56 protein-coding genes and 2 tRNA genes (2 of these 58 only partly in view) are annotated in these 56,422 nt (G+C 51.6%); 22 read left to right on the top strand and 36 right to left on the bottom strand.

Annotation, left to right across the window (positions count from 1 at the left end; genetic code table 11):
* The 3 genes from CHB59_RS08960 to CHB59_RS08970 form a co-directional block, all read left to right on the top strand.
* On the top strand, window positions 1–677 hold the 3' portion of the coding sequence (locus CHB59_RS08960) for an ankyrin repeat domain-containing protein (RefSeq protein ID WP_089375901.1). It extends 34 nt beyond the left edge of the window; only the last 677 of its 711 coding nucleotides appear in the window; the start codon falls outside the window, past its left edge; the stop codon is at window positions 675–677.
* A 151-nt stretch (window positions 678–828) separates the two neighbouring features.
* Entirely contained in the window at window positions 829–1,098 is a 270-nt protein-coding gene (locus tag CHB59_RS08965) for a hypothetical protein (protein WP_089375902.1), read from the top strand.
* 150 nt (window positions 1,099–1,248) lie between these two features.
* Window positions 1,249–1,482: a hypothetical protein gene (locus tag CHB59_RS08970; RefSeq protein WP_089375903.1), complete on the top strand. Its 234-nt coding sequence runs from the start codon at window positions 1,249–1,251 to the stop codon at window positions 1,480–1,482.
* 553 nt (window positions 1,483–2,035) lie between these two features.
* On the opposite strand, the gene CHB59_RS08975 is transcribed toward CHB59_RS08970, so the two are convergent.
* The 9 genes from CHB59_RS08975 to CHB59_RS09015 form a co-directional block, all read right to left on the bottom strand.
* A tRNA-Met gene (locus CHB59_RS08975) sits at window positions 2,036–2,112 on the bottom strand.
* A 141-nt stretch (window positions 2,113–2,253) separates the two neighbouring features.
* Window positions 2,254–3,339 carry a redox-regulated ATPase YchF gene (gene ychF, locus CHB59_RS08980; protein WP_089375904.1) on the bottom strand — a complete coding sequence of 362 codons (1,086 nt, stop codon included), beginning with the start codon at window positions 3,337–3,339 and terminating at the stop codon, window positions 2,254–2,256.
* Between the two features lie 27 nt (window positions 3,340–3,366).
* The gene (gene pth / locus CHB59_RS08985) at window positions 3,367–3,945 is read right to left on the bottom strand and encodes an aminoacyl-tRNA hydrolase (RefSeq protein ID WP_089375905.1); all 579 of its coding nucleotides are present in this window, start codon (window positions 3,943–3,945) and stop codon (window positions 3,367–3,369) included.
* Between the two features lie 72 nt (window positions 3,946–4,017).
* A complete protein-coding gene (locus CHB59_RS08990; protein WP_089375906.1) occupies window positions 4,018–4,650 on the bottom strand; it encodes a 50S ribosomal protein L25/general stress protein Ctc in 633 nt (210 codons plus the stop codon).
* A 106-nt stretch (window positions 4,651–4,756) separates the two neighbouring features.
* Entirely contained in the window at window positions 4,757–5,692 is a 936-nt protein-coding gene (locus CHB59_RS08995) for a ribose-phosphate pyrophosphokinase (RefSeq protein ID WP_089376025.1), read from the bottom strand.
* A 94-nt stretch (window positions 5,693–5,786) separates the two neighbouring features.
* Window positions 5,787–5,863: transfer RNA gene (locus tag CHB59_RS09000), tRNA-Gln, on the bottom strand.
* A gap of 18 nt (window positions 5,864–5,881) precedes the next feature.
* Window positions 5,882–6,751, bottom strand: coding sequence for a 4-(cytidine 5'-diphospho)-2-C-methyl-D-erythritol kinase (gene ispE / locus CHB59_RS09005; protein WP_089376026.1), 870 nt, complete (start codon window positions 6,749–6,751; stop codon window positions 5,882–5,884).
* An 8-nt stretch (window positions 6,752–6,759) separates the two neighbouring features.
* Window positions 6,760–7,368 (bottom strand): lipoprotein insertase outer membrane protein LolB, encoded by a 609-nt coding sequence (gene lolB / locus CHB59_RS09010; protein ID WP_089375907.1) that lies wholly within the window; start codon window positions 7,366–7,368, stop codon window positions 6,760–6,762.
* On the bottom strand, window positions 7,368–9,062 hold the full coding sequence (locus tag CHB59_RS09015) for a tetratricopeptide repeat protein (protein WP_089375908.1): 1,695 nt from the start codon (window positions 9,060–9,062) through the stop codon (window positions 7,368–7,370). Before CHB59_RS09015 ends, lolB begins: the two co-directional genes overlap by 1 nt.
* 375 nt (window positions 9,063–9,437) lie before the next feature.
* Between CHB59_RS09015 and CHB59_RS09020 the strand changes: the two genes are divergently transcribed.
* The 11 genes from CHB59_RS09020 to CHB59_RS09070 all read left to right on the top strand — a co-directional run bounded on the left by CHB59_RS09020 (window position 9,438) and on the right by CHB59_RS09070 (window position 19,808).
* Window positions 9,438–10,373 (top strand): ABC transporter ATP-binding protein, encoded by a 936-nt coding sequence (locus CHB59_RS09020; RefSeq protein WP_089375909.1) that lies wholly within the window; start codon window positions 9,438–9,440, stop codon window positions 10,371–10,373.
* Between the two features lie 32 nt (window positions 10,374–10,405).
* Window positions 10,406–11,152, top strand: coding sequence for an ABC transporter permease (locus CHB59_RS09025; RefSeq protein WP_089375910.1), 747 nt, complete (start codon window positions 10,406–10,408; stop codon window positions 11,150–11,152).
* A gap of 12 nt (window positions 11,153–11,164) precedes the next feature.
* Window positions 11,165–12,538 (top strand): GldG family protein, encoded by a 1,374-nt coding sequence (locus CHB59_RS09030; protein ID WP_089375911.1) that lies wholly within the window; start codon window positions 11,165–11,167, stop codon window positions 12,536–12,538.
* Window positions 12,535–13,416 (top strand): DUF4340 domain-containing protein, encoded by an 882-nt coding sequence (locus tag CHB59_RS09035; protein WP_089375912.1) that lies wholly within the window; start codon window positions 12,535–12,537, stop codon window positions 13,414–13,416. The genes CHB59_RS09030 and CHB59_RS09035 overlap by 4 nt, the downstream gene beginning before the upstream one ends.
* Window positions 13,417–13,440: 24 nt before the next feature.
* A complete protein-coding gene (mutM, locus tag CHB59_RS09040; protein ID WP_089375913.1) occupies window positions 13,441–14,259 on the top strand; it encodes a bifunctional DNA-formamidopyrimidine glycosylase/DNA-(apurinic or apyrimidinic site) lyase in 819 nt (272 codons plus the stop codon).
* 288 nt (window positions 14,260–14,547) lie between these two features.
* A complete protein-coding gene (locus CHB59_RS09045) occupies window positions 14,548–15,579 on the top strand; it encodes an AAA family ATPase (protein ID WP_179212125.1) in 1,032 nt (343 codons plus the stop codon).
* A gap of 3 nt (window positions 15,580–15,582) precedes the next feature.
* Window positions 15,583–16,446: a DUF58 domain-containing protein gene (locus CHB59_RS09050; protein WP_089375915.1), complete on the top strand. Its 864-nt coding sequence runs from the start codon at window positions 15,583–15,585 to the stop codon at window positions 16,444–16,446.
* Entirely contained in the window at window positions 16,443–17,333 is an 891-nt protein-coding gene (locus tag CHB59_RS09055; protein ID WP_089375916.1) for a hypothetical protein, read from the top strand. Before CHB59_RS09050 ends, CHB59_RS09055 begins: the two co-directional genes overlap by 4 nt.
* Window positions 17,330–18,310 (top strand): vWA domain-containing protein, encoded by a 981-nt coding sequence (locus tag CHB59_RS09060; protein ID WP_089375917.1) that lies wholly within the window; start codon window positions 17,330–17,332, stop codon window positions 18,308–18,310. Before CHB59_RS09055 ends, CHB59_RS09060 begins: the two co-directional genes overlap by 4 nt.
* Window positions 18,295–18,831: a hypothetical protein gene (locus CHB59_RS09065; RefSeq protein WP_089375918.1), complete on the top strand. Its 537-nt coding sequence runs from the start codon at window positions 18,295–18,297 to the stop codon at window positions 18,829–18,831. The genes CHB59_RS09060 and CHB59_RS09065 overlap by 16 nt, the downstream gene beginning before the upstream one ends.
* Window positions 18,832–18,845: 14 nt before the next feature.
* Window positions 18,846–19,808, top strand: a complete 963-nt coding sequence (locus CHB59_RS09070; protein ID WP_089376027.1) for a vWA domain-containing protein — start codon at window positions 18,846–18,848, stop codon at window positions 19,806–19,808.
* Window positions 19,809–19,817: 9 nt separating this feature from the next.
* Here CHB59_RS09070 and CHB59_RS09075 read toward each other — a convergent pair whose 3' ends face one another.
* The 5 genes from CHB59_RS09075 to CHB59_RS09095 all read right to left on the bottom strand — a co-directional run bounded on the left by CHB59_RS09075 (window position 19,818) and on the right by CHB59_RS09095 (window position 24,716).
* Window positions 19,818–21,266, bottom strand: coding sequence for a high affinity choline transporter 1 (locus tag CHB59_RS09075; RefSeq protein ID WP_089375919.1), 1,449 nt, complete (start codon window positions 21,264–21,266; stop codon window positions 19,818–19,820).
* Window positions 21,267–21,402: 136 nt separating this feature from the next.
* Window positions 21,403–22,947 (bottom strand): ubiquinone biosynthesis regulatory protein kinase UbiB, encoded by a 1,545-nt coding sequence (gene ubiB / locus CHB59_RS09080; RefSeq protein ID WP_089375920.1) that lies wholly within the window; start codon window positions 22,945–22,947, stop codon window positions 21,403–21,405.
* Window positions 22,948–22,962: 15 nt separating this feature from the next.
* Window positions 22,963–23,550, bottom strand: coding sequence for a ubiquinone biosynthesis accessory factor UbiJ (locus tag CHB59_RS09085; protein ID WP_089375921.1), 588 nt, complete (start codon window positions 23,548–23,550; stop codon window positions 22,963–22,965).
* A gap of 36 nt (window positions 23,551–23,586) precedes the next feature.
* Window positions 23,587–24,327, bottom strand: coding sequence for a bifunctional demethylmenaquinone methyltransferase/2-methoxy-6-polyprenyl-1,4-benzoquinol methylase UbiE (gene ubiE, locus CHB59_RS09090; RefSeq protein ID WP_089375922.1), 741 nt, complete (start codon window positions 24,325–24,327; stop codon window positions 23,587–23,589).
* Window positions 24,328–24,341: 14 nt separating this feature from the next.
* A complete protein-coding gene (locus CHB59_RS09095; protein WP_089375923.1) occupies window positions 24,342–24,716 on the bottom strand; it encodes a gamma-butyrobetaine hydroxylase family protein in 375 nt (124 codons plus the stop codon).
* 173 nt (window positions 24,717–24,889) lie between these two features.
* On the opposite strand from CHB59_RS09095, the gene ccoS reads away from it, so the two are divergent.
* Together ccoS and CHB59_RS11880 are read left to right on the top strand one after the other, a co-directional pair.
* A complete protein-coding gene (gene ccoS / locus CHB59_RS09100; RefSeq protein ID WP_089376028.1) occupies window positions 24,890–25,096 on the top strand; it encodes a cbb3-type cytochrome oxidase assembly protein CcoS in 207 nt (68 codons plus the stop codon).
* Window positions 25,097–25,114: 18 nt separating this feature from the next.
* Window positions 25,115–25,246, top strand: a complete 132-nt coding sequence (locus CHB59_RS11880; RefSeq protein WP_281252027.1) for a hypothetical protein — start codon at window positions 25,115–25,117, stop codon at window positions 25,244–25,246.
* Window positions 25,247–25,422: 176 nt separating this feature from the next.
* Here the strand turns inward: CHB59_RS11880 and rpoH are convergent, their stop codons facing one another.
* From rpoH to CHB59_RS09115, 3 genes are all read right to left on the bottom strand, one after another.
* Window positions 25,423–26,280 (bottom strand): RNA polymerase sigma factor RpoH, encoded by an 858-nt coding sequence (gene rpoH, locus CHB59_RS09105; protein WP_089375924.1) that lies wholly within the window; start codon window positions 26,278–26,280, stop codon window positions 25,423–25,425.
* 145 nt (window positions 26,281–26,425) lie between these two features.
* The gene (gene cptA, locus CHB59_RS09110; RefSeq protein ID WP_089375925.1) at window positions 26,426–28,129 is read right to left on the bottom strand and encodes a phosphoethanolamine transferase CptA; all 1,704 of its coding nucleotides are present in this window, start codon (window positions 28,127–28,129) and stop codon (window positions 26,426–26,428) included.
* 38 nt (window positions 28,130–28,167) lie between these two features.
* On the bottom strand, window positions 28,168–29,817 hold the full coding sequence (locus tag CHB59_RS09115; protein WP_089375926.1) for a phosphoethanolamine transferase: 1,650 nt from the start codon (window positions 29,815–29,817) through the stop codon (window positions 28,168–28,170).
* Window positions 29,818–30,138: 321 nt separating this feature from the next.
* Here CHB59_RS09115 and CHB59_RS09120 point away from each other — a divergent pair, with 321 nt between their 5' ends.
* Together CHB59_RS09120 and CHB59_RS09125 are read left to right on the top strand one after the other, a co-directional pair.
* On the top strand, window positions 30,139–30,810 hold the full coding sequence (locus CHB59_RS09120; RefSeq protein WP_089375927.1) for a response regulator: 672 nt from the start codon (window positions 30,139–30,141) through the stop codon (window positions 30,808–30,810).
* Entirely contained in the window at window positions 30,807–32,165 is a 1,359-nt protein-coding gene (locus CHB59_RS09125; protein WP_089375928.1) for an ATP-binding protein, read from the top strand. Before CHB59_RS09120 ends, CHB59_RS09125 begins: the two co-directional genes overlap by 4 nt.
* 12 nt (window positions 32,166–32,177) lie before the next feature.
* On the opposite strand, the gene CHB59_RS09130 is transcribed toward CHB59_RS09125, so the two are convergent.
* Window positions 32,178–33,095, bottom strand: coding sequence for a LysR family transcriptional regulator (locus CHB59_RS09130; RefSeq protein ID WP_089375929.1), 918 nt, complete (start codon window positions 33,093–33,095; stop codon window positions 32,178–32,180).
* Window positions 33,096–33,198: 103 nt separating this feature from the next.
* Here CHB59_RS09130 and metE point away from each other — a divergent pair, with 103 nt between their 5' ends.
* On the top strand, window positions 33,199–35,490 hold the full coding sequence (metE, locus tag CHB59_RS09135; RefSeq protein ID WP_089375930.1) for a 5-methyltetrahydropteroyltriglutamate--homocysteine S-methyltransferase: 2,292 nt from the start codon (window positions 33,199–33,201) through the stop codon (window positions 35,488–35,490).
* 545 nt (window positions 35,491–36,035) lie between these two features.
* On the opposite strand, the gene CHB59_RS09140 is transcribed toward metE, so the two are convergent.
* Together CHB59_RS09140 and CHB59_RS09145 are read right to left on the bottom strand one after the other, a co-directional pair.
* Window positions 36,036–36,254 (bottom strand): DUF3820 family protein, encoded by a 219-nt coding sequence (locus CHB59_RS09140; protein WP_089375931.1) that lies wholly within the window; start codon window positions 36,252–36,254, stop codon window positions 36,036–36,038.
* Window positions 36,236–36,577, bottom strand: coding sequence for a DUF4144 family protein (locus CHB59_RS09145; protein ID WP_089375932.1), 342 nt, complete (start codon window positions 36,575–36,577; stop codon window positions 36,236–36,238). The genes CHB59_RS09140 and CHB59_RS09145 overlap by 19 nt, the downstream gene beginning before the upstream one ends.
* A 149-nt stretch (window positions 36,578–36,726) precedes the next feature.
* On the opposite strand from CHB59_RS09145, the gene CHB59_RS09150 reads away from it, so the two are divergent.
* Window positions 36,727–37,056, top strand: a complete 330-nt coding sequence (locus tag CHB59_RS09150) for a cupin domain-containing protein (protein WP_089375933.1) — start codon at window positions 36,727–36,729, stop codon at window positions 37,054–37,056.
* Between the two features lie 22 nt (window positions 37,057–37,078).
* On the opposite strand, the gene CHB59_RS09155 is transcribed toward CHB59_RS09150, so the two are convergent.
* The 4 genes from CHB59_RS09155 to CHB59_RS09170 all read right to left on the bottom strand — a co-directional run bounded on the left by CHB59_RS09155 (window position 37,079) and on the right by CHB59_RS09170 (window position 40,908).
* Window positions 37,079–38,242, bottom strand: coding sequence for an MFS transporter (locus CHB59_RS09155; RefSeq protein WP_089375934.1), 1,164 nt, complete (start codon window positions 38,240–38,242; stop codon window positions 37,079–37,081).
* The gene (locus CHB59_RS09160) at window positions 38,239–38,745 is read right to left on the bottom strand and encodes a MarR family winged helix-turn-helix transcriptional regulator (protein WP_089375935.1); all 507 of its coding nucleotides are present in this window, start codon (window positions 38,743–38,745) and stop codon (window positions 38,239–38,241) included. The genes CHB59_RS09155 and CHB59_RS09160 overlap by 4 nt, the downstream gene beginning before the upstream one ends.
* Window positions 38,746–38,838: 93 nt before the next feature.
* Entirely contained in the window at window positions 38,839–40,185 is a 1,347-nt protein-coding gene (locus CHB59_RS09165; protein ID WP_089375936.1) for a HAMP domain-containing sensor histidine kinase, read from the bottom strand.
* A 24-nt stretch (window positions 40,186–40,209) separates the two neighbouring features.
* Window positions 40,210–40,908, bottom strand: a complete 699-nt coding sequence (locus CHB59_RS09170) for a response regulator transcription factor (RefSeq protein WP_089376029.1) — start codon at window positions 40,906–40,908, stop codon at window positions 40,210–40,212.
* Between the two features lie 210 nt (window positions 40,909–41,118).
* Here CHB59_RS09170 and CHB59_RS09175 point away from each other — a divergent pair, with 210 nt between their 5' ends.
* On the top strand, window positions 41,119–41,631 hold the full coding sequence (locus tag CHB59_RS09175) for a Spy/CpxP family protein refolding chaperone (protein WP_089375937.1): 513 nt from the start codon (window positions 41,119–41,121) through the stop codon (window positions 41,629–41,631).
* A 25-nt stretch (window positions 41,632–41,656) separates the two neighbouring features.
* Here the strand turns inward: CHB59_RS09175 and CHB59_RS09180 are convergent, their stop codons facing one another.
* The 6 genes from CHB59_RS09180 to CHB59_RS09205 form a co-directional block, all read right to left on the bottom strand.
* Window positions 41,657–41,872: a formate dehydrogenase subunit delta gene (locus tag CHB59_RS09180; RefSeq protein ID WP_089375938.1), complete on the bottom strand. Its 216-nt coding sequence runs from the start codon at window positions 41,870–41,872 to the stop codon at window positions 41,657–41,659.
* Window positions 41,869–42,705 (bottom strand): formate dehydrogenase accessory sulfurtransferase FdhD, encoded by an 837-nt coding sequence (gene fdhD, locus CHB59_RS09185; protein ID WP_089375939.1) that lies wholly within the window; start codon window positions 42,703–42,705, stop codon window positions 41,869–41,871. The genes CHB59_RS09180 and fdhD overlap by 4 nt, the downstream gene beginning before the upstream one ends.
* A gap of 2 nt (window positions 42,706–42,707) precedes the next feature.
* Window positions 42,708–45,557 carry a formate dehydrogenase subunit alpha gene (gene fdhF, locus CHB59_RS09190; RefSeq protein WP_089375940.1) on the bottom strand — a complete coding sequence of 950 codons (2,850 nt, stop codon included), beginning with the start codon at window positions 45,555–45,557 and terminating at the stop codon, window positions 42,708–42,710.
* Window positions 45,558–45,642: 85 nt separating this feature from the next.
* Window positions 45,643–47,193, bottom strand: coding sequence for a formate dehydrogenase beta subunit (locus CHB59_RS09195; protein ID WP_089375941.1), 1,551 nt, complete (start codon window positions 47,191–47,193; stop codon window positions 45,643–45,645).
* Window positions 47,190–47,660: a formate dehydrogenase subunit gamma gene (locus CHB59_RS09200; RefSeq protein WP_089375942.1), complete on the bottom strand. Its 471-nt coding sequence runs from the start codon at window positions 47,658–47,660 to the stop codon at window positions 47,190–47,192. The genes CHB59_RS09195 and CHB59_RS09200 overlap by 4 nt, the downstream gene beginning before the upstream one ends.
* A gap of 431 nt (window positions 47,661–48,091) precedes the next feature.
* Window positions 48,092–49,501 carry an FAD-binding oxidoreductase gene (locus CHB59_RS09205; protein ID WP_089375943.1) on the bottom strand — a complete coding sequence of 470 codons (1,410 nt, stop codon included), beginning with the start codon at window positions 49,499–49,501 and terminating at the stop codon, window positions 48,092–48,094.
* A 234-nt stretch (window positions 49,502–49,735) separates the two neighbouring features.
* Here CHB59_RS09205 and serA point away from each other — a divergent pair, with 234 nt between their 5' ends.
* Window positions 49,736–50,968: a phosphoglycerate dehydrogenase gene (gene serA, locus CHB59_RS09210; RefSeq protein ID WP_089375944.1), complete on the top strand. Its 1,233-nt coding sequence runs from the start codon at window positions 49,736–49,738 to the stop codon at window positions 50,966–50,968.
* A gap of 128 nt (window positions 50,969–51,096) precedes the next feature.
* Here serA and CHB59_RS09215 read toward each other — a convergent pair whose 3' ends face one another.
* The 6 genes from CHB59_RS09215 to CHB59_RS09245 form a co-directional block, all read right to left on the bottom strand.
* Window positions 51,097–51,576: a cupin domain-containing protein gene (locus CHB59_RS09215; protein WP_089375945.1), complete on the bottom strand. Its 480-nt coding sequence runs from the start codon at window positions 51,574–51,576 to the stop codon at window positions 51,097–51,099.
* Window positions 51,577–51,684: 108 nt separating this feature from the next.
* On the bottom strand, window positions 51,685–52,239 hold the full coding sequence (locus CHB59_RS09220; RefSeq protein WP_089375946.1) for a TetR/AcrR family transcriptional regulator: 555 nt from the start codon (window positions 52,237–52,239) through the stop codon (window positions 51,685–51,687).
* 8 nt (window positions 52,240–52,247) lie between these two features.
* Complete coding sequence (locus tag CHB59_RS09225) at window positions 52,248–53,027, bottom strand: hypothetical protein (RefSeq protein ID WP_089375947.1); 780 nt, start codon at window positions 53,025–53,027, stop codon at window positions 52,248–52,250.
* Window positions 53,028–53,043: 16 nt separating this feature from the next.
* Window positions 53,044–53,568, bottom strand: coding sequence for a DUF2380 domain-containing protein (locus tag CHB59_RS09230; protein WP_089375948.1), 525 nt, complete (start codon window positions 53,566–53,568; stop codon window positions 53,044–53,046).
* A 512-nt stretch (window positions 53,569–54,080) separates the two neighbouring features.
* Window positions 54,081–55,730 carry an electron transfer flavoprotein-ubiquinone oxidoreductase gene (locus CHB59_RS09240; protein WP_089375950.1) on the bottom strand — a complete coding sequence of 550 codons (1,650 nt, stop codon included), beginning with the start codon at window positions 55,728–55,730 and terminating at the stop codon, window positions 54,081–54,083.
* 10 nt (window positions 55,731–55,740) lie between these two features.
* A protein-coding gene (locus CHB59_RS09245; RefSeq protein ID WP_089375951.1) for a LysR family transcriptional regulator crosses the window boundary here: on the bottom strand, window positions 55,741–56,422 show its 3' portion. The gene runs 245 nt beyond the window's last position; only the last 682 of its 927 coding nucleotides appear in the window; its start codon lies off the right edge, out of view; its stop codon occupies window positions 55,741–55,743.

The following is a 56,422-nucleotide window of genomic DNA, read 5'->3' on the forward strand; positions in this document are numbered from 1 at the left end:
GAATCTGCTTGCTGATTCTCTCCCTGTTGTCGTGTGCGGGTAACTTGCCCCTCGCCGGGAGATCAATACAAGAAGCATTCAATCATGATGAAGGCGTAGTCAAGCTATTGAAAGCAGTGGACAGACATGACACCAAGGAAGCCAAGCGATTGGTGGACAGTGGAGTGAATGTGAATACTCTCGGCAAGGATGGTGCCACGCCATTGATCTGGATGTTGGTTCGAAAAAATCTCCCGGCTATGAAATTGTTACTTGAGTTGGGTGCAGACCCCAACCAGTATGAACCTAATGGAGTAGGGACACCTGTCTGGCTTTCTGCCGCTGGTGGCCGCAAGGAAGCATTGCAACTGCTGCTGGATCATGGTGGTGATCCAAATCTGGCGTATGGCACCAACAGTCCTCTGATGATGGCAATTAATAATCTTCATATGGATTGTGCAGAATTGCTATTGCAACGTGGTGCGGATATTAATTATTCAAATGGGCCACTGTCTGCATTTAGTGCTGCAGTGTTCAATGTGCAGTTTGATTATGCACTTTGGGTATTAAATCACGGATATACCCATGATTTGGCAATGGCGAAGAAAATGGCCCTCGCAAAGAGTCCTCGCGCTGGACAAGAAGAGTTAAAAGTTAAGGCACTAGAAATAATTGATCGTCTGATGCGTAATCAATAACAGAATAATAGGGGGCAGGACACAATGATGCACTGTATCCATATTAGCAAGAGACATATACACGTGACGCATGGGAGCACTGATGATGCATTGTCATAAACGTGGTCTGATTCCTATTGTTAATGTTGGAAATAATTTCCCGGAGAATTAAATGTTAAAACATTTAGTTGGATTGTTTTTTGTAATGTGGTTTATTGGCTTATGTGTTTTTCTAGTCATAATTACTTTTGCAGAGCTTTACTACCCAATTCACTCTTGGATTTTTGCCGATCAATGGAGATGGGATTCTGCTGAAAGGGCCATAAGGTTTTATCAGGCGTGCATACCCGCAAGCCTGATAATTGCTGTCTTATATACTGTTAAAGAATATGTGGATATTAAAATTAGAGCTAAGAATCCAGAATCAAAATGGTTGAAATAGAGTAAATAATAGGGGAGAAATCACAATGATGAACTATATCCATATTGGCAAGAGACGTATACGCGTGACGCATGGGAGCGCTGATGATGCATTACCATAATTGTGGCCTGTAACCAACCTATTATTACCTATAGGGACGGAGTTGGAGCAATGAGCTATACGAAGGAAATTTTTAGCCACGAGCTCGAAGTTTTTCTCGTCGGCGATGAACTCGATCATTCGCGGATCGCGGAATGGGCATACGCCACAAAGTTGAAACACGTTCGCGGAATTGACCGCGACGTTGATCAGTGGCTGGAGGAACTAGGCGCGATGGATATGGGTGAAGAGTTCAAACTTAGCCTTGCTGAATTACAGAGGTTGGTTGCGATCGCAAGACAGTAGCCTTGCGAATAATAGGGGGGCAGGCCACAATGATGCACTGTATCCATATTGACAAGAGACATATACGCGTGACGCATGGGAGCATTGATGGTGTATTGTCATAAACGTGGCCTGTCTCCTATTATTAAAAACTTTTTAAATGATTAAAGATTTATCCACTTGTTTCTTAACCCGCTGGATATTTTGGACTGTATTCTTAGTCTTTATTATCCTTTTTTGTATTTTTATTTATGAACCTTTAATTATAAGATGGTTAAGCGGTGTTTGGGTAACAGATGGTTTTGAGGGGTATTGCCGGTGGTTTCTTGCCTGTATTCCAGCGGGATTCTTCTGTGGCGTTGGCTTTACTTTTGAAGATTGGTGGAGAACCTACAGGAAATAAAAAGTAGGGGGCAGACCCAATGCACTATATCTATATTGGCAAGAGGCATACGTGAACGCGGAGCGCTGATAAGGGGGAGCTAGCTATATCTGGATTGACCAAATAAAAAAGCCCGCGATCTTTAGGATCAACGGGCCTTGTTGGCTTGGATTGAATAGCTGTGAAGCTGTATGGTGGTGATGGGGGGACTTGAACCCTCGACCCCAGGATTATGAATCCTGTGCTCTAACCAGCTGAGCTACATCACCAGAACCCAATGGATTCAACCAAGCCCGCTATTCTATTTTCTTGTGCGTAGAATGTCAAAGATTTCTTGAGGGTTTTAGAGGATAAAAAAGCCAGGGAGTAACATTCCCTGGCTTTTGCATGATGATGCTGTTTGTTGTTGTTTAGACGTTGAAGCGGAAATGCATGACATCGCCATCCTGTACGATGTAATCCTTGCCTTCCAGACGCATTTTCCCGGCTTCCTGAGCGCCTTTTTCTCCTTTGTGCTGTACGTATTCAGCATAGGCGATGACTTCTGCGCGGATGAAGCCGCGTTCGAAGTCGGTGTGGATGACGCCAGCGGCTTGTGGGGCGGTGGCGCCTTTGCGCACGGTCCAGGCGCGAACTTCCTTGACGCCTGCGGTGAAGTAGGTCTGCAGGCCTAGCAGGTCGTAGGCTGCGCGGATGACGCGATCGAGGCCTGGTTCTTCCAGTCCCAGTTCCGACAGGAACATGGCTTTGTCTTCGTCTTCCAGATCGGCAATTTCACTTTCGATCTTGGCGCAGATGGCGACCACGGGCGCATTTTCCTGCTGCCCCAGGGCGATGACTTTTTCCAGTAAGGGGTTGTTGTCAAAACCGCCTTCATCGACATTGGCCAGGTACATGACCGGTTTGATGGTGATGAGGCAGAGGGGTTTGATCAGTTTGATCTGGTCTTCATCCAGGCCCAGTGTGCGTACGGGGCTGCCTTGATCCAGGTGTTTCTGAACTTTTTCCAGAACGGCGCAGAGTGCAATGGCTTCTTTGTCGCCGGATTTGGCTTTCTTGCTTTCACGCTGCAGGGTTTTTTCCACGGTTTCCATGTCGGCCAAGGCCAGCTCGGTGTTGATGGTTTCAACGTCTGCCAGTGGGTCAACCTTGCCGGCTACGTGGACGATGTTGCCATCATCAAAGCAGCGCACTACGTGGGCAATGGCATCGGTTTCACGGATATTGGCGAGGAATTTGTTGCCCAGGCCTTCGCCCTTGGATGCGCCGGCTACCAGTCCGGCGATATCGACGAATTCGACGATGGCAGGCTGGATTTTCTGCGGATTGACGATGTCAATCAGCGGTTTGAGGCGTTGATCCGGGACTTCGACAATGCCGACATTGGGTTCTATGGTGCAGAACGGGTAATTGGCAGCTTCGATGCCGGCGCGGGTAATCGCGTTGAAGAGGGTGGATTTTCCTACGTTGGGTAGGCCAACAATTCCGCATTTCATGGTGATTTGCCTGTTCCTAAAGTTAAATTATCTGGTCTTGGTGTGCAGTTTGAGCATGGCTTCCTCGAACTTGCCTTCGAGCAGTTGTGGCAATACGAGTGTACTGTCGTCCATCGCGTATTCTATCTGCTGCATTTCATCGCGTAAGGGAGGGCGCAGTACATAGTTGACAACCGCATTGCGGTCGCCGGGGTGGCCTACGCCCAGACGCAGGCGCCAGAAGTCATTGGTGCCGAGTTGGGCGGCGATATCCTTGAGGCCGTTGTGACCACCATGACCGCCTCCTTTTTTCAGGCGGGCTGTGCCGGGTGGCAGGTCTAGTTCGTCATGGATGACCAGGATGGCTTCTGCAGGAATTTTGTAAAAACGCGCCAGTGCGGCGACTGAGCGGCCGCTGGCGTTCATGAATGTGGTAGGTTTGAGCAGCCAGGTATCAGTTTGACCATTCAGGCGTCCGCTCAAGCCAAAGAATTTCGCTTCCAGGCTGGTTTTGCTGGAGGTTTGTGCGCAGACCTGGTCTATCCACCAGAAACCCGCGTTGTGGCGTGTGTCTTCGTATTGTGGGCCGGGGTTGCCCAGACCGACAAAAAGCCTAATTCCGTTCATGAAGTTGACTCTTTAAAATGAATACGCGCGCCCTGGTTGCCCAGGACGCGCGTTTAAGCATGTATGCCGGAATTATTCGGCAGCAGCTTCACCTTCTGCTTCGCCTTCAGCAGCATCGGCATCACTTGCTGCACCGCCACGTGGCTTGGAAACTGATGCAACTGCAGCATCGTTTTCATGAGCCAGTTGTACGAATTCTACGCCCTTAGGCAGTTTGATTTCGGACAGGTGAACGGATTGACCAGCTTCCAGATTGCCCAGATCCACTTCGATGAATTCTGGCAGATCCTTAGGCAGGCAGCTTACGTCTGCTTCGGTCAGGATGTGGCTGACGATACCGCCACCCAGCTTCACGCCAGGAGCAACATCAGCATTGATGAAGTGCAAAGGCACCTTTACGTGAATCTTTTCACTGGCGCTTACACGTTGGAAATCAATGTGCTGGATAGTGTTGCGAACTGGATGCAGCTGGTAGTCACGCAGCAATACTTGTTCTTTCTTGCCATCCACTTCCAGTGTCAGGATGGAAGCATGGAATGCCTCATGACGGAACTCCATGAAGAGGTCCTTGTGGTTGAAGTCCAGGCTGACTGCTTCCTTGTCACCACCATATACAACACCAGGAACGTTACCAGCGCGACGGAGACGGCGGCTCGCACCCGTACCTTTGCCTTCGCGTGTGGTTGCTTTAATTACAATTGCCATTTTACTACTCCTAAAAAAGGCCTTCCGGCCTCGGGTTTGCCTGTTATCCGCGACCAGATAACAGAAAAGGTGGCTGTTTTCACAGCCACCGGAACCATGCTCCTGTTTATTCTACAAACAGGGAGCTGACTGAATCTTCATTGCTGATGCGGCGTATGGTTTCCGCAAACAGTTCTCCTGCACTGACCACCCGGATTTTCGGGGATTGTTGTGCGTTCGGACGCAATGGAATCGTGTTGGTGACAACCATTTCATCCAGTTCTGAGTTGGTGATGCGTGAGACAGCTTCACCGGACAGGACCGGGTGTGTGCAGTAGGCTACCACTTTCTTTGCACCTTGTTGTTTCAGCGCAATCGCGGCTTCACACAATGTATTGGCTGTATCCACCATGTCGTCCATCAATACACAAGTACGTCCAGACACATCACCAATGATGTTCATGACCTTGGCCACATTGGGCTTGGGACGACGTTTGTCGATAATGGCCAGGTCTACATTCAGATGCTTGGCTGCTGCACGGGCACGTACCACACCACCAACATCCGGAGATACTACTACAAGATCTTCGTACTTCTGCTGCACCAGATCATTGAGCAGGATAGGGGTGGCGTAGATATTGTCTACAGGAATATCGAAGAACCCCTGAATCTGGTCAGAGTGCAGATCCATCGTCAGCAAGCGGTTGACGCCGACGGTTGTCAGCATGTTGGCGATTACCTTGGCGGTAATTGCAACACGTGCAGAGCGGGGGCGTCTATCCTGGCGCGCATAGCCGAAGTAGGGAATGGCTGCCGTGATACGTGCAGCGGAGGAGCGCCTCAGCGCATCCACCATGACCATGACTTCCATCAGATGATCATTGGTCGGCATACAGGTTGATTGCAGGATGAATACATCCTTGCCGCGGACATTGTCCAGCAGCTCGACCATCACCTCGCCATCGCTGAAACGATCAACTGTGGCTTGTCCCAGTTCTATTCCCAGGTGGTTTACCACTTCTTCGGCAAGCGTACGGTTGGCGTTGCCGGTAAATACCATCATGTCGCCCTTGGCCACAGTTGGAATCCTTATGTGTTGAGATAAATCGCGTGCAAAAAACAAAAGCGTGTAATTTTTAAGTTACACGCTTTTATTCTGGCTGGGGAGGAAGGATTCGAACCTTCGCATGCCGGAATCAAAATCCGGTGCCTTAACCAGCTTGGCGACTCCCCAATTGACCGTTGCTTTCTGTCAGTCAGCTAAAGTGTACAATGGATGTCGATTCAATCCATGTGCACAGAATCCACTCACTTCACAATCTGCATATTGCTGCAGTTCGCGTGTTTGCTTGACTCTGGCAAGTACAGCTTCTGCTTGCTCCTGATTCTCGAATTCTGCGAATACCGATGCACCAGATCCACTCATGCGAGCCTTGGAAAACTGCGACAACCAAATCAGGGTTTTCGCCACTTCCGGATACTGCTGTCTCACTACGGTTTCGAGGTCGTTTTGAACCATGCCCGTCAGAAAGGTCGCCATTGTGGTGGGTTTCGTGTCCCTTGTCAATTCCTTTGATGAAAAAATTTCTGCTGTGGAAATGTGCACTCTGGGGGTGATGACCAGATAGCAAGTGTGAGGGAGTTGAATTGGTTGAAGTTTTTCACCAATTCCCTCCACCCAGGCGTTCTGGCCGAAAATAAAAAAAGGGACATCTGCGCCCAGTTGCAGCCCCAGCGCGATGAGTTCTTCGCGTTTCAGTCCCAGTTGCCAGAGGTGGTTGAGCGCAAGCAGCACAGTGGCGGCGTCTGAACTTCCGCCACCCAGGCCTCCTCCCATCGGGGTGTGTTTGGAAACGTGAATATCGGCACCCATCTTGCTGTTTGTATGTTGCTGCAGCAATGTTGCGGCACGGATACATAGATCATCAATTTCCGCGACGCCGGGTATGGGCTCTGTGCGGCAGATGGCGCCATCATGACGAGGGCGAATATGGACGGTGTCGCCAAAATCCAGCAGGCGGAATACGCTTTGCATTAAATGATAGCCGTCAGGGCGACGGCCAGTGATGTGCAGGAACAGATTGATTTTTGCTGGTGCAGGGAATGGCTGGAAGTCGTGCATGGTGGCGTTTACTGTATCTGCCATTGCTGTACTATCAATTTGAGTGTCAGTTTGCTGGCGTTGCGCAGGGTAATTCTTGTAGGCAGTTGATGATTATCGGTGAGAACGTATTGGCCATATTCAATATGCCAGCCATCTTGCTCCAGGCTGGTGATGCGGCCAGCTTCATCCCATTGCACCGTGTCTACTGCATGTTTGTCAGGGCGGCCGAGTACCCAGTCTGATAATCCGCTCATCGGCAGGCGCCAACCCAGGTTTTGTTCCGTCAGGGTTTCTGCATCTGTTGCTTCATAGCGTTTGTTGTCGCTTGTCACAAGGTTGACCCCGTGCGGAGTGCGGGTGATGGAGGCAACCTGGCTGCCCAGGGGAGAGAACAGGGCAATCTGGTCCTGTGCTGCGGAGTGCTGCCATTGCGTGGAGCCTGAGAACCCACGCGTGTCAGTCTGTACGCCGATGCGTCCCTTGAGGTGGAATTGCTGGATGGTTGCCAGGTCCGCCAGGTGCTGCTGATGAATTTCCGGTGTACTGGGCTGGATGGCGGGAGGAACGCTGGCACAGCCAGCCAGTATCAACATGATCCCGGCCAGTGACCAGTGCCTGCAGACTGTAGACCACATCAGCGCTTGAATTTCTTGCTGGTGCTGAGCAGCACTTCATTTTCCGGGAAGGCAGTCAGTGCGGAATCCCAGGTTTTAACAGCCTCATCATGCTTGCCTTGTTGCCAGAGTACTTCGCCCAGGTGTGCGGCAATTTCCGGGTCTGGTTGCTGGGAATAGGCCTGGCGCAGAAAATCCACAGCCTTGTCGAGATTGCCGAGGCGATAGTGTACCCAGCCCAGGCTGTCGATGATGTAATGATCATCGGGGCTGAGTTCGTGCGCTTTTTCAATCAAGGTTTTGGCTTCTTCAAGGCGGATGTTGCGGTCAGCCAGTGAATAGCCCAGAGCATTGTATGCCTGGGAAAACTCGGGCTGTATCTTGATGAGTTTGCGTAGTTCGCGCTCCATGGTGTTCAGGTTGTCGATACGTTCAGCCGCCATGGCAAAATCGTAAATAATCTCTGGCGTATTGGGCAGTGTGCTGACTGCCAGTTCAAGGCGATCGTATGCCTCCTGGTAACGCCTGGCCTGTGTCAGTACATTGGCCTGGGCGTGTATGACAGCTGCGCGCTGGGTTTCCGTCAGGTTCGGGAGGTTTTCCAGTGATTGGATGGCTGCATCGATGCCTTCGCGACGAGTGATGACGTTTGCCACACCTAATTGCGAGTCGACGTAGCGTATGTCATCCGTCGCGACTTTGTTGTACCACTGCAAGGCCTCGTCGTCGTTGCGTTTCTTTTCGGCGATTTGCCCCAGGTAAATATAGATCTGGCTTTTATCCTTGAATTCCTTGTTCAAGGCATCCTTGAAGTATGTCTCGGCTTCATCCAGTTGGTTGGCTTGCAGCGAAAGCAGGCCAATGACCACCAAAATCTCCGGGTTGCCGTTGGAGGCTTCTATCAGCTTGATAAATTCGTTTTTTGCTTCATCAAACTTCTTCTCTCCTGCCAGAATGCGTGCCAGTGCCAGCCGGACTTCATTGGCATTGTCATTCTGTTCCAGGAAGTCGCGATAGAAGCTTTCCGCCTGTGCAGGGGATTGTCCCAGCAGGATCTGTCCTTGCATCAGCGCTGCCATCTCCCAGCCTGGACGCAATTTATCTGCCTGGCTGAGCTCACTGGTGGCGAGATCAATATTGCCTGCACCCCATGCAGCGTGGGCAACGGCAAAGTGGGATTCTGGCAGGTCAGGATAGTCTCGGGCCAGCTCCTGTATCAGTGCCAGTACTTCGGCCTTGTTTTGTTGGCGGGCAAGCAGATTGTTCAGGAACATGAAGCCGCTGGCCCGGCCTTCTTCGTTGGCCAGGAGGTGCTTGAGATGTGGTTTTGCCTCATTCAGCTTGCCGATATTGATCAGCATCTGGGTCAGGGCCTGATGGGCTTCTGTAGAAGCGGGATCAAGCTGTGACCACAGGTTGACTGCCTCAATGGCGGTGCGTCCATCGTTATTCATGACGGCGGTTTTGGCTGCACGCTCTGCCAGCCGCGAATCTTGGCTGCTTTTTGCAAGGTCAAGAAACAGGGCGCTCGACAAGTCAAGCTGGTCACGTTGTCCAGCAATCTCACCAATCAAGTATTTATATACAAACTCACCTGAAAGTGTTGCTTGGAACGGCGTATTTCCACTCTTGGCTGCAGCACTGACGGTATTGGTGATACCCAGGGATATTGCAGCGCAAGTCACTGCGATGGCGATCTTTTTGCGGATAGGCATGTTCAGGGATATCTCACTTGCTGATGAATTATTGGCATATTGGGGCTTGCGCGTGATGTTTTCAATGGGTTTAACACGAGATTGACGTGATTTTTCACCATAACACTTAGTCCGTGACAGTGTCTGCAAGTTCACCCATAATGCGCTTTGGCATGCATTCCATCTGCGTGTGGCAGGTGTACGAACCAGTATGTTTTTTCCTGGGTGCCTGGCCTGCCTGATGCAGAATTAAGTGCAATATTTCAATGAAATTGGCCTCACATCCATATTTTTCCTCATGGCTGGAAATGCAATAAACTTGACAGGAGAGTGGTGTTTTTTTAACTTAGCACCCCTTAGGAAACCGAATTGTTCATCTCGAAGTAACTTCAATTTATGACGACTATCACCGTAGAAGCATCAGAGCTAACCCGCAAGTATGGCGGTCGTACAGCAGTCAATGATGTCAGTTTCAGCCTGAATAAAGGCGAGGTGCTGGGATTTCTCGGCCCGAATGGTGCTGGGAAGTCTACCACCATGAAGATGCTGACCGGTAACCTGGCTCCCAGCCATGGATCCGTGGAGATCTGTGGCATCAATATGATGGAGAAGCCCAAGGATGCCAAGGCGCTGATCGGCTATTTGCCAGAGCAGCCTCCCTTGTACCGGGAGTTGACGGTGGATGAGTTCCTGACCATTGCTGCACGCCTGCACCGTGTCAGCCGTCAGCATATCAGGAAGGCCGTTGATATTGCCAAGCAACGTTGCGGTTTGACGGAAATGGGTAAGCGCCTGATTGAGAATCTATCCAAAGGGTATCAGCAGCGGGTTGGGATCGCCCAGGCGATTATTCATAATCCCATGGTCGTGATTCTTGATGAGCCGACTGTGGGGCTGGATCCTATCCAGATCCGTGACATTCGTGCGCTAATCAAGGAGCTGGGAGGTGAACATAGTGTCATTCTCTCCACACATATCCTGCCTGAAGTCGAGATGGTGTGCGACCGGGTGCAGATTATTCATAAGGGCACCATGGTATTCAACGGTGATATTGATGTCCTGAAGCAACAGCGGCATGGTAGCCGCCTGCTCCTGGGACTCAAGCAGGCACCAGCTCAGGAGGTGTTGCTGAGCATCCCTGGTGTAGAAGCCATCGAAGTGCTGAAAGACAATCTGTTCCGCATCCGGCACACGCCTGGTGCGGTGCCTACTGAGGCATTGATACAGGCGGCAGTCAGCCAGAATTGGGGCTTGTTCCAGATCAATCCTGACCAGACTTCGCTCGAAGAGGTTTTTGTCCAGTTAACATTCCAGGATGCTGCTGTTGCCTGACCGGGCCAGCATGTATTTGTAAGGTATTCCTCATGATCGTCAATATAGCCAGAAAAGAACTGAAGGGCTTGTTTTCCTCGCCCATGGGCTGGGTGATTCTTGCCTTGCTGCAGTTTGTGTTTGCCACCTTTTTTGTCATGGGGGTGGATCAATACTTCCTTACCATGTCAGGGATGATGCGGCCTGACCAGCGTATGGGGGTGACTGAGTTTGTCGGCGCCAGCGTATTTGGTGTTGCACCGTTCATTATGCTGTTTGCTGTGCCATTGCTTTCCATGCGCCTGATCAGCGAAGAACGGCGTCAGCAGACGCTGACTTTTCTCTTCAGTGCTCCTTTGTCACTGACAGAAATCGTACTGGGCAAGTTTTTTGGCTTGCTCGCGTTTCTGTCAGCCAGTGTGTTCCTGATTGCCCTGATGGTGTTGTCTCTCAACTTATGGGCAGATATCGATTTTGGATATCTATTTGCCAATCTTCTGGGACTGCTGCTGCTGGTTGCAAGCTATTGCGCACTGGGAACTTATGTTTCCAGTACTACACAGCAACCGGTAGTGGCTGCCATTATCACATTCGTTGCGCTACTGGCATTGCAGTTGATTGAGTACTTCCTGTCAGGTGACCCGAGCAATACCCTTGCCAATCTGTCCCTGATGCGACATCTCGAACCATTTTCACGTGGTTTGCTTGATACCCGTGATATTGCTTACTTCCTGTTATTTATCATTACCTTCCTGACCCTGACTGTTCGTAGGCTGGATGCAGACCGCTTGCGTGGCTGATTGAGAGAGTTTATGAAAACCAATCGCAAACTACGTTTCCAATTGTTCATGCAGAACAGTTTCTTTGTTGTGCTGTTTCTGGCGCTGGTATTCCTGCTTGGATTCCTTGCATATCAATATCACGCCAGCCGTGATGTGACACAGAGCAGTCGCAACACCTTGACTGAGGGCAGCGCCAATATCCTCAAGCAGATGGATGGCCCTATCAATATTACGGCGTACGTGGTCAAGGATAATGACACGCGCAAATACATCAATAAGTTTGTTGAGCGCTACCAGCGCGTCAAGCCGGATATCCACCTGAGTTTTGTCAGCCCGACTGAAGAGCCCAAGGCTACTCAGGATGCAGGCGTGAAGGCCGAGCTGGAATTGGTGGTTGAGTATAAACAGCGTACCGAGCATATTGTGCCGCCACAGGCATTCATTGAGCAGGACATGACTAACCTGCTGGTGCGCCTGTCACGTACCAACCAGAATGCCATCATGTTCCTGGATGGACATGGCGAGCGTAGCCTGATTGGGGTGAAAAACCATGATTTAGGGGATTTTGGCCGTCATCTGGAAAAGAAGGGGTTCAAGCTTTCTAATCCGGACCTGCTGACTGAGCCTGAAGTGCCAGGCAATGGCTCTATGCTGGTTGTCGCCAGCCCAGCCGTGGACCTGACCGAGGTTGAGGTCAATAAGATCAAGCTCTACCTGGAAAAGGGAGGTAACCTCCTGTGGTTGATTGATGATGAAATCAACCTGCATGGGTTGCAGCCGATTGCTGAATATCTTGGTTTGCAATTAACGCCGGGAATGGTGGTTGACCTGTCTGCAACCCGTTATGGCGCAGATGCGAAGGTTGCGTTTGCCAACCAGTACGGCGAGCATGCCATTACCAAGAACTTCATGTTGCGTACCTTGTTCCCTGAGGCGCGCATGGTGCATGCCGAGAGCTCTTATGACAACGGCTGGCGTGTTTCCAATCTGGTCGAGGTGGCACCTAATGGCTGGTTGGAAACTGGAAAAGTGGATAACAACGTCAGTTTTGACAGCAAGAAGGATTTGCCAGGACCTATCAATGTTGCAGTTGCGCTGGAGCGTAAATATGCTGAAAAAGGGCAGCGAGTGGTCGTGGTCGGGAATGGTAATTTCCTCGCCAATACATTCCTTTCCAATGGTGGCAATCTTGATCTGGGCTTGAATGTAGTGAACTGGCTGGCTGGTGATGACAAGCTGATTACCATACAGCCTAAACCCCTTAAGGATGTCAATATCGTGATTCCATCTGAAGGCTGGTCCAACCTGCTTGCCCAGTTTGTCTTCATCGGATTCAGCCGTATTTTGCCAGTGATTCTGATTGTGATCGGGTTTGTGATCTGGTGGAGGCGTCGTAAAGCATGAGGGCAAGATGGCTGATTAACCTGGTGTTGCTGTTATTAGTGGCTGGTGTCGGGGCATTTCTGTACCTGAACCCGCAGCATGAACAAGAAGCACCACCCAGCTACGAAGTGTCTACACTCAAGCTGGCTGATTTTGACAGACTCAGTATTGAGTTTCCTGCCAAGGCTGCAGTGGTGTTGGAAAAAATCGATGGTTTCTGGCGCCTGGCCCAGCCATACTCAGCTAGGGCAGACCAGCAGACAGTACAGCGACTGGTGTCTATTGTGGCAGCCAAGAGCAGCGAGAAATTCCCAGCCAATGATGCAGCACGATTCGGTATGGATAATCCACGACTGAAAATCAAGCTCAATAATGAAGAGTTTATTTTCGGCATATATAACCCGGTCACTGGCGAGCAATATGTCGCTTACAAGGATGCTGTGTATCTGTTATCCGGCTTGTATTCGGAAACGGCTGCTACGCAGTTGGTGGAAATGCTGGATAAAAGCCCACTGAAACCGCGTGAGGAAATTGCAGGCTTTGATTTATCTCACCTTGAGCAGTGGGAAGAAGTGCGTCTGCAGTTGAATCTGGATGAGCATGGCAAGTGGCAGGTATCTGCGCCCGGAGCCAAGCCGGAGCAGAATGACATCAATGAGTGGTTCGATGGGTATTGGACCAAGGTGCGCGCACTCTCGGTAGAGCCTTATACTCCTGACCGCAAGGAGAGCTATCCTTTTGTTTCCATCAAGCTCAAGGATGGCAAACAAGTGAGGTTTGACAAGTTACAGGAATCTCCACAACTGATACTTGGTCGTCCTGACGAGGGAATGCGCTATTACTTCCCGGCTGATGTCGGGTTTACCATGCTGAATCCTCCTGTGGGACTGAGCCGGTAGACATGCCACTGGAGTGCCTGCCAGATGCCTGAGTTACCCGAGGTTGAGGTCACCAGGCGTGGCCTGGAGCCTTTGGTCGGAGCGGTAGTCTCCCGGGTTGTGATACGGCAACCAGCGATGCGCTGGCCGATTCCCGGGCACCTGCCGCAAACACTTGATAGCGCCAGGCTGCTGGAATTAAAGCGGCGTGGCAAATATATCATTGCTCGGTTTGAATGTGGCTGCCTGATCCTGCACTTGGGCATGTCCGGGCGCTTATGCTTGCTGGAGCAGGATACTGCTCCGGAAAAGCATGATCATTTTGACCTACATTTTGCTGATGGGCGCGTCATGCGTCTGCGGGATCCCCGGCGGTTTGGCGCAGTTCTGTGGGCAGGGACACAGCCAGAATCGCATGCACTGCTCAGTGTGCTGGGGCCTGAACCTCTGGACGAGACATTCAATGGCGATTTCCTGCATCGCGCCATTCGCAGCCGCTCTTCTCCTATCAAGACCGTTATCATGGATAGTCACCTGGTTGTCGGGGTGGGTAATATCTACGCGAGCGAATCATTGTTCCGTGCCGGAATTCACCCGCAGACGCCAGCACGTTCGCTGGATCTACAGCAATGTGAACGTCTGGTGCAGGAAATCAAGTTGACCCTGCAGGCTGCATTACAGGCTGGCGGCAGTAGCTTGCGCGACTTCTTTGGAGCAGACGGTAATCCTGGTTATTTCCAGCAAACCTATTTTGTTTATGGGCGCACGGGTGAGGCATGCCGGGTGTGTCAAACGCCGATTGAGGTATTGCGGCTGGGGCAGCGTTCCACTTTTTATTGCAGGGTGTGTCAGAAAGCTATCTGAAGTGCGCTTGGGTTGTGATGTTGATTACCCAGATGGATATTGAATGAAAATCTATCGCAAGTGCATGATATTCATGCAAAAATCATGGCGGGCGTTACTATACTGTTGAGTATTTCCATGCATTACGTTGCCATGCAGGATAGGGTGAACATATAGAAATCAGCTGCATTCAGTATTTCCTTGTTTCCCAGTTTGTCGGGAAAATTTTCCTCAAATGGTTGTGAAAAGTACATTCATCCGTTAATGTATACAGGTTGGTATATTTAATGTATGCGATTGAGGATGAATATGGCGAGTGCAGCAGCTGATAACCAGTTGGCAGACTGGAGAATACGTGCCCTTAAGCTCGAAGATGAGGTGAGGGGTGTGATTGTAGGCCAGGATGCGGCCATACGCTTGATAAATATTGCCATTTTTGCGCGAGGCCATGTCATGCTGGAAGGTGGCGTGGGCGTAGGTAAAACGACCCTGTTGCAGTCAGTGGCGCGCGGGATCGGTGGTGCGTATGAGCGGGTGGAAGGTACGGTGGACCTGATGCCCAATGACCTGGTTTACCACACCTATCTGGGTCCCGAGGGACGTCCGCAGATTGATGAAGGTCCCTTGCTGCGAGCCGGTGAGAATCTGTCCGTATTCTTTTTCAATGAAATCAATCGCGCACGTCCACAAGTACATGCGCTGATGCTGCGTGTCATGGCGGAACGCCACCTGCATGCATTCAAGCGCGAATACCGCCTGCCGCATATGATTGTATTTGCGGACCGGAACCAGGTGGAGAAGAACGAGACGTTTGAAATTCCTGCCGCAGCACGTGACCGGTTCATGATGGAAATTCCCATTGATGTGCCGGATGACATGGCGCTACGCAAGGCCTTGGTATTTGATACCCGTTTCCAGCATGCAGAAAAGCTGACGCAACGGGTTGAGTCGGGGTTGCTGCCGTTCAATGAATTGAATGACTTTGCTGATGTGGTACAGCAGCATGTGCAATCCTCTGCTGCGCTGGAAGATTATGTCATGCAGTTATGGAATGCCACGCAAAAGCCACAGGCATTCGGTATCACACTGGATGGTGTGGATATGCAGCGCCTGATCCAGGCTGGTGCCAGCCCCCGTGGCATGGGAATGCTGCTCAAGGCGGCGCGCGTGCATGCGTGGCTGATGGACCGTGATTATCTCTATCCGGAGGATATTCATGCCGTATTCCACGAAGTCATTGCACACCGTTTGGTATTCAACAGCATGTATGAAAGCCGTCGTACGGTGCTGGCGCGGGAATTGACCGCCAGGATTCTGCAGACAGTGGCGGTTCCTGCCTGAGCCATGTTGCCGTCCTATATCAAGCCATTTTCGTACCAGATTCCCTGGAAGTCTTCCAGTGTGCATGCTGGCGATCATCTGGGTATACAGCGCGGGCTGGGGTTTGAATACAAGGGCAATACTTCCCTGATCGATTATCCTGACCTGCGCCGCATGGACCTGCGCCAGAGCCTGCGAGATCCATACGAGCAAGTCCAGGTGCGGTTATTCAATCATGATTCGATCACGCCAGTATATGCCGTATGCGATCTTTCCAGCTCCATGCAATATCGGGGGGAGCGGCGCAAGATGGAAATCATGCAGGAAGTGGCCGCATCGGTTGCGTATTCTGTATCTGCAGAAAATGATGTATTCAGCCTGATCGGGTATGACCAGCATGTGCTGGACGATTATGTCCTGCCGTTGAGCTACCAGGTGCACGAGGCGTTGGAACGGATTGAAACATTTACGGATATTGAGGCACTGGGACGTAGTTCGGCGGGTATTCTGGAAGCAGCACCACTCCTGAGCCAGAACAAGGGGCTGGTATTCTGGATTTCGGATTTTCATCTGCCGTTCGATACCATCATCCAGGCCATGAATATGTTTTCACGGCACCAGGTAGTCCCCATCGTGTTATGGGAGGAGGAAGAGTATCGCCGCCTGCCACGCTTTGGCCTGGGCACATTACTGGACCCGGAAACCGGGCGTGACCGTACCATTTTCTTCCGTGAGTCTATCCGCGCAAAATTCATGACGGCTTTTGAGCAACGCAAACTCGCGCTGGAAGATTTATTCCTGGCTTTTGAAAGTCCACCACATTTCATCAGTGGCAGTTTTGAGGCCGAGTCCATGACGCATTATTTTGAAAAATACATGACAGTATGAAAAAAACGATGATGTTGTTCTGCATATGCCTGTTCCATGGAGCAGCTGCCTATGCAGAGGAGGCGACCCTGGTCAGACTCGATAACCCTCGTGTCAGTACCGGCGTGGAAATCGGCGATGTGCTGGAAAGGACATTGGTGATAGAAGCAAAATCTCCCTATGTCTTGCCAAAATCATCCCTGCCGCTCAAGGGCGAGCGTGAGGATGGGATTGAAATCGTGGGAGTTGCGCTGAAAAGTGAGAAGGCCGGAGATGGGCAGCGTTACGAGCTCAAGCTGAGTTACCAGGTCTTTGCTGCAGCCAGCAAGGCACAAGTCCTGCACCTGCCCGCCATGAACCTGGCCTTGTCTGGAGGAGATGCTGCCGTGGATATTGGCATCCCGGCCTGGCATTTCTGGTATTCCCCGCTGGTAGCTGGTGATATCCATACTGCACGGCGCCAGGCCCAGCCTCAGCGTAAACCTGCCTTGCTCGAGACAGGAGTGGAACGACTGGGGATTGCATTGGCGGCATTGCTGTTAGGGCTGGGTGGCCTGGTGTATATCAATGCAGAGCGGCGCTGGCTGCCATGGATGGGAGGCAACTTCGCCCAGGCATACCGTCAATTACGCAAATTGCCACTGCAGTCAGGCAATCATGTGCAGGCCTTGGTGTATCTGCACCAGGCTTTCAACCAGGTTTACGGGCAGACGCTGTTCCGCCGGCAATTGGATGGTTTTTTCGCCGAAAATCCACAATACCAATCTCTGGCAACGGAAATTGAGGATTTCTTCCAGTACTCCGAAACTTTGCTGTTTACCAGGGAGAGCGTCGACAGCGCGGTGCTGATCAGGCGTGTACAGCAGTTATGCCGTCGCTTGCGGGATTGTGAGCGGAGAGTCACATGAGTTTTCTGCATCCCTGGGCCTTGCTGCTATTACCTCTGGCACTCCTGCCTTTCTGGCTCAAGAGTTTGCAGGGACAGCGCTATTCGTGGCTGGAAATGGTGCCGGAAGACCCGTTTTCGGACAATATCGTGCGACTGCTGAAATGGGTGACTGCCACCATTATCACCTGCCTGATTCTGGCATTGGCTGCGCCACAGGGTAGCGACAAAGTTGTAACCCGGGTGGGAAAAGGGGCGCAGACCGTGATGGTCATTGATCGTAGCGTGAGTATGGATCATCCCTTTGCTGGTGATGCCAGCAGTGGTCGTGCAGGGGAAATCAAGTCCGGTGCGGCCAGACGCCTGATCACGCAGTTTATTGATTCCAGGCCGGATGACATGATGGGCGTGGTTGCATTTACCAATTCAGCTTTGTACGGGGTAAAAATTACCTCCAACCGTCATGCCATTCATGCTGCCATCAATGCCGCAACCAGCGCAGGTATCAACCAGACCAATATTGGTGCCGGCCTGACTCAGGCAGCGTCGCTGTTCGATAGCATCCAGAGTTCCGGTTCACGCGCCATTATTTTGTTATCTGATGGTGCAGGCAAACTCAGCCCTCGGGTCAAGGCCAGGATTCAGGAGGAGTTGAAGAGCAAGGACATCAAGTTGTACTGGATCGTGCTGCGCGAGCCTGATGATGTGAGTATTTTTGGTGATCGCGTGTTTGAGGAGGATCGTGGACCGGCAGCCATTCAGCTGGATCGTTTCTTCAAGTCACTCAAGATCACCTACAAGGCCTATGAGGCCGATAACCCTACCTCTTTGCAAATGGCGATTCAGGATATCGATAGCCGGGAAAAGAACACAATCCAGTATGCCGTGACCGTCCCGGGACGGGATTATGCGCAAGACCTGATTGTGGTGGCACTGGTGCTGAGCCTGGGCATGCTGGTAATCAAAAATTTCAGGGTACATACATGGGAATCCGTATAAAAGGTCTTAATCTGGTGTTCGGCCTGCTGGCTATAGCAGGGTTGCTAGGCAGTATCTATGAAGCGAATGCGTTGTGGCAGCGGCAGACAGTCAACCAGCAGATCAAGGCTGGTGAGCTGGTGCGTGGTGATGCTTATGCCTTCGAGAAGAAAATGATGGCAGCATACAAGCTGGGCGAGGCTGGTGATTACAAACATGCAGTACAGAGTTTCAGCCAGTTACTGGAAACTGGCTTGAGCGATCCGCAACAGGCATTGGTGCAATACAACATTGGCAATAACTTGTTGCAGGCTGGCCTAGTGCGACGCCTGAATGATGATGGCAGCCTCAAGGATGAGGCCAAGTATGAGCTATCACAAGCCCGGATTGCCTATGAACAGGCTTTGCGTCTTGATCCGGGATTCCGCCAGGCCAAATTTAATCTCAGCCTGATGTTGCTGGTCCAGCCTAACGGGATAGAAGGACTCAAGAAAGAGCAGGAAGGCATGGAGCTGAGCAACATCCCGGTAGGGCTGCCATGAAGCAGGTGGTGAACATGCGCAGTGCCTGGCGTTGGGTCAAGGACCACTATGAGTCCGGTTTGTACTTGCTGGTCGTGCTGTTGTTATTGCTCGCTATCTTCAAGCCGCAGGTGCCGCTCAAGCAGCAGGTGCACAATTATTTGTTGCTGGTGGATGTGTCGCAGAGCATGAACGCTGAGGATATGCGTCTTAATGGCAAGCAGGTCAGCCGTATGGCGTATACACGCCACCTGATGCGCAAACTGGTGGAGAACTCGCCGTGCGGCACCTATTTCAGTCTGGGTGTGTTCGCAGCAGAGGATGTTGCCTTGATATTCACGCCGCTGGAAACATGCGCCAACTACGACGTCATCGTTGATACGATAGAACACCTGGAGTGGCGCATGTCATGGCGTGGCAACAGCCGTATCAGCTTCGGGGTCAAGGGGGCCGCCAAGGTATTTGATTCGTTGAATGCACCAGCACGCCTGCTGTTTTTCACGGATGGAGATGAAGCACCCAAGGTGAATGCGATCAACAAGCTCAGGCTGGATGATGTACAGATTGGCGAGAATATTGTATTCGTCGGTATCGGTGGCAATGAAGATGTGGCAATCCCACGCTATAACTCAAGTAACAAATGGGTAGGTTATTGGTCTTCTGATGCCAAGGAGAATTCGGCAGGTGCGGTCGGCATTACTTACAACGATACCAGCCGCGATGATCCCGACCCTGTGGTGGCATCTGCAGATTTTGATCGCTATCTTTCCAAGCTGGAGTCTGACTACCTGAAGGAGCTGGCGGAAGAAATTCATGGACAATATATCCTGGGCGAGGACAGGCCTGAGTTTTATAGCTTTGTACAGAAACAGAAGCCTGTTGCCAGTTTCGTGACAGCGTATTCCCTGCGCTGGGTATACCTCTTGCTGGCACTGGCCCTGATCATTGCCAGTTACTGGCCATATATCCGCCAGTGGCGGCAAGCACGCAGGGGATAAAGTAACTGCTTATTCCTGGTGCTTCAGGTAGCCGGGCTGTTCGTGGCGGTTATGGGTGATCTTCTGCGGCAGGAGCGAGCCTGCCACCATGCCGATGATGCTGACGCCCAGCCCCAGCAATTGCGGTGGTATCAAGCCTTCTTCGCCCACCAATACTTCCACCAACACCCAGGTGCCGATACCGCCGATGATGGCTGCCAAGGCGCCCTGGTTGGTCGCGCGTTTCCAGAACACGCCGAAGAACAGCGGCACGAAAGCGCCCGCCAGTGTGATCTTGTAGGCAGATTCCACCATGCGGAAAATGGATAGTTCCGTATTGAGTGCATAGATCAGGACGCAGCCGGCGAAGCAGACCAGACAGATGCGCATGACTTTCAGGAATCCCCGGTCATCCAGGTGCGGGAAATAGCCGCGCACGATATTTTCCGCAAAGGAGATGGAGGGGGCGAGCAGGGTGGCGGACGAGCAGCTCATGATGGCGGACAGTACGGCGCCGAAGAAGATCACCTGCGCGGCAATCGGCATGTGTTGCAATACCAGGGTGGGCAGGACGCGCTGTGAGTCCTGGTCGATCAGCGTATTGAAAAAGCCAGGATCAATGATGGTGGCTGAATAGGCAATGAACATCGGCACGAATGTGAAGCAGAAGTAGACTGAAGCGCCGAGAACGGAACCCCAGATGGCGACTTTTGCGCTCTTGGCGGAAGTAATGCGCTGGAATACATCCTGCTGGGGTATGGACCCCAGCATCATGGTCATCCATGCACCGATGAATGTGATCCACAGCCAGGGATCGGCAGGCGGGAGAAAGTCCAGCTTGCCGGCAAGTCTGGCGTGTTCAACGACGGGTGCAATGCCGCCAGTCATGCCGGAGACCATATAGGCAATATAGAGCATGCCGCCGATGATGACGCTCATCTGGACAAAGTCCAGGATGGCGACGGACAGCATGCCGCCTAGTGTTGTGTAGGTCAGCACGATGACGGTTCCCAGTATCATTCCGGCTTCCTCGCTGACAGCACCATCGGTAATGATGTGGAAAATCAGGCCCAGTGCCTTGATCTGTGCGGCAACCCATCCCAGGTATGACACTACGATGGCAATGGTGGTGAGCACTTCCACTGCCCGGTTGTAGCGCATGCGATAGAAGTCGCCCAGCGTGATGATATTAAGCTTGTATAGCTGGGTGGCAAAAAAGAAACCGGCGATGACAAGACACATGCTGGAGCCAAAGGGATCGGCGACAATGCCATTCAGCCCATCTTTGACGAAAGTGGCCGACACGCCAAACACGGCCTCTGCACCAAACCAGGTGGCAAACACGGTTGCCATGACCACCGGCAAGGGTAGGTGGCGTCCAGCGACAGCGTAATCCTTGGTGGTCTTGACACGGGTGGCAGCAAACAGGCCGATGCTGATGGAAACCAACATGTAGAGAATGACAAACCAGATCAGCACTAAACCAGCCCTTTGCTATGAGTAAGTACGGGGAAATGCCCTGTCTTGTCCAGGGCAGGCAGATTTTAGCAAAAACTTATGCTGGGAGTAGGATTTATCGCTAGAAAACAATGGGGTTACAGCGGTATTCCTGGTGTCAGTGCTGGCTGAACCACCAGAGCAGGAGAGCGCTGCCTTGCAATAGCACCAGCAGGAGCAGGGTTAGTGAGATCAGGCGTAACCAGCGTGTCTGGCGCTGGTGTTCATGAATGACACGTTGCAGCTCGGCACTGGCAGGCGGCAGTTGCAACCCACGCTCCAGTTGTTGGTGAATCAGGCGTGGCATCTGTGGCAGGATTTTGCTCCAGTAAGGCAATTCCGCCTTGAGGTTATGCAGGGCGCTGCGCCAGCCTATCTGTTCGGACATCCAGCGTTCCAGGTAAGGATAAGCTGTTGTCCACAGGTCGAGGTTGGAGTCCAGGTCACGCCCGAGGCCTTCCACATTGAGCAGGGTTTTCTGCAGCATGGTGAGCTGGGGCTGGATTTCCACGCCAAAGCGGCGCGAAGTCTGGAACAGGCGTAGCAATACCTTGCCAAAGGAGATTTCCTTGAGCGGCTTATCGAAAATAGGTTCGCAAACGGCGCGGATTGCCGTTTCAAATTGGTCAATCGGTGTATCCTTGGGTGCCCAGCCGGATTCGATATGGGCGCGGGCTACTTCACGATAGTCACGGCGGAAGAAAGCCAGGAAGTTGCGCGCGAGATATTGCTTGTCCTCATCATTGAGTGTGCCCATGATGCCAAAGTCCAGCGCGACATAGCGACCATCGTCGGCTACCTGCACATTGCCGGGATGCATGTCGGCATGGAAGAAACCATCGCGGAATACCTGTGTGAAGAAAATTTCCACGCCGTCGCGCGCCAGTTTGGGGATGTCGACACCGATCTCCCGCAAATAAGCTACCTGGCTGACCGGTGTGCTGGTCATGCGTTCCATGACCATGACCTGCTCATGACACCAGTCCCAGTAGACTTCTGGCACGATCAACAGGCGCTTGTCGGCAAAGTTGCGCCCGAGCAGGCTGCAATTGGCGGCTTCCAGCATGAGGTCGAGCTCGCTGTGAATGTGGCGCGCAAACTCAGCTACCACCTCGCGTGGTTTGAGGCGCTTGCCGTCGGAAGACAATGTCTGCAGCAGCCATGCTGCTCCGTCCAGCAATCTGATGTCTTTCTCGATGATGGTGTTGATGCCTGGGCGCAGGATTTTCACTGCCACCGGGATACCACCGGGCAGCTGGGCAAAATGCACCTGGGCGACAGAAGCGCTGGCGACAGGAACTGTATCGAAGCTCTCGAATACCTCCAGTACCGGCTTGCCATAAGCCTGGGTGAGGATGGTGTCCACCTCTGCATAATCAAAGGCAGGTACACGATCCTGCAGTTTTGCCAGCTCATCGGCCAGGTCGAGTGGAATCAGGTCACGTCTGGTGGATAACATCTGGCCGAATTTGACGAAAATCGGCCCCAATGACTCCAGAGCCAACCTGAGCCGCTCTCCGCGAGGGCGCGAGGTGTTGCGCCAGAACAGGAGAAGCTGTACCGGGCGGCGCAGGAGGCGCAACCTGGTATGACCAAAAATAAACTCGTCCAGGCCAAAACGCAGGGTGACATAGATGATTTTAAACAGGCGCAACCAGTGCATGTGGGCTTTCTTTCCTTAATGGTTCGCCAGCAAACGGGCTTCCAGCTTGCGGATACGTTTCTGCAGTCGCTCAGTATCTTCGTGCAGCGTATCGACATCACGTACAAACTGTTCAATATGACGCTTCTTGGCAATCAGGGGTTGTTCTTCCTGCCAGTATTCGGTCAGCATGCTGGCCATGTTCAGCGTCTGGTGTTTGACCTCTGATACGGCATGACGGCCAAATTTCACGATTTCATGGGCGGGAATGTCGCCAATGACTCGGCTCAGGTCTTCTTCATACTCCCAGGAAATACCTTGCAGCACTTTCCCCAGGGCGCTTGCAAGTTCAGTATCGCCAGTAATAGTGGCGGAGTTGCCGGCAGTGTCATCGCCAGCCAGAATCCGCAAGGCAAGCGAGGGGGAGGTCGTGATAGTGGCATCTGCATCTGCTGTTTCTCCCGCCACGGCCAGGCCGCCATCTTCCAGGACTGTCAGCATGGCGCTCACTGGTGGCAGAGCCAGGCGTGCATGTTGGCCGGCAAACGGTTGCAGTACATCGTTTGCCCAGCTGTTCTGGGCCAGTAAGTGATTAAGCAGGCGGTTAAGCAGCAGTTTCAGCATAATGAAGTCAATTCAGTGATGTGGGGTCATGAGAGATCAGGTCTTCCAGCCTTTGTGTAGCGCCACAACGCCGGCGGCCAGATTGTAATAATCCACTTTGCCCAGACCCGCATCCAGCATCATCTGCTTCAGGGTTTCCTGATCTGGGTGCATGCGGATGGACTCCGCCAGATAGCGGTAGCTGTCCGCATCATTGGCCAGCAGTTTCCCCATGATGGGCAGCAGCTTGAAGGAGTAGGCATCATAGATGGGAGCCAGTGGTTTCCAGACCTGGGAAAATTCCAGCACCAACAGGCGACCGCCTGTTTTGAGCACCCGCTGCATTTCAGCCAGCGCCTTGTCCTTGTGTGTCATGTTGCGTAAGCCGAAGGCAACAATGACGCAATCGAAATACTGGTCAGGGAAGGGCAGTTTTTCCGCGTCACACTGCAATGCCGGTACAGCCTTGCCCGCATCAATCAGGCGATCACGGCCAACGGCCAGCATGGAGGCATTGATATCGGTCAGGACGACTTGTCCCTCCGGGCCGACCTTGTTGGCGAACAACCGTGACAGGTCGCCGCTACCTCCAGCAACGTCCAGTACCCGGTCTCCAGGCCTGACACCACTGACTTCCACGGTAAAGCGTTTCCATGCCCGATGCAGTCCTGCGGACATGACGTCATTCATGAGGTCATATTTGCGGGCAACCGAATGAAACACTTCGCCTACCTTACGGGCTTTTTCACTCTCTTCCACGGTTTGAAAACCAAAATGTGTCTTAGCTTTTTCGCTCATATATTCTGCCTTTTTCAATTATCCGCATCGCGGCTTGCACCAGCCTGGGCGAGCCGGTCGAGATATTTCTGCCATAAGGCATCATGCTGCTGCAACAATGTATACAGGTAATCCCAAGAGTAAAGCCCTGTATTGTGTCCATCGCTGAATACCAGCCGCACCGCGTAATGCCCTACTGGTTCAATGGCGGTGATATTGACATTTCGCTTACCGGTCTGCAGGACTTCATTGCCATGTCCATGCACTTCGGCGGAGGGTGAGTACACGCGCAGAAACTCACAGGGCAACATGCCATTGACGCCATTATCGAATGCAATTTCCAGCGTGCGTGACACCTGGTGCAGGCGGATATCAACAGGGTGTGGAGAAGGGGATGTCGGACCGCTCATGTGCCAAATGCCGGAGTTAACCAAATAAGTGATGATAGCAGAATGTGCAAGCTGGCTTCAAAATACCGTGACATCAGCACCAGACTCTGTGCCCAATATGCACTTGGCATGATCAGGGGTGAGTATTTGTGACAGCGATGTATAATGAACTGATTATTAAAGGAGGTGCTGCCATGAATCTTTCAGGATTATTATTGCAGCTTGGACTGACATTTGTCTTCATTGGCCTGGCGGCGATTGGTATTCTATGGGCAATCAGAAGTGGTCAGTATGATGATCTTGAAGGGCCTGCGCAGCGCATTCTGATGGACGATGATGACCCCATGATTCCATTTAACCACTTGAAGCCTGGGGCTAATCAGAATAAAATCGGGAAATAACCTGCTGGAGAGTGTGTAATGGGTGTTACCAATCAAAATGATAGTGGCCTGAAGTCTTACTTCACTTTTGCCAACCTGCCGTTGACGATTACAGTCGGCCTGATCACCATGTCCTGGTTGAGTGTGCTGTCCGTGATCCTGTTTGCCTGAGCTGCTGGACGGCAAACAATATATTTAAGTAGTTTCGATTTCTGGAAACCCCGTATTGAATAATGCGGGGTTTTGCTTTTTTATTGCCTGGTGCAGATAAAAGTATGTCAATAAAAAAACCTCGAATCCTGGTGGGCGTTCGAGGTTTTTCAGCGTTTGGGCTAAGCCGACATGGATTATGCCGGACTCAGGAAGCCTTTCATCTGCTTCATGGCTTTCTGCTCAATCTGGCGGATACGCTCGGCAGATACCCCAAATTCTTCTGCCAGATCATGTAGCGTAGCGCTGCTGCCTTCTTGCAACCAGCGGGCTTCTACAATGCGGCGGCTGCGATCATCCAGCTTGGCCAGCGCAGAAGACAAGCCGGTTGTCTGCAGGTGTTCAGCTTCCTGTTCAGCCAGAATCTCGGATGGTTCCGCGTACGTTGCCTGCAGGTAGGAAATCGGGCTGAACACATCTTCATTATCGTCATCAGCATTACCTTCAAGCGAGATCTCATGCCCGAACATCCTGGATTCCATTTCCAGCACTTCTTCGGGTTTGACATTGAGCTCATGGGCAATATGCGCAACTTCGTCGCTCTGCAAGCTGGCTGACTGGCTCTTTTTCATGCTGCGCAGATTGAAGAACAGTTTGCGCTGTGCCTTGGTTGTAGCCAGCTTCACCAGGCGCCAGTTACGCACGATGTATTCATGAATTTCAGCCTTGATCCAATGCATGGCAAAGGAAACCAGGCGTACACCGCGCTCAGGATCGAAGCGGCGCACCGCTTTCATCAGGCCTATATTGCCTTCCTGAATAAGATCGGATTGAGGCAAGCCATATCCGGAGTAATTGCGTGCAATGCTGGCAACCAGGCGCAGATGGGAAACAACCAGCGTCTTGGCGGCCTCAACGTCATTGTCCTTGTTGAGGCGGGTTGCCAATTTATACTCTTCCTCGGCGCTGAGTATGGGAAAACTCTTGATAGTACGCATGTACTGATCAAGACTGTCAGCAGATGCAATTACAGGTAATGTCATGGTATCTGTCATGCGAAGCCCTCTCTCATGAAAATGATTCTAGCACTCCTACTTGGAGAGTGCCAGCATGAAAAAGTTTCCATGAATTTACCCGGATTTGATAAATCCGAATTTTATTAGCGCCTTGTAATGAAGGGGTAATGATGACAGAGTGGTTTTATTGAGATATCTGGCGCATTCCTTTTCTGAATGAGGGATCACCTATCCAGGTCGGACGTTGAGTGAACTGTTTGTTGACGAGGCTTTTACTGGCATCGAATCCTAGATAATTGAGCCCTGCCAGGTCTGACCAGGTATGCTCAAAATAAGCTGAGCTATAGACACGATCCAATGTTGAGCTGAAGTCAATATGGCTATTCTGTTGCCACAGAGGAGATGTCCAGATGAACATGGGAATGGCAAACATGGGTAGCGTTGGTTTGCCTTCATTGCGTCCTAGAAAGTCGTGAGGGGGCGTGTCATACACTTCTTCTCCATGGTCGGAGAGAAAGGTCAGCATGCTACGTTGTTGTTGTGCATCCAGTTTCTTTATCAGTGTAGCAAGCACGAAATCGTTATAGCGTACGGCATTATCGTAGGTGTTTACGATATCTATTTGCTCTTGATCCAGCCAGCTTGGCAGGCCTGACTGGTCCTGAAAGAAATCAAACTCTGGAGGATAACGGTATTCATATTTCATATGCGTACCAAGCAAATGTACCACAATGAATTTACGCTGGGCTGGGTCAGCCAGTGCCTGGTCAAAAGGTGCAAACACATTGCTGTCATATTCTCGGGAGTTCTGATAACGGCTGTTGTTGGTGTAATGCTGCACATCTGCCAGTTGGGAAAAATAGGCCAGCATGGTATTACGCTTGGTTATGGTTTGCTGGTTGGTAATCCAGAAAGTCTTGTATCCAGCCTGTTTCATCATGTTCATCAGCGAGGGTTGGGTCATGACAGCATCGGGGTGATCACGATCAGCGAATGTCAGTACTTGTTCCAACGCTTCAATGGTTGATGCCCGGGGAGAAACAACATGCGTAAAGATATGGAGTTTGTTCTTTAACTTGTCCAGGTTGGGCGTGGTGTTGCGTGGATAGCCATATAGTCCCCAATGCATGCGCGTGCTGGATTCACCGATGACGAGTACCAGTGTGCCTGGCTGGTTGGCAAAATCATCATGAAAGTCCTGGAGTGGTGGCAAGGATCTGTTTTTATCCAGTAGTGCTTCCATGTTGCCCAGTTGCCGTTGGTACTGGAAATAACCCATGATGAGCTGCCAGGGTTCTGCCGGCTCCATGCGACGTTGCAGATTGTCGAGCACTCCATCCCATGGGAGGTGGTTGATGCACCTGTCTTTTATAAATGGTACCAGGAAAACAAAGGCAATGATAAGCAGGCTGGCAGTGAAGCGTGTGCCCATTTTGAGCTGGACTGGCTGGATACGTCGCCACAGGATATAAGCCATCAAGGTATGGGTAATATATATGATTGGCATCCACCACTTGAAATACTGCGAAATATATTCAGAGGATTCTGCAACATTGGACTCGAAAATAATATAGAGAACGCTTTGGGAAATTTCCTGGTGATAAACGCAGAAATAAGCCAGGCTGAGCAGGGAGCTGATCCAGAGCACAATGCCTATCGTGGCGGTGATGATTCTGGTGCGCTCAGGAAAAATGAGGACGGGGATTATCCAGATCAGGCTCATGTAGATAGCCTGACGCAGGCCAATGAATACTGTTGCATCAGTGAGCTGCAACAATACGTGTGTTACTCCTGAAAAGTAGAAGAAAAAAAGATACAGGTTAAACATTGACTTCAATGCAACGCGGTCAATGAACTTATGCGTAAGCATGGAACTTGAGTCTGACATGACGACCTCAGCAATACCGTTAATAATGGATGTGGAAATTAATGACTATCGGATGGGTTATTGAAAATGGATTCGGAGGATCTCGGATTGAGTTCCAGCCATTGTTCCTTTAATTCACAAGTTGTGGTCTTGACTTCAAATGCGATCAGCAATGAGCAGAACAGATCATCATGGCTTAAGGCTGTGGTGCTGTAAGGCTGAATCATGCTGGCTGGATAGTCGAATTGCCTTCCAGTCCAGAGGATGGCCGGGACGTGGGTTTGTTCGGTGGGAGCAATGGCATATGGAGCAGCATGCAGATAGATGCCATGCTCGCCCAATGATTCGCCATGATCGCTGACATATAACATGGCAGTGGCATGGGTTTTATCGTATTTTTTCAGGAAATCAATGGTCTTAGACAGGAAATAATCGGTGTAGCGAATTGCGTTATCGTAGGCATTATTGATTTCTTCTGTAGTGCAATTTCCCAGTTCACCAGACTTGCACGTGGGCTTGAAGTATTCAAATGCGTCAGGATAGCGGCGATAGTATTCAGGGCCATGGTTGCCCATCTGATGCAGAACGATCAGAATATCCTTCCCTTTGCGGGCAGCGATATACTTGTCCAGATCATGCAGCATCCCGATATCCCTGCATTCGCGATCACAGAGCGGGTTGTTGGTCGGACTCCTGAAATTCTCATATTGCACTCTCGTGGCTACGCCTTTGGAGTCGGAGTTGTTATCTCGCCAGATTACCTGCACTCCTGTCTCAAACAGTACATCCAGTGCATTCTTGTAATATTTGGCTTCTTCAGATGTAAAGTTTTTGCGGCCCAGTGCAGAAAACATGCAGGGAACCGATACGCCTGTGGATGTGCCACATGACGTGACATTGGGGAAACTGATAACTCCGCGTTTACTCAGCTCCGGGTTGGTAGGTCTATCATACCCATTCAGGGAAAAGCGATCTGCGCGTGCGGTCTCGCCAACTACCAGAACAATCAATTCCTTGATGTCATGATCTTCCACGATTTTGGCGTCCACTGCGGTGTCCTGTAGCGGATGGTTGATGCGTGATGTACGTACTTGTCTTTGAATGAAGTCGATGGTCGAGTAGATCCATCCTGTTGGGTTGGCGTATAAGCGCGTGATCTTGTGTTCGCGCACGAAGCTGGCGAAATTGGCTGGAGCAGCGGCGACAGACCCGATAATGACAATGATCAGAATCAGGCTGATCTTGAGTCTGGCGCTGAATTCACTGGCAACTCCAGGAGAACTCTTGGGCCAGAGCATGATGACGAGAGTTGCTGGAATCAAGCCAAGGACAATGAATTTCAGCACCATTGACATGTTGAGAAGTCCAGAGATTTCTCCCGGATTGGTTTCAATGATGTTCCTGATCATTTCCACGTCTACTACTACGCCAAAACTATCCATATAGTAAGCGGATAAGGATGAAGTAATCAGAATGGTTGCAAGAATGAACTTTCCGATATTTCCTTGTGAGACCCAAAGCATGAAAAGTAAGGTGGAGCAGGAAAAGAACAGGATAAGCGCGGTGATATGTAATACCTGATTGCTGGAGTTGATCGGGTATGTTTCCAGTAACCTTGTCCATAATGCAATGTTTTCAAAGCATAGAAGAAACAAGGTTGAGGTCAATATAATGATAATCTGTCGGGTAATATATCTGTTGATATGCATTATTCAGTCTGGAAATTATTAATGGGAACCCAAGCGTCGATGTTGTTGATTTTTGCTATTTATTGATAATGTGTTGTCATGATTGATGAAAATTTATGAATCATGAAGGTGTTTTATCAATATAGGATGATTTTTAGGATAATTATTGCTTGATTTGGCGCATATGAAATATGATTTAAAAGATTGGGTCAATGGGTTGTAAACAATATTTAATCTTTATTTTTTTCATAATAACCAGCTAAGTTTCAGGAGATATAATCCCGTTAAACATATTATTAATTCTGTTATTTATGTATCTATTCACGATCAAAGAGAGTGCGGATGAAAATTCTTCTTGTTGAAGATGATCAGATGATAGGGGAGAGTCTGGAGCAGTCTCTTGGGCGGGATGGATATGCCGTTAATTGGTGCAAAAATGCCAAAGCAGCTGAAGTTTCCCTGAGGAGTGAGAGCTATAGCCTGATTCTGCTGGATTTGGGTTTGCCGGATCGTAGTGGGATAGAGTTGTTGCGGGATATGCGTCGTACATGGAAACTGAGTGCGCCAGTACTGATCCTGACGGCAAGAGACTCAATACAAGACCGTGTCACTGGATTAAACGCGGGAGCTGACGATTATCTGATCAAGCCATTTGCATTAGCTGAGCTTGAAGCGAGGATTCGTGCCTTGTTGCGACGGGCAACCGGTCAGGCTGATACTGAGTTATCCAGTGGTGACTTACGACTAAATACAGCAACCAAGGTACTGCACTATCATGGCCAGGAGTTTACTTTGTCTGCTCGGGAGTATGCAGTGATGTATGCATTGCTGGAAACACCGGGGAAAGTGTGGTCACGGACACAATTGGAGGAGCGGATCTATGGCTGGCAGGAGGAAGTCGAAAGTAATGCAGTAGAGTTTCATATCCATCAATTACGTAAGAAATTGGGGCCGGAGACCATTGTCAATATCCGCGGCATGGGATATCGAGTAAAAAAAGCAGAGAATTCATGAAATCCATTCATCGCTATCTTTTGTTTTCATTAATTGCTGCATTATTGTTTGGCACATTACTGATTTCACTTTTTTTGTATAAAAAATCTAAACACGAAATCAATGAGTTATATGACAGCAATATGCAAGCGTTGGCAAGTGTCATCAATGCTCAGTACCTGTCATTCAACGCAATTCATCAACCGATCTCCGGAGTTGGTAAGCATAGTCAGAGAAAGGAAATTCATCGGGAAGAAGAATTTCTGGTGCAGATATGGAAACTGTCTGGAGAGTATGTTTATGCTTCACATCCGTTGATTGATTTTCCAAGGCAGGCACAGTCCGGATTCTTCACAACACGTCACAAACAGAAAAAATGGCGAGTGTATACACTGGAAACTGACCAGGGGTTTATCCAGATTTCTCAACCCCAAACAGCACGTAATCTGTACATTGGTGAATTGGCGGCTGGGTTGATATTCCCTTTGCTATTACAAATTCCCCTGATTGGGGCTTTTATCTGGATTGCTGTTGGGAAAAGTCTGAGGCCTCTGCAGCGAGTGTCTACTGCCATACAATCTCGGTCAGCAGTTAGCTTGGATCATTTGCCTACTGAATCACTGCCCATTGAAATATGTCCAGTGATTGATGAGCTGAATCATTTGCTCACAAGGCTGGGAAAGGCACTTGCCATGCAACAGAGCTTTACGGCAGATGCTGCGCATGAATTGCGTACGCCACTGGCTGCATTGCAATTACAGGTGGATACACTTGCTCGCAGCCAGGATGATGTAGAGCGTCATACGGCAGTAACAGCGTTGCAGCGTGGGATCATGCGGGCAGGTAGCTTGGTGAATCAGTTATTGACGTTGGCTAGATTGGGGCCAGAATTTTCTCGGCAAAGTGATATTGTTGAATTGAACCAGATAGTACGTGCAGAGATTGAGCAGCACCTGGATCAGGCAGTTGCAAGGCATATAGATTTGGGATTCAGTGCTGCAGAGCCGATTTTCCTTGAAGCACATGCAGCCAGTTTACACATCATGCTGAGCAATCTGATTGATAACGCCATACGTTACTCTCCCGAGAATGGCAAAGTGGATATCCGGACTTATTATACCGACGCTGAAGTGGTGCTGGAGGTGCAGGATAATGCCAGCCCGATCGGGAGTCAGGATAGAGAGCGTATATTTGAGCGATTTTATCGGGGATCGAGCAGCAATGGAGTATCAGGCAGTGGGCTCGGGTTGGCAATTGTAGCGGATATTGTGCAGCAGCATCATGCGTGCATTACGGTCAAAACCAGGTGTGACGTACTGGGGAATACATTTATAGTGAGTTTCCCTAAATTATCCTTGGCAACAACCTTAATCTAGAGTGTCACGATATCAGGTGTGGATTGACGGAGATGGCGGGACGTTATCGCGCGATGCACGCGCCAGTGTTACAAATGCATTGATGTAATCAATATCCATATCCGATTCACGGATACCGAGGAAAATTTGCTTGGCGATGCCATCCTTACCCAGGCGCACAGGCGCTACATCGAACTTGGCCTGGTACTCCTTGACCAGCCAACGCGGCAATGCCGCCACCCCGCGACCGCTGGCGACCATTTGCAGCATGATGTCGGTGGTCTCGATCGATTTGTGGTGCCTGGGGCTGATGCCTGCCGGCATCATGAACTGGGTATAGATATCCAGTCTATCGATCTCTACGGGATAGGTGATCAAGGTTTCTTCCGCCAACTGTTCCGGCAGGACGCAGTCCTTCTCACGCAGCTTATGTTGTGCTCCTACCACCAGCACCTGTTCGTAATCGAATACCGGCTGGAAATGCAGGCCGGGCTTGTAGAGCGGGTCCGGTGTCACCAGCATGTCAATCTCGTAGCCGAACAATGCACCGATGCCGCCGAACTGGAACTTCTGCTTTACGTCCACATCCACATCCGGCCAGGCAGCAAGATAGGGCGATACCACCTTGAGCAACCATTGATAGCAGGGATGGCACTCCATGCCGATGCGCAAAGTGCCGCGCTCGCCCTGTGCAAACTGGCGCAGACGCTCCTCTGCCAATGTCAGTTGCGGCAGCACGCGGTTGGCTACCGCCAGCAGGTATTGCCCAGCCTGGGTCAAGCGCAGTCTGCGTCCCTCGCGTAGCCAGATATCGGTACCCAACTGCTGCTCCAGCTTCTTCATGCTATGACTGAGCGCGGATTGTGTCAGGCACAACACATTGGCAGCTGCCGTCAGCGAGCCTTGGTTCTCGACTTCCTTGATAATGGTGAAATGGATTCTATCCAGCATATTGATGAGTAAAATTCATTAATTGTTGAAATAATACCATTTTTAATCATGATTTAAGCGGGCTAACATGCTCTCATCATCAATTCTGATAAAGGTATGCAACATGGCCACGATCCATAACCTTGGATTTCCGCGCATTGGCGCCAAGCGTGAACTGAAGTTCGCGCTGGAGTTCTACTGGAAGGGCGAATCTTCGCGTGAAGAACTGAAATCCATCGGCGCCAGCTTGCGCCAGCGTCACTGGGCAGCACAATCCAGCTTGGATTTGGTGCCTGTCGGCGATTTTGCATTCTACGACCAGGTACTGGACATGAGTTTTACCTTGGGTAATTTGCCAGAGCGTGTCTGGGATTTTCACGGTGATCAGCTGGACAATTACTTCCGCGTGGCGCGTGGCCGCTCCGCCAAATCCGCCGAGGAACATGCATCGTGTTGCGGCGGGGTTGCTGCAGGCGAAATGACCAAGTGGTTCGATACCAACTATCACTACATTGTGCCTGAATTCAACGCCGACACTACATTCAAGCTGGACGCCTCGCGCCTGCTGGAACAGCTTGCCGAGGCCAAGGCGCAAGGCGTCAAGGCCAAGCCTGTCATCATCGGCCCGGTTACCTACCTGTCCATCGGCAAGGCCAAGGATGACTCCGACAAACTGGCCCTGCTGGAACGCCTGTTGCCTGTATATACGGAACTGCTGGAAACCCTGGCGGCGCAAGGTGTCGAATGGGTACAGATCGACGAACCCATCCTGGTTACCGAGCTGGATGACACCTGGAAGGATGCATTTGAAACCGCTTATACCTATTTCAAGAGCATCAAGGTCAAGCTGCTGCTGGCGACCTATTTCGGCCAATTGCTGGAAAACCGCGAGCTGGTGGCAAGCCTGCCTGTCGCTGGCGTGCATGTCGATGCCATCAATGGCCGTGACGACATCGCGTCGCTGCTGGCATTGCTGCCTGCGGACAAGATAGTATCCCTCGGTGTCATCAATGGTCGCAATATCTGGAAGACCGATCTTAATACAGTGCTGGATTGGGTAGAGCCTTTAGCGCAGCAATTGGGTGAGCGCCTGTGGATAGCGCCCTCCTGCTCACTGTTGCATGTGCCGGTGGATCTGGACAGCGAACAGCGCTTGGATACGGAAATCAAGTCCTGGCTGGCGTTCGCCATCCAGAAGCTGGATGAGTTGAAGGTGCTGGCAACAGCCCTGCGCAATGGCCGTGCCGCGGTCAAGGCAGAACTGGATGCTAACCAGGCAGCGATTAACGCACGCCGCAACTCGCCACGTGTGAACAACCCGGCGGTCAAGGCTGCATTGGGCGAACTGGATGCCAAGCTGGGCAAACGCAAGAGTCCATATGCGCAGCGTGCTGCCAAGCAATCCGTTTCTCTAAATCTACCGAAATATCCAACCACGACCATAGGCTCCTTCCCGCAAACCGCGGATATCCGCCAGGCGCGCAGCTATTTCAAGGCTGGCACCTTGGATGAAGCTGCCTACAAGGCTGCGATGCAGAGGGAAATCGAGCGTAGCGTGCGCGAGCAGGAAGCCCTTGGACTGGATGTGTTGGTGCACGGCGAAGCCGAGCGTAACGATATGGTGGAATATTTCGGCGAGCAATTGGAAGGCTATGCGTTCAGCCAGTTCGGCTGGGTACAGTCCTACGGTTCCCGCTGCGTCAAGCCACCTATCCTGTTCGGCGACATCAGTCGACCGCAGCCGATGACTGTGGAATGGATCAAATATGCGCAATCGCTGACCAGCAAGCCGATGAAAGGCATGCTCACTGGCCCGGTGACTATCCTTAACTGGTCCTTTGTACGCGACGACCAGCCGCGTTCGGTCAGCTGCTACCAGTTGGCTCTGGCGATCCGTCAGGAAGTGCTGGACCTGGAAAAAGCTGGCGTGCACGTGATCCAGATCGACGAAGCTGCATTACGCGAAGGCTTGCCATTGCGCAAATCTCAGTGGAAGGAGTATCTCGACTGGGCAGTGGAGTCGTTCCGCATCACCGCCAACGGTGTGGAGGATGACACCCAGATTCACACCCATATGTGCTATTCGGAGTTCAATGACATCATCGCCTCGATTGCGGACATGGATGCTGACGTCATCACTATCGAGACTTCGCGCTCGGATATGGAATTACTGGATGCGTTCGATAACTTTAATTACCCGAATGAGATCGGGCCTGGTGTCTACGACATCCATTCGCCCAATATTCCATCTGAAGAGCATATTGTGCAGTTGATGAGAAAAGCGGCTGAGCGTATTCCGGCAGAACGTCTGTGGGTGAATCCTGATTGCGGCCTCAAAACGCGCCAATGGGCGGAAGTTATTCCTGCATTGACCAATATGGTGGCTGCGGCAAAGGTGTTGCGTTCCGGTCAATAAACCTTACCTTCAAACATGGAAGTCAGGAAAACCGCTGTTATGGCGGTTTTCCTTTTTTATGCCACGGGTAGAGAAATTGTCATGTAGATAACATCTCAAGCATGCACAGCATAGATCACCCATATTGGGGGGAGGGGGATAGGTTTGGGTGAGCGTCTCACTATTGAGACTGTTAAAAACTAATTAAAAACAATTGGTTAGATATTTTTGTATGTATTGATTATTTTTGTGTGTCTCAGTATGGAGACATATATTGGGTGGATGTAGAGCATGGAGATGATGATTTTATAATAAAATCAATTGGTTAATGACTGTGGCATGGTGAATGCTTAAGATTGGTTTCATGAAGTAATAGCCGTTGTGTCAGTGACTCTTCAGATATTGGTCATATCCCCCCCCATGGACCATGGTGCTGGAGAAAGAGCGATCACATTGAAACGGTTATGAGCCTAAGTCATATCCCCCCATGGTGAGGGCTCTTCATTCAAGCGCCGGGCATGTATATGTTCGGCGCTTTACTTTGTGGGATGTATGGATGCAATCGTCTAGGCTGGCGATTTCCTTAATGGATTCAGTATGGAAGCCAGGCCGTTGTGATCCAATTCCTGCATGATGGCAAGCAGGCGGCCAATCTCGCCCGGTGGAAAGCCGTTACGTGCAAACCAGTGGAGATAATGGCCTGGCAGGTCAGCGATCAGACGGCCTTTGTATTTGCCGAATGGCATGACGCGTGTTACCAGCAGTTCTAGATCGCTTGATTGCATCCTGGCTCCACGGACAGGCTTGATAAAAGGTTGATGGCAGCAGGAATGCTGATCGCGCCGATTTTGCTGGTGCAGCAGATTCCTTCCTGTGCTGCGTGCGCCCTGATCAGTATCAGAATCTCCTCCAGCGTCATGTGGTTCAGCAAGTTCAAGCGCCGGTCGGGAGTGATAGCGTATGCGATGCCGTGGCTATCAATCAGCCTTGCAGCGCCTGGACTTGCTCCCCATGTCTGCCAGGCAGAGTCATCAGCGATATATTCCAGTTCGGCATCTCCGAGATGATGAATGAGTGCCGGCCATGAGAGAGGTGTCGGGGCGGACATATTGGGTTTTCCTGATTGCTATTCACTAGATTGTTGACTGGATGGCTGGCCTTCCATAACGCCTGTCGCTACTATAACGCCTTTGTCGGCAAATGATGTCTGCCGGATTGATCAATTGTAATGCCTTGGTACAAGGCTGAAAGTCTGGAATGAGCAAGATTGTTGTTGAAAGTAATCCCCCTGCCGCGCGTCTTGAGGCACTTGGTGTCGGTAAGTGGCCAACATGGTCCAAGGAAGTGTCTGTTTTTCCATGGGTATTTCCTGAGCAGGAAATTGCTTATGTGCTGGAAGGTGAAGTGGTGATCAAGCCGGATGATGGCAGCGCACCAGTGGTGTTCCGCAAGGGGGACCTGGTCACTTTCCCTGCGGGTTTGCGCTGCACCTGGGAAGTGAAACAGCCATTGCGTAAACATTATCACCTGGATGGTACATTGATCGGCCGTATTTATCGCCGTGCTAAATTATTTTTCACACGTTAATTATTGTTCCAATATCCCGCCATTATCCAGGTGATGGCATATGCCTGGCGTAGTGGCGCGGATTGAAGTTTGCTGCCACAGGTAAGAGCAGTGCGAACACAACTGCCAGTAATCCCCATGTGGTGCTGAATGTCTGCAGGTGATCGCGCAATAATCCTGCAATCATCGGCATGATACCGGCAATGAGGTAACCTACTCCCTGTACACGTGCAGTCAGTATCCCGGATGCGTGCGAGTCATGCAGATGATCCATGCATACAATCAGGCTCAAGGGGAACAATGCTCCCACGCCGCATCCTGCCAGAATGACCCCCAGCCAGGCGTGGGCAGGGCTGGCGGCAAGGCAGAATAATCCACTCATGGCAAATAATATGGCAAGTATGAGCCACGGCCTACGGTCAGGCGATCCAGCTGCCAGTTGCGTCAACAGTAAACCTGCGACAACTTCAGTGGCGCTGAGCAGTGAGAGTGCCAGTCCTGCCTGCGTGGGAGAGTGGCCTAAATCCATGAAATATGGCGGCAGCCATGCCAGCATGCAGGTGAAGCCGGAAGTGCTCAACCCGAAAAAAATCGCAAGCTGCCAGAAGCGTTTGTTGTATGGAAGCCTGGATGGGCTGGTGGTGGATGACTGCTGCTGTGGCAGGCGGGGAACAGATAGCACGAATAATACCAGGGCCGGGATGGCAAGCAATCCCCAGCCTCCCAAAGCCCAGCTGAGGCTGACATGCTGCATGATGAAGGGAGCCAGTGCTGCGGCAATGGCAGCGCCTGCCATGACGGCGGGAATGTAAATACCCATGTAGGAGGCAGCGCGTGATGGCCACCAGTATTTGATAATGGCAGGTATGAAGGCTTGTACCATTGCAATGCCCAGGCCTGCAAGCAGGGACGACATGATCATCGTGGCAGGGGATTGGCTGAAGATGCGCCAGCACGTTGCTGCGCCTATCAGTATCAGGGAGAGCATAATCAGGCGCCGTGCGCTGCAATATTGCAGCAGCATGTGGCCGAGCAGGGCACCCAGGCCCATCATGAGGATGGGAATGCCATTCAGCAGGGAAATCCAGCCGTAGCCAAGTTGCCATTGGGCGAGCAGTACATCGGTAAGCGGGCCTATGGTGGCCATGACTGGACGCAGGTTGAGTCCCAGCAATATCAGCATGAATAGAATGCACAAGGCTTTCATGATGGCTTGCTTTCAAGGCTGAGCAATAATTGACGCATGCCTTGGTTCAACGCCTGGCGTTGCTCGGCAGGAATGATGGCCAGGCTGCTTTTCAACTGTTCCAGGTAGATTTCAAAGATCGGGTCAAACAATAGCCGGCCTTCAGTGGTGATATGCACCTCCAGGCTTCTCTTGTCTTCCGGGTGGGGAGTGCGTTGTACCAATCCTTTCTGGCTCAGTGTATCCAGCCGGTTGGTCATGGCCCCCGAAGTAATCAATAAGCGTTGATAAAGCTCAGTGGGGGATAGGGAGCCGCCATTCCGGTACAAGGTTGCCAATACATCAAACTCTCCTTGGTTGAGCCCGGCATTGCTGATGATTTCCATGCTTTGCTTCAGCAGCAGCGTTGCTGTGCGCCATAGGCGTGTAGCCAGCTCCATCCCGGAGAAATCATGACCGGGCTTCGTGGTTTCCCAGTCCTTTACTAGTTGATCTATATGATCTGCAGTCGGTTCTGGCAGCATGGATATCTTAATATAAAGTTAATATATCTTGATATTAAGATAATTCCGGAATGAGGTCTACATTAGATTAAGATTACTGTCTGTGCCTACACTTTATCCGGCAATGCTTACAGGGAACAGGCAGCGTACGCGTAAGCCACCATCGCTGCAATTGCTTATTATGATGCTGCCTTGATGATGTTCAATGGCGCGCTTGGCAATGGCTAGGCCCAGGCCATAACCGGTATTCCCTGGTGTATCAGTGCCAGCGACACGATAGAATGGCTGGAAGACATTGGCGATTTCGTTATCAGGCAGTCCAGGGCCATGGTCGCGCACTTCTACTGACAGTAATTTGTCGCCTTTCTGGATGGATACCTCAATGGTTTCGCCATCACGGTTATATTTCAGCGCATTGCGGATGATATTCTCGAAAGCGCGTCTCAGCAGCTCTTCATGGCCTTGCAGGATGATTTCCTGGGTTGCATTGAGCTGGATGCGGCTTCCCACGGCTTCAGCCTCAAAATTGGCATCCTGCACAATGTTAGCCAGCAAGTCATTCAGGTTAAGTTTTTCACTACCGCCACTACCGATGCCAGACTCAAGGCGGGATAATGTCAGCATCTGTCCCAGTAGTTCGTCCAGGCGCTCGGTTTCGCGTTCAATACGGCTCAATGCCGAAGCAAGTTTGTCTGGTTGCTGCTGGGCAAGTCCCACTGCAAGCCTCATTCTGGCTACCGGAGAGCGCAACTCATGAGATACGTCATGCAACAGAAGGCGTTGTGCATCCAGCAGCGTTTGCAAGCGTGTCGCCATATAATCGAAATCCTTGCCCAGATCGGTTAATTCATCATTCCGGTTGGCAAGTTCCGGGCTGACACGCACTTTCAGGTCTCCCTCTGCTAATTGATGGCTGGCTTTGCGCAATAATTTGATTGGGCGGCTCAGGTAAGCGGCAAAGCCTGCACTGAAGAGCAGGCAGGCCAGCAAGGCAATAAGCGCTTGTAACTCCATGTTAAGTCGCGGATTGTATTTGGGAGGACCTGCTGCGTCGGCGCTGTCAGCGGGAACGAACAGTACATATTCATCTCCATCTACAGCTTGTGCTCTACGTACACTGGGAGTGGCAGGATCTTGTTCCAGTGCAGAAATGGCCTGGCGCAGTGTATCGGGTAACACTGTACGACCCTGAATATCTTCACCAGCCTGGTTGATGACGAGTACGGTCGGTGCTTTACGACCAGGCCAGTTGCGGAATAATGCCTGGACACCTTCTTTTCCGCCGTATTGCAGAGTATTGGCGGTGATCCCGACAACGAAATCGGCGCGACGATCCTGCAGGAAACCTTCTTCGTTGGCTGGTTCGCGCTCGTTCAGATAAATGGCTGCCCCCACACCGGCTCCTGTGATGAGTAGGGTGAGGGAGAAGCCCAGGAAAATCTTCCAGAATAATTTACCCATGAATACTCTCCAATACTCTCCGGCTTAACCAGCGATGAACTGGTAGCCAACGCCTCGCACAGTCTGGATCGGGGAGCGACCATCTTCAAGCAGCCCCAGCTTTTGTCTGAGATTGCTGACGTGCACATCCACGCTACGGTCATAACGGCTTTCAGGCCGCCCCAGTGCCTGGGTGAACAAATCGGCTTTGCTGACGACGCGTCCGGCATTTCGTGCCAGTACTTCGAGCAACGCGTATTCACTGGTGGTGATATCCAGTGGTTCACCTTTCCATTCAATAATGCGTTCAGAAGGATAAATGGCAATTTTGCCAACCCGGGTGATATTGCTACTGGCTTGATTGTGTTGAGATTCATCGCGCACAGCAACACGGCGCTGGATGGCACGCAGTCGGGCGACCAGTTCACGCGGGTTGAATGGTTTGGACAGGTAGTCATCAGCCCCGAGCTCAAGACCGACAATCCGGTCAATCTCATCTCCTTTTGCTGTCAGCATGATGACAGGAATCTGGCTGCTGGCACGGATCAGGCGCAAGGTGTCAAAACCATTGAAGCGAGGCATCATGACATCCAGTACCACCAGGTCAAACTCTCCGGAAAGTGCTTGTTGTGCGCCATCTTCGCCATCGTGCGTAATGGTCAGCGTAAAGTCCTCGGCGCCCAGATATTCTTCCATCATCTGGCACAGTTCGACATCATCATCAATGAGCAATACACGTAGCACGGATATAAACCTTTCTGTCACAATGACTTTTATGAGTATTTTGCCGTACAGTTCAGTACGCAAATGAGCATATTACAAATATTTACTCACAATTACACCGTCTAAACCTAACCAGACGAACATTTAGCAGATAGATGGCTCATAGTAGTCAGGCAGCACACACAAGTGCTTTGTCGATTCTGATGATGACTTAGAAAAGGAGTATCACTCATGGCTACATCCCGAAAATTATGGATTTCCACCGCCCTGCTGGCTTCATCGCTGTTTGCCGTTAATGCTGCTGTCAGCCATGCTGGCTCTGGTGATCACAAGGATGGAAAGTGTGACAAGGACAAGAAGCATGCTTCATTTAACGGACACAAGCGGTTTGCTGATGGTAGCTTCCTGCACCATAAATTGCGTCCTTTGAACCTGAGCGAAGAGCAACAGGCCCAGGTGAAGCAGATTATGGAAAAGCAGAAACCTCTATTTGCTGAAAAACGCCAGGCTGCCCACGATGGTTTCAAGGCGCTGGCAGTAGCTTCAAGCAAGGATGCCTATGATGAAAAGAGCGTGCAGCAGCTGGCTGAAGGGCAGGCCAAGGCCCAGGCAGACCTGCTGGTGTTGCGTACCAACACCATGCACCAGGTTTACCAGATCCTGACTCCCGAGCAAAAGCAGAAATGGGCTGAGTTCCAATCCAGGGTCAAGCCAGCCAAAAGCCGTGAACGTGAGAAGGTCTGAGTGAAGCAGGCCCGGGAATAGGTGCCTAGTACATATATTCCTGAATGGCACTCCGGACAATGGGATGTAAGCCATTGTCCGGGGTGTCTTGCATGTATTGAATGATCTGTTGGCGCATCTGGGGTGGCCAGAACTTCATGAGATGGCTGGCAATATCTTTCCGGGCCTGCTCCTGGTCAGGATAGGAGCGGAAGAAATCACCGATCTGGTTTGCCATGGTGACCAAGTGTTCTATATTCATGCCAGCTCCTTGTGTAGCAATCTTTCCGCACAGCTGTAAACTACATGTTGCTCCTTGCGAGCGAACCCCACCAATGTCAGCCCGCAACCTTCCGCCATGCGGATCGCCAGCCCGGTAGGGGCTGAGATGGCCACGAGCATCGGAATGTGAGCACTGGCAGTTTTCTGTACCATTTCATAACTGGCCCGGCTGGATGTCAGCACAAAGCCGGGGGCATGTGACGATTGCCTGGCGCGTGCGCCTATCAGTTTATCCAGGGCATTATGCCGACCGACATCTTCGCGCACCATGAGCACTTCTCCTTCCGGGTTGACCCAGGCGCAGGCGTGGGTGGCGCCTGTCCGGCCTTGCAGTGCCTGCAGTGCCTGCATATTGCGCTGGGCCAGGTAAATGACTTCTGCGTCAAAGTGGATATCCTGTGCCTGGATACGGTTGGGAAAACGTATGGCCTGGTCCAGGCTTTCTGACCCGCATAAGCCGCAACCTGTACGTCCGGCCATGCTGCGGCGGCGCTCTTTCAAATGTGCAAAGTTCTCGGAAGCAATTTCCATCTGCAATTCAATGCCATTGACGCGTTGCACGATTTCAATGCCATATAAATCGCTGGCACTGGAGAGTATGCCCTCGCACAGTGAGAACCCCAGTGCAAAGTCGGCCAGGTCTGCAGGAGTTGCCAGCATCACGGCATGGGAAATACCGTTGTAGATCATGGCAACCGGGACTTCTTCCGCGACCCTGTCCTCGACCTCACGTAGTTGTCCGTTGGCATATTTGAGTGCTGTGATCGTGCTGTCAGTGGAGTCGCTGTCAATCAGGAATTCAGTGTGTTTCATTGTTATTCCATGCGGGCTTCATCCCGCTGTTGAACCAGGGCAATCTGCTCATCACTGAATTCCTGGTAATGCTGTTGCCATTCAGAAAGCTGCGAAACACGCGTGACTTCCACTGCAGTGACCTTGAATTCAGGACAATTGGTTGCCCAGTCCGAGTTATCGGTGGTAATGACGTTGGCTCCTGACTCTGGATGGTGAAAGGTCGTATAGATCACGCCAGGTTGTACCCGGGTCGATATCTTGGCCCGTTGTACGGTATTCCCCGCACGACTGGTGATGCCTACCCAATCTCCATCCTGTATTCCCCGGTCTTCTGCATCATGCGGGTGGATTTCCACTCGATCTTCGGGGTGCCATGCCACATTGTCTGTGCGCCTGGTCTGTGCGCCAACATTATATTGCGAGAGTATACGCCCGGTAGTGAGCAACAGCGGGTACTTGCCGTTGACTTTTTCTGATGTTGGCACATATTCAGTGATCATGAATTTGCCCTTGCCACGCACAAATTCATCCACATGCATGATTGGTGTGCCGGCTGGGTGTTCTTCATTGCAGGGCCATTGTATGCTGCCCGTCTCCTCGAGGCGCTTGAAACTGACGCCCTGGAAGGTGGGAGTAAGCTGGGCAATTTCATCGAGGATTTCCGCAGCATGTTTATATGGCATGGGATATCCCAACGCTTCGGATAGCAGAGCCGTTACTTCCCAGTCTTCATAGCCATTCCGGGGTGTCATGACGCGCCTGACTGGCGAAATGCGGCGTTCGGCATTGGTAAACGTGCCGTTTTTTTCCAGGAAGGAGCTGCCGGGCAGGAAGACATGCGCATACATCGCGGTTTCATTGAGGAACAGGTCCTGCACGATCACGCATTCCATGGAGGAGAGCGCGTGGGTCACATGCTGGGTGTTGGGGTCGGATTGCGCAATGTCTTCACCCTCGCAGTAGAGCGCCTTGAAACTGCCATCAATGGCAAAATCCAGCATATTGGGAATACGCAAGCCAGGCTCGTTATCCAGTTTCTTGCCCCATGCCTGTTCAAACACGGAGCGAGTGGCATCGTCCGAAACATGGCGGTAGCCAGGGAATTCATGCGGGAAAGAGCCCATGTCACAGGAGCCTTGCACATTATTCTGGCCGCGCAATGGATTGACGCCCACGCCTTCACGCCCGATATTACCTGTTGCCATGGCCAGGTTGGCAATGCCCATCACCATGGTGGAACCTTGGCTATGTTCCGTGACGCCCAAGCCGTAATAGATGGCGGCGTTGCCACCTGTGGCAAACAGGCGTGCCGCAGCCCGGATTTCCTCTGCCGGGACACCAGTGGCTTCCTGCATGGATTCTGGGGAGTTTTCCGGACGGGAGACAAATTCGCTCCAGTACTCAAAGGAGTCCCACTCACAACGGCGGCGTACAAACTCTTCATCCACCAGGCCTTCTGTGACCACAACATGAGCCATGGCGGTAATCAGCGCCACATTGGTGCCAGGCCGTAGCTTGAGATGGAAGTCAGCCTCGAAGTGCGGACCGGACACCAGATCGATGGCACGCGGGTCGGCAATGATGAGTTTTGCGCCCTGGCGCAGACGGCGTTTCATCTGTGAAGCGAATACCGGATGGCCATCAGTCGGGTTGGCGCCAATGACCATGATGACATCCGAGTGCATGACCGAGTCAAAGGTCTGGGTGCCTGCGGATTCTCCCATGGTTTGTTTCAGCCCATATCCCGTAGGGGAATGGCAGACGCGGGCGCAGGTATCGACATTGTTGTTGCCAAAAGCGGCCCGAACCAGTTTCTGTACCAGATAGGTTTCTTCATTGGTGCAGCGGGATGAGGTAATGGCACCAATGGAATTACGGCCATACTGGGTTTGTATGCGCTTGAGCTCGCCAGCAGCATAGCTGATCGCCTCTTCCCAGCTTACTTCCTGCCAAGGGTCGTGGATACTCTTGCGTATCATCGGCGTGGTAATGCGGTCGCGGTGGGTGGCATAGCCCCAGGCGAAGCGGCCCTTGACGCAGGAGTGGCCATGGTTGGCACCACCGTTCTTGTCCGGCACCATGCGTACGACCTGTTCTCCTTTCATCTCGGCACGGAATGAACAGCCGACTCCGCAATAGGCACAGGTGGTGATCACGCTATGTTCGGGTTGTCCGTTGTCGATAACGGATTTTTCCATCAGCGTGGCAGTCGGACATGCCGTGACACAGGCACCGCAGGAAACGCACTCGGATTCGAGGAAATTACCAGCATTGCCTGCTGCTACCTTGGAGTCAAAACCGCGCCCGGAAATGGTGAGTGCGAACGTGCCCTGCGTTTCCTCACAGGCGCGCACGCAACGCGAGCAGACGATGCACTTGGAAGCGTCAAACTGGAAGTAGGGGTTGGAAACATCTTTTTCTGTATCCAGGTGATTACTGCCATCGTAGCCGTAACGCACTTCTCGCAGGCCAACGGCACCTGCCATGTCCTGTAATTCGCAATCACCATTGGCAGAACAGGTGAGACAATCCAGGGGGTGGTCCGAGATATAGAGTTCCATGACGCCACGACGGATATCTGCCAGCTTGGGACTTTGCGTATGTACCTTGAGGTCTTGGTCTACCGGAGTGGTGCAGGAAGCCGGATAGCCACGCCTGCCCTCGATTTCCACCAGGCAAAGCCGGCAGGAACCAAAAGGCTCTAGGCTGTCTGTGGCGCAGAGCTTTGGAATGCTGATGCCTGCTTCCATTGCCGCGCGCATGATCGACGTGCCCTTGGCGGTTGTGACCTGTATGCCATCAATTTCCAGCGTGACTTGCTGCTCAGTTGTCCGGCTCGCCGGGGTGCCGTAATCTGCTTGCTTGTCCATCACTTTCTCCTCTTGCTTCCTCTAAACAAGGTCCGCTGTTTTTATTGGGTGTGGTGCGGATACCTTGCAGTTTGCATTGCCTATTTCATGCCACCTGTTCCTTTTTATGGATACCGAAATCCTCAGGAAAATGATTGAGCGCGCTCAGGACCGGGTAAGGGGTCATGCCGCCAAGTGCGCAAAGTGAACCGTTCAGCATGGTATCGCTGAGATCACGCACCAGCGCGATGTGCTTGGCGTGATCCGTTCCGGTCATGATCTTGTCCATGACTTCGACACCGCGCGTGGAACCGATGCGGCAGGGTGTGCATTTGCCACAAGACTCAATGGCGCAGAACTCGAATGCGTAGCGGGCCATGTGCGCCATATCCACAGTATCGTCAAAGACGACAATGCCACCATGGCCCAATACAGCCCAGAGTTTGCTGAATTCCTCGTAATCCAGCGGGGTATCAAACTGGGATTCAGGCAGGTAGGCACCCAATGGGCCGCCTACCTGCACGGCCTTGATTGGCCTGCCGGATGCTGAACCGCCACCATAGTCGTATAACAGTTCCCGCAACGTCACACCGAATGCTTTTTCCACCAGTCCGCCATGCTTGATATTGCCAGCAAGCTGGATCGGCAGCGTGCCGCGGGAGCGGCCCATGCCGTAATCGCGGTAATACACACTGCCCTTGTCCATGATGATAGGCACTGTGGCAAGGGAGATGACGTTGTTGATGATGGTTGGTTTGCCGAACAAGCCGGAAATGGCTGGTAGCGGTGGCTTAAAACGCACCAGTCCGCGCTTGCCTTCCAGGCTTTCCAGCAGGGCGGTTTCCTCGCCGCAGACATAAGCGCCTGCGGCGCGGCGCACTTCCAGATAGAAATCATGCCGACTGCCGAGAATTTCCCGCCCGAGATAACCGGCCTCATAGGCGCTCTTGATCGCCAGGTTGAGAGTGACGATTGAGTGGGGGTATTCCGAGCGTACATAGATATAACCTTGCGTGGCGCCAACGGCAATGCCTGCGATTGTCATGCCCTCGATCAGGACAAATGGGTCGCCTTCCATGATCATGCGATCAGAGAAGGTGCCCGAGTCGCCTTCGTCTGCGTTGCAGACAATATATTTTTGCTCGGCTGGTGCTTCCAGCACCGTCTTCCACTTGATGCCGGTCGGGAACGCGGCACCACCACGCCCACGCAGGCCGGAGTCCGTGACCTGCTGCACAATGTCTTGTGGTGCCATGCCAATCGCGTTGCGCAGTCCTTTGTAACCGTCATGGGCAATGTAATCCTGCAGCGAAACCGGGTCGGTAATGCCGACACGGGCAAAGGTCAGGCGTTCCTGCTGCTTCATCCAGGGCAATTCGTCTGTCAGCCCCAGGTTCAGTGCGTGCTGTCCACCACCGAGAAATCCTGCGTCAAACAGGGATGCCACCTGGTCAGGCGTGACAGGGCCGTAGGCGATGCGCCCTGTATCTGTCGCAACCTCGACCAATGGCTCGAGCCAGAACATGCCACGCGAACCGTTGCGTACGATTTCAAGCGGGATGTGGCGGGATTCAGCTTCCCTGGCGATGGCTGTCGCCACCAGGTTGGCACCCAGTGAAAGGGCGCTGGAGTCACGGGGAATATAAATGGTATTCATGGATTTTCCCTTCGTGCGTTGGCGAGCAGGGATTCGACTTGTTGCGGGCTGACGCGACCATAGACTTCGTCGTCGAGCATGATGGTGGGAGAGCAGGCGCAGTTGCCTAGGCAGTAAACAGGTTCCAGCGTGATGCTGCCGTCGCTGGTGGTCTCATGGTAATCGATCCCCAGCGAGGATTTTACGTGGGTTTCCAGTGCGCCACAGCCCATGGCCTGGCATGATTCGGCGCGGCATACCTGCAGGACATGCCTGCCTGGCGGGTGAGAGCGGAAATGATGATAAAACGTCACCACACCATGGATTTCTGCGACAGATAGGTTAAGCGCCTTGGCAATCACGCCATAGCACTCTTCCGGGATATAGCCTAAATCGTCCTGAATCGCATGCAACAAGGGCATTAACGCACCAGCCATGTGTTGATGTGATTCGATGTGCGATTCAATGCGTGCCATCTGGTCATGCATTACTTTCTCCTCGAATCCACAAGAATCTGTTCAAGAGCTGCAATGCGGAGCGGGCGCGTTTTCAAGCCATATCTTGCCGGATCAACGTATCCCAAAAGACCTTGAACAGGTTCTAACTACAGACTTCGTTATTGTGATGCTTGCTTTGCTTATAGTACGAACTATATACCGAATTGTACACAGGCAGGGAATAAAAACCACCATGAAAAAATGGCTATTTGTGGCTGTAAATAACGGTCTCTGAATCAAATGCCAAGGCGGCGTTATCCCTGTTCTTGAATGTGAGACAGTAGAACGCTGTAATGGTTTGAAATTGCTAGAGGGAAAGTGTACTACAGGTCAGTCTGCTGGATGGGGAAGTCAGGCTGATGGTTCTTACGGCTGCTCCCAGTACTGTATGCCGGGAGCAACCGGTAATGCAGCAGCTTTTATTACAGGTCGAAAATCTTGCCCGGGTTCATGATGCCGTTTGGGTCGAATATCTTCTTCAACTCGCGCATATAGCCGATCTCGACCACGTCGCGGGTGTAGGCCAGGTAGTCTTTCTTGGTCATCCCTACGCCGTGTTCGGCGGAAATCGAGCCGTTGTATTTCTGCACGGTTTCAAATACAAACTGGTTGACCACCTTGCATTTCTCAAAGAATTCGTCCTTGGTCAGGTTGGCTGGCTTGAGGATGTTGAGATGCAGGTTGCCATCGCCGATATGTCCGAACCAGCAGACTTCGAAGTCGGGATAGTTGGCAGCTACGATGGCATCGACGTCGGCAATAAAGGCTGGCACGTGGGTGATCAGCACTGAGATGTCGTTCTTGTATGGCGTGAATGGCGCAATGGTCTCGGAGATGCCTTCACGCAAATGCCATAGTGCCTGGGCTTGGGCCTGTGACTGGCTCATGACACCATCGAGGATCCAGCCTTGTTCCATGCAATGCTCGAATATCTGCATGGCGTCGTCGACCACGGCTTCAAAGCGGCCCTCGAATTCCAGTAATACATAAAGTGGCGACTCGGTTTCAAAAGGACGCTGTGCGTGCCCATGAGCCAGCACTTTCTCCAGCGCTACCTGGTTGAAGAATTCGAAGGCGGTGAGGTCTATGCGTTGCTGGAAGGCATGCAGGATAGGCATCACGGCGGAGAAGTCGGGCACGCTCAACACCAGTACCTTGAGGTCTTGCGGCGCGCGCGTGAGCTTGATCTCGGCTTCGGTGACGATGCCCAACGTGCCCTCGGAGCCGATGAATAATTGGTGCAACGCGTAGCCAGTGGCGTTCTTGATCATACCCTTGTTGAGATGCAGGATATCGCCCTTGCCGGTGACGACAGTGAGGCCCAGCACCCATTCGCGTGTCATGCCGTAGTGAATGACTTTGATGCCGCCAGCATTGGTACCGATATTGCCGCCCATCTGGCTGGAACCTGCTGCGGCAAAATCCACAGGGTAGTAGAGCCCTTGTTGTTCTGCATATTGCTGCAACTGCTCAGTGACGACGCCGGACTGGATACGCACCAGGCGGTCGGCTGGCAGGAAGTCCAGTACTTTATTCATGCGATCCAGGCTGATGACGATTTCACCATTGGCAGCGACTGCACCTGCAGAAAGCCCGGTGCGCCCGCCGCTGGGGGTGACTGGAATCTGGTGTTCATTCGCCAGTTTGACAATTGCCTGCACTTCTTCAGTCGTGCCAGGGAAGACGATGACGGAAGGCTGCGGTTCAAAGTGCTTGGTCCAGTCCAGGCCCCAGGTCTGGAGGCTATCGTCATCTGTCTTGACGCGTTGTTCACCGACAATGGACTGCAATTGTTCCAATAATGCGGAGGGGAGGCTGGTGCGAGCATTCATCAAACATTTACCTGTGCAAAGTGGCATTGAATATTCAATGCGTAAAGAATCAATGGTCAAATGACCGACTGCCCTGATTTTAGCAGTTTTTGAATTGATATTGATTCCTAATCTCAGTTTTATGGAGTAGCATACTAGATTGCGCTATCGGTGCGGTACCCCTGATTTAATCGGGGTTTAATAAGCGATCCGGTGTGCTACGATCATTGATTTTCGGTCTTTTTCGGAGCTGTAATGACCCAACAACTTTCCCTGCCAAAAGATAAGATTCGTTTTTTGCTGCTTGAGGGTGTGCACCAGAATGCAGTTGACGTACTGAATGCGGCTGGCTATCACAATATTGACTATCGCAAGACCGCCCTGGATGAGGATGTGCTGGTAGAAGCAATCAAGGATGTGCACTTTATCGGTATCCGCTCACGCACACAGATCACCAGCTGTGTGCTGGATGCAGCCAATAAACTGACTGCCATTGGTTGTTTTTGCATCGGCACCAACCAGGTGGACCTGGAAGGCGCTCTGGAACGCGGGATCCCTGTTTTCAATGCACCTTACTCCAATACACGCTCCGTGGCAGAGCTGGTCCTGGCGCAGACTATTCTCTTGTTGCGCGGTATTCCCGAGAAGAATGCATTGGTGCACAAGGGCGGTTGGACGAAATCGGCGGAAGGATCTTACGAGGCACGTGGCAAGACCTTGGGCATCGTGGGTTATGGCTCTATCGGTTCGCAATTGTCCGTGCTGGCAGAAAGCCTGGGCATGAAAGTGATCTACTTCGACGTGATCGCCAAGCTGCCATTGGGCAATGCGCGCCAGGTCGGCTCCATGGAGGAATTGCTGTCGCAGGCGGATGTCGTATCCCTGCATGTGCCGGAACTGCCTTCCACCAAGAACATGATGCGTGCTGAGCAGTTTGCGCAGATGAAGCAGGGCAGCATTTTCATCAATGCTGCCCGTGGCACTTGTGTGGATATTGATGCACTGGCAAAGGTGATCGAGTCCAGGCACCTCGCAGGGGCTGCGGTAGACGTGTTCCCGGCTGAGCCTAAGAGCAATGACGAGGAATTCCAATCACCGTTGCGTGCCTTTGAAAATGTCATCCTCACTCCACATATCGGCGGTTCGACGCAGGAAGCGCAAGCCAATATCGGTATTGAAGTCGGCGAGAAATTCGTGCGTTATTCCGATGCCGGTTCCACCATCACCGCAGTGAACTTCCCGGAAGTGGCCATTCCACAACAACCGGGCACCCACCGCCTGTTGCATATCCACCGCAACGTGCCGGGCGTACTATCTGCCGTGAACAGCCTGTTTGCGCGCAACAACATCAACATCGCGGCGCAAAGCATGATGACCAGGGGCGATATTGGCTACATGATCATGGATGTCGAAGCTTCAGCCTCCGATGCAGCGATTGAGGCATTGCAGACAGTTGAGGGAACATTGCGTACCCGTGTGCTGTACTAGGCACAGGGTTTCAAGCGCTACTTCGCTGTAAAACAGTTTGCAGCACTGCTTTATTGGATGCCCCTTCATTCTGGTTGCCAGAATGAAGGGGTTTTTAATTAAACCGTGTCAAATACTACACCTGTAGTTTATTTCTTTCTCGGATCATCCTTGGGGTTGGAGTAACTAATGTCCCAAGGCCCTGTGGCAATCAGTTCCACGATGGTTTCCTCTTTTTCGGTCCATACGTAATGCGCATGGCTGGCGGGCAACACAAAGCTTTCTCCTACCTTTAGGGTTTCACCCTTATTCTTGTCCAGGACTTCGCCCATACCATTGCCAAGTTTGCCCTTGAGCACGGTAATGACTTCGGTATAGGGGTGGGTATGTGCTGGTATAGGGTAATTTGGAGGGAATTTCAGCCAGGCGATAAATACCCCTGGCTTGGATGGGTCGCCAAGAATCAGGGCGCTCTTGGCACCTTTGGGCAGAAGGGGTTCGTCTTTCCAGTTGATATTAGCCACTTTGTAAGACTGCATCTTGTCTGCCGTCATACGCTCTATCTGATCCTCAGCTTGTGCGCTCAGGGTTGTCAATGCAAGACACAGGGTGATGAATATGGATTTCATTGCCACTCTCCTCTATTTGATGAATGCACGCTTTACGTGTACTAAACAGTTTTTACAATAACGAATGAAGCTAGAAATAATACATTTGGTCTTGAGCTCCTCCCTTTGTTATTGAGCGGACTTGATCAATGTCTGCACCAGATCTTGCGCGTGCTGAATAGATGGACTGCCTGGTTGCTGGCGGCCTGTGATCGAGGCACCTTCTATCACCAAGGCCAGCTGCAGGGCTAGTACTTCTGCTTGCTTGATGCCGGCACGTGTCGCCAGGCTGGCAATCTGCTCGCGTAACTGTCTGGAGAATTCTTTTGCAGTCTGATTGACCGGGTTATCGCACTGTGGAAATTCAACCTCGGCATTCAATGAAGCAAAACCCTTGAAATTCTTATCGGCAATGACATCCAGTAGTTGCTGCACTAAAGACTCTAGCTCAGCCAGCGCATTTTCCTGTTGCGATGATGCGGAAAGTTTCTTCCAGAGCTTGGTATCCTGCTCACGGAGATGCTCAATGATCAGCAACTCCTTGGATTTGAAGTATTTGTAGAGCGTGACCTTGGCGACCTGTGCCTGGGCGGCAATGTTGTCTACGCTGGTGGAGTTGAAGCCTTGACGCGAGAAAAGATCGGCCGCGGCTTCAAGAATGTAATCGCGCATTCTGGATGACATATAAATCCTTATATCCTTGAGATAAATCGTTGCTTGATCTGGGCTTTGGGATAGCACTCCCAGGCACGTTGTTGTTCATACCAGGACAAGAAATTGGCCAGTTTCTGGTTATCGATATTAGGGTTGTTGGATAACCTAGAATGCACTACCTCTAGGTAGACCGGTATCTGTTCCTTGGGCATGCTAAAGAAATTGGGGGTAGGGCAGATGCCAGTTTCCATGCTTTTGCGCAAGGCAAACGCCTTGAGCAGCAAGTCCGGCGCTATGCTTGTGGTGGCGAGTTCGTAGCCGGCATCCTGCTGAGCATGGTGGGTGGCTTGTGGCTGATTATTAGGCCAGAAATACACTGCCAATATCACGGTGGACAGGCCTGCTGCTGCATAACCGCTAGTGCGTATGGCTTGATTTAGTCTTGTTACTCTGGAAGGCTTTGCTTGCGTAATGACTGCGCTGGCTGCACTTTGTGCAGCGCGTAGCGCACCCATTCCGGGATTGCGTAACTCCTCTGCGATAGCACCTTGTAGCAGGATCATCATCTGGTGTACGACAACGGGAGGATGCTGCAGTTTGGCCACGGTGGCTAATGTGAGCAGATGGGCAGTGAGTACTGGACAGGCATCCAATAGATTCAGGTTGTTGGCGTGTGCCTGGCAGACCGCTGTGCGTACACCTGGCGCCTGCAGCCAGGTTTCCAGCAAGCTGTACAAGGCGAGCATCTTGGCGCTAGGTTGAGGGCCAGCCTGCTCTATCATGCGAATCAGCCAGGCACTATTGAGGCATTCCATCATGTGGCGTTATCCAATACTAATTTTTAGCATGAAGCGCATCTAAGCGCTGCTTCACTACCTGGGCTAGCTTCTCAGCGGTGCGTATGGTGGTGCGCTCATCTGTCCATGAACTTTCGAGTTGTGCGGAGTTGGACATCACCACAGTCTGAGTATTGATATCGACGATGATCAGCCGGGGATAGACAAACAAATAGGTAGGTTTGAGTGCTACGCCTATGACTAGGTAGTCAGCTCCCATTTCTTTATTGAGCTCGATGGCGGTGCCCACATTATCGTAAAGATAAGTGGGGGAGTGTTTCTCAATTTCTGCTTGTACTTTCGTGTCTACAGGTATCACATTGACTCCCTGATTCTTCAAGCTTTCCTTAAATGTGGTCGAGAGCAAGGCGATGCGCTGGAGTTCTTCAGGGGCATTGGGCAGGTCGGTCATGTCATTCAGTTCAAAAGCCAGGACGATGATGCTGGGGTTAGCGTTGGCTGCTGATGAAATGAGAACCCCTAAGAGCAGGAGTGCTTTCAGTGATTGCAACAGTTGGTGCATTGGTTCTCCGTGATCAAACAAAATGATGCAAACACAATACTAAACTGTTTAGTATTAATATGTACTTTATAGTACACTTTTTAAAAATGTTTGCAAAGTAGTATTCAATATGGATAGTGGGTAGGAAAAATTTAAAAGGTGAGATGGGGATGGTGTGTTGTCGGATACCGTGTGGCGCATGGATTGCCTTGAGTCTGGAAGCACTAGCTTTTACTTTATTGCTAGGTAGGTGACACGTGAATGGAGCAAGCGGTAAATCAATCAAAGCTGTCCAGGCATCTGGGCTGAAAAGGCCGTCAATGAAGCCGAGTATCCTGGTGCTGCGATAAGGCTATCACTATGGTTGGGAGTGCAGTCTATGCTGGCAGAATAATGCAGCAGGTACCTGGCCCGGCCCATACGGACATGAGCTGAAATCGTGTCGGTACGATTTGGTGTCAGGTCCTGCAAAGCCAGGGCAACCAGCGACATTCACGGATGTCGTGTAGTCTGCTTACCCTGGCGGGGATAAGCTACATTCCTATGTAGGTTGGGCCACCACCACCTTCTGGTGTGCGCCAGTTGATATTCTGCAGTGGATCCTTGATATCGCAGGTTTTGCAGTGAATACAATTGGAGGCATTGATCTGCAACCGCTGATTGCCCTCGGTCGTGACGATTTCATACACTCCAGCAGGGCAATAGCGTTGTTCCGGTGCATCGTACTGTGGCAGGTTGATGTCGATCGGGATGCTCTGGTCGCGCAACACCAAGTGGCAAGGCTGGTCTTCTTCATGCATGACATTGGTGAGATAGACTGAGGAGAGTCTGTCAAAGCTCACGACACCATCCGGCTTGGGATAGGCAATGCTTGGGGTGCTTGCTGCCGGCTTGAGGCATTCGTGATCGGCTTTGCCATGGGATAGTGTCCATGGAGTAGTGATGCCGAATGAGGCCAGCCACATTTCCATGCCGCCATAAATGCTGCCGAGGATATTACCTAGGCGGGATAGGGCCGGCTTGACATTGCGCACTGCCTGTAAGTCTTTCCATATCCATGAATTGCGGATTTTTTCCGGGTAGCTTTCCAATGTGGCGCCGAATATTTCTTGCGCCAGAGCTTCCACCACGGCCTCTGCCGCGAGCATGCCCGACTTCATGGCATTGTGTGAACCTTTGATACGCGGCACATTCATGAACCCGGCAGTGCACCCGATCAGCAAACCGCCAGGGAAGGCCAGGCGTGGGATGGATTGCAGGCCGCCTTCGGTCAAGGCGCGGGCGCCATAGCTCAAACGCTTGCCGCCTTCCAATAATGGACGGATGGCAGGGTGTGTCTTGAAGCGCTGGAATTCCTCGAACGGGCTCAAGTGAGGGTTGCTGTAGTTGAGGTGCACCACAAAGCCGATGGCGACGGCGTTTTCCTTGAGGTGGTAAATGAATGAGCCGCCCCCGGTACTATTGTTCAACGGCCAGCCTTGTGAGTGCTGCACCAGCCCAGGTTTGGATTTTTCCGCTTCGATCTGCCAAACCTCCTTGAAGCCAATGCCGAACTTCTGTGGCTCGGATTGCGCGCGGAGCTGGAAGTGTTCGGTCAGGTCCTTGGTAAGTGAGCCGCGCGCGCCTTCGGCGAACAAGGTGTAGTGCGCGCGAAGTTCCATGCCCAGAGCAAAACCAGGTTTCTCGTTGCCTTCCTTATCGCGCCCCATATCCCCAGTAATGACACCTTGCACTACGCCTGCTTCGTCGTAGATCACCTCGGCAGCGCTGAAGCCTGGATAAATTTCCACGCCCAGGGCTTCTGCCTGTTCACCCAGCCAGCGGCAGACATCGCCCAGGCTGACAATATAGTTGCCGTGATTGTTCATGAGTGGTGGCATGAGTTTGGTCGGCAGTGTGAAGCTCTTTTCCTTACTCAATACCAGAAAGTGATCATCTGTGACCGGCGTATTGAGGGGAGCACCTTTTTCTTTCCAGTCTGGAATCAGCTCATTGAGTGCGATCGGGTCGATGACGGCGCCGGAAAAAATGTGCGCGCCGACTTCTGCGCCTTTCTCCAGGACGCATACGCTGATTTCGCGCTCTTGCTCCTGGGCCAGCTGTTTGACACGGATCGCTGCAGACAGGCCAGCTGGCCCTGCACCTACGATCAGTACGTCATAATTCATTACATCGCGTTGCATGCTAAAACTTTCATGGAATATACGGTATGTTGATTTCATCGCTGCGCTGCACATTATGCGTCAACGAGCGACAGTGATTCAGGAATTCACGCACGGCAGTCGTCTGGTACTTTTTCTTGTGCCAGACAAACATGAACTGGCGTTTCAGGTCCAGTTCCGGAGTTTCGATTGCCACCAGGTTGCCGCGGGCAATATCATCCTTGAGCGCCAGTCGCGAGATGCAGCCAAGCCCGAGTCCGGACTCCACTGCGCGCTTGATGGCTTCAGTATGCTCCAGCACCAGCCTGACATTGAGCTGGGTATGATGATGCCTCAACGCATGATCAAAAGTTTCCCGGGTGCCGGAACCATCTTCCCTCAATATCCAGTTTTCCTGCAGCAGATCATGCAATGTTGCGTTTTTCTTCTGCGCAAGAGGATGCTGGGGAGTGCAGAAAACAGTGAGTTCATCCTCTATCCAGGGTTCAACTTCCAGCTCGGGATGATGGCAGTCACCTTCAATCAGGCCGATATCCAGGTCATACTGGGCGACCTGGTGCATGACTGAATTTGTATTCTGTACATGCAACTGCACCTGGCAATCCTTGTGCTGCCTCATGAAAGAGCCTATGAACAGGGCAGCGAGGTAGTTGCCTATCGTCAATGTAGCGCCTACTTTTAGCAAGCCAAAGGCGGATTTTCCCTGTAAAATA

Source organism: Methylobacillus rhizosphaerae, from assembly GCF_900187985.1.
Taxonomy (GTDB): domain Bacteria; phylum Pseudomonadota; class Gammaproteobacteria; order Burkholderiales; family Methylophilaceae; genus Methylobacillus; species Methylobacillus rhizosphaerae.

What these genes read in the sequence shown, in the direction of transcription:
- CHB59_RS08965 (WP_089375902.1), top strand. Translation starts at nt 829, where the DNA reads ATGTTAAAACATTTAGTTGGATTGTTTTTTGTAATGTGGTTTATTGGC.
- CHB59_RS08970 (WP_089375903.1), top strand. Translation starts at nt 1,249, where the DNA reads ATGAGCTATACGAAGGAAATTTTTAGCCACGAGCTCGAAGTTTTTCTC.
- ychF (WP_089375904.1), bottom strand. Translation starts at nt 3,339, where the DNA reads ATGAAATGCGGAATTGTTGGCCTACCCAACGTAGGAAAATCCACCCTC.
- pth (WP_089375905.1), bottom strand. Translation starts at nt 3,945, where the DNA reads ATGAACGGAATTAGGCTTTTTGTCGGTCTGGGCAACCCCGGCCCACAA.
- CHB59_RS08990 (WP_089375906.1), bottom strand. Translation starts at nt 4,650, where the DNA reads ATGGCAATTGTAATTAAAGCAACCACACGCGAAGGCAAAGGTACGGGT.
- CHB59_RS08995 (WP_089376025.1), bottom strand. Translation starts at nt 5,692, where the DNA reads ATGATGGTATTTACCGGCAACGCCAACCGTACGCTTGCCGAAGAAGTG.
- ispE (WP_089376026.1), bottom strand. Translation starts at nt 6,751, where the DNA reads ATGCACGACTTCCAGCCATTCCCTGCACCAGCAAAAATCAATCTGTTC.
- lolB (WP_089375907.1), bottom strand. Translation starts at nt 7,368, where the DNA reads ATGTGGTCTACAGTCTGCAGGCACTGGTCACTGGCCGGGATCATGTTG.
- CHB59_RS09015 (WP_089375908.1), bottom strand. Translation starts at nt 9,062, where the DNA reads ATGCCTATCCGCAAAAAGATCGCCATCGCAGTGACTTGCGCTGCAATA.
- CHB59_RS09020 (WP_089375909.1), top strand. Translation starts at nt 9,438, where the DNA reads ATGACGACTATCACCGTAGAAGCATCAGAGCTAACCCGCAAGTATGGC.
- CHB59_RS09025 (WP_089375910.1), top strand. Translation starts at nt 10,406, where the DNA reads ATGATCGTCAATATAGCCAGAAAAGAACTGAAGGGCTTGTTTTCCTCG.
- CHB59_RS09030 (WP_089375911.1), top strand. Translation starts at nt 11,165, where the DNA reads ATGAAAACCAATCGCAAACTACGTTTCCAATTGTTCATGCAGAACAGT.
- CHB59_RS09035 (WP_089375912.1), top strand. Translation starts at nt 12,535, where the DNA reads ATGAGGGCAAGATGGCTGATTAACCTGGTGTTGCTGTTATTAGTGGCT.
- mutM (WP_089375913.1), top strand. Translation starts at nt 13,441, where the DNA reads ATGCCTGAGTTACCCGAGGTTGAGGTCACCAGGCGTGGCCTGGAGCCT.
- CHB59_RS09045 (WP_179212125.1), top strand. Translation starts at nt 14,548, where the DNA reads ATGGCGAGTGCAGCAGCTGATAACCAGTTGGCAGACTGGAGAATACGT.
- CHB59_RS09050 (WP_089375915.1), top strand. Translation starts at nt 15,583, where the DNA reads ATGTTGCCGTCCTATATCAAGCCATTTTCGTACCAGATTCCCTGGAAG.
- CHB59_RS09055 (WP_089375916.1), top strand. Translation starts at nt 16,443, where the DNA reads ATGAAAAAAACGATGATGTTGTTCTGCATATGCCTGTTCCATGGAGCA.
- CHB59_RS09060 (WP_089375917.1), top strand. Translation starts at nt 17,330, where the DNA reads ATGAGTTTTCTGCATCCCTGGGCCTTGCTGCTATTACCTCTGGCACTC.
- CHB59_RS09065 (WP_089375918.1), top strand. Translation starts at nt 18,295, where the DNA reads ATGGGAATCCGTATAAAAGGTCTTAATCTGGTGTTCGGCCTGCTGGCT.
- CHB59_RS09070 (WP_089376027.1), top strand. Translation starts at nt 18,846, where the DNA reads ATGCGCAGTGCCTGGCGTTGGGTCAAGGACCACTATGAGTCCGGTTTG.
- ubiB (WP_089375920.1), bottom strand. Translation starts at nt 22,947, where the DNA reads ATGCACTGGTTGCGCCTGTTTAAAATCATCTATGTCACCCTGCGTTTT.
- CHB59_RS09085 (WP_089375921.1), bottom strand. Translation starts at nt 23,550, where the DNA reads ATGCTGAAACTGCTGCTTAACCGCCTGCTTAATCACTTACTGGCCCAG.
- ubiE (WP_089375922.1), bottom strand. Translation starts at nt 24,327, where the DNA reads ATGAGCGAAAAAGCTAAGACACATTTTGGTTTTCAAACCGTGGAAGAG.
- CHB59_RS09095 (WP_089375923.1), bottom strand. Translation starts at nt 24,716, where the DNA reads ATGAGCGGTCCGACATCCCCTTCTCCACACCCTGTTGATATCCGCCTG.
- ccoS (WP_089376028.1), top strand. Translation starts at nt 24,890, where the DNA reads ATGAATCTTTCAGGATTATTATTGCAGCTTGGACTGACATTTGTCTTC.
- CHB59_RS11880 (WP_281252027.1), top strand. Translation starts at nt 25,115, where the DNA reads ATGGGTGTTACCAATCAAAATGATAGTGGCCTGAAGTCTTACTTCACT.
- rpoH (WP_089375924.1), bottom strand. Translation starts at nt 26,280, where the DNA reads ATGACAGATACCATGACATTACCTGTAATTGCATCTGCTGACAGTCTT.
- cptA (WP_089375925.1), bottom strand. Translation starts at nt 28,129, where the DNA reads ATGTCAGACTCAAGTTCCATGCTTACGCATAAGTTCATTGACCGCGTT.
- CHB59_RS09115 (WP_089375926.1), bottom strand. Translation starts at nt 29,817, where the DNA reads ATGCATATCAACAGATATATTACCCGACAGATTATCATTATATTGACC.
- CHB59_RS09120 (WP_089375927.1), top strand. Translation starts at nt 30,139, where the DNA reads ATGAAAATTCTTCTTGTTGAAGATGATCAGATGATAGGGGAGAGTCTG.
- CHB59_RS09125 (WP_089375928.1), top strand. Translation starts at nt 30,807, where the DNA reads ATGAAATCCATTCATCGCTATCTTTTGTTTTCATTAATTGCTGCATTA.
- CHB59_RS09130 (WP_089375929.1), bottom strand. Translation starts at nt 33,095, where the DNA reads ATGCTGGATAGAATCCATTTCACCATTATCAAGGAAGTCGAGAACCAA.
- metE (WP_089375930.1), top strand. Translation starts at nt 33,199, where the DNA reads ATGGCCACGATCCATAACCTTGGATTTCCGCGCATTGGCGCCAAGCGT.
- CHB59_RS09140 (WP_089375931.1), bottom strand. Translation starts at nt 36,254, where the DNA reads ATGCAATCAAGCGATCTAGAACTGCTGGTAACACGCGTCATGCCATTC.
- CHB59_RS09145 (WP_089375932.1), bottom strand. Translation starts at nt 36,577, where the DNA reads ATGTCCGCCCCGACACCTCTCTCATGGCCGGCACTCATTCATCATCTC.
- CHB59_RS09150 (WP_089375933.1), top strand. Translation starts at nt 36,727, where the DNA reads ATGAGCAAGATTGTTGTTGAAAGTAATCCCCCTGCCGCGCGTCTTGAG.
- CHB59_RS09155 (WP_089375934.1), bottom strand. Translation starts at nt 38,242, where the DNA reads ATGAAAGCCTTGTGCATTCTATTCATGCTGATATTGCTGGGACTCAAC.
- CHB59_RS09160 (WP_089375935.1), bottom strand. Translation starts at nt 38,745, where the DNA reads ATGCTGCCAGAACCGACTGCAGATCATATAGATCAACTAGTAAAGGAC.
- CHB59_RS09165 (WP_089375936.1), bottom strand. Translation starts at nt 40,185, where the DNA reads ATGGGTAAATTATTCTGGAAGATTTTCCTGGGCTTCTCCCTCACCCTA.
- CHB59_RS09175 (WP_089375937.1), top strand. Translation starts at nt 41,119, where the DNA reads ATGGCTACATCCCGAAAATTATGGATTTCCACCGCCCTGCTGGCTTCA.
- CHB59_RS09180 (WP_089375938.1), bottom strand. Translation starts at nt 41,872, where the DNA reads ATGAATATAGAACACTTGGTCACCATGGCAAACCAGATCGGTGATTTC.
- fdhD (WP_089375939.1), bottom strand. Translation starts at nt 42,705, where the DNA reads ATGAAACACACTGAATTCCTGATTGACAGCGACTCCACTGACAGCACG.
- fdhF (WP_089375940.1), bottom strand. Translation starts at nt 45,557, where the DNA reads ATGGACAAGCAAGCAGATTACGGCACCCCGGCGAGCCGGACAACTGAG.
- CHB59_RS09195 (WP_089375941.1), bottom strand. Translation starts at nt 47,193, where the DNA reads ATGAATACCATTTATATTCCCCGTGACTCCAGCGCCCTTTCACTGGGT.
- CHB59_RS09200 (WP_089375942.1), bottom strand. Translation starts at nt 47,660, where the DNA reads ATGCATGACCAGATGGCACGCATTGAATCGCACATCGAATCACATCAA.
- CHB59_RS09205 (WP_089375943.1), bottom strand. Translation starts at nt 49,501, where the DNA reads ATGAATGCTCGCACCAGCCTCCCCTCCGCATTATTGGAACAATTGCAG.
- serA (WP_089375944.1), top strand. Translation starts at nt 49,736, where the DNA reads ATGACCCAACAACTTTCCCTGCCAAAAGATAAGATTCGTTTTTTGCTG.
- CHB59_RS09215 (WP_089375945.1), bottom strand. Translation starts at nt 51,576, where the DNA reads ATGAAATCCATATTCATCACCCTGTGTCTTGCATTGACAACCCTGAGC.
- CHB59_RS09220 (WP_089375946.1), bottom strand. Translation starts at nt 52,239, where the DNA reads ATGTCATCCAGAATGCGCGATTACATTCTTGAAGCCGCGGCCGATCTT.
- CHB59_RS09225 (WP_089375947.1), bottom strand. Translation starts at nt 53,027, where the DNA reads ATGATGGAATGCCTCAATAGTGCCTGGCTGATTCGCATGATAGAGCAG.
- CHB59_RS09230 (WP_089375948.1), bottom strand. Translation starts at nt 53,568, where the DNA reads ATGCACCAACTGTTGCAATCACTGAAAGCACTCCTGCTCTTAGGGGTT.
- CHB59_RS09240 (WP_089375950.1), bottom strand. Translation starts at nt 55,730, where the DNA reads ATGCAACGCGATGTAATGAATTATGACGTACTGATCGTAGGTGCAGGG.